We start from the raw sequence: 54,419 nt of genomic DNA on the forward strand, positions 1-54,419 counted from the left end.
AAACGCCCGGCGGGCAGACCTCACGGCGCGACGTTGACCGAAATCGCGACCCATCGCGTCGTGATGTCTTCAGATCCGACGACGTCGTTCATTGATCAGCATCTCCCTAGGTTGACGCCTGATGTCGTCACACAACGACGTCAGTCCATTCGACGGCGCCATGACACGGGCGCAACGCCCACGATGTCAAAGTTCGACGAACTTCCACAACCGGAAGAGTCATAGTAGAAAATTCCCACAACCTTAGGTATCTAACGGCGCGCGCGCGCGCGGCGGCGGCGGTTTCGGGTGGATGGCCTAGCTTTTCTTGGAAGTCTTCGCAAAGAACTGCGTCGGCTGGTGTTCAACGGCCTCACTGGCGCACTTCGGGCAACGCAGGCGAGCAGTCTCATGCTCGGCGACGTGTTCGATGTGCTCGAAAACCGCGCCGCACTTTGAGCAACGATATTGGTACGTAGGCATGGCATTTCTCCACCCGAGAGCGGGTTGGGAAAGTTCCATGAGGGAAGCGCCCCGCTCCTGGCGTCTCATCCTACGACGATGGCGCTTCCGTGGAAACACTTTCGGGACGTGGTGGAGGTCAGCGATTGGCCGTGACTGTCTGTTCGCCAGCGCCGACCGAGGTATGGAGCGTTCAAATTGCCTCGTCGAACTCATGCTCTCTGGCGAGGAGATGATTGTCATCCACAGCGGATGCACGCGACAATGGATGCCGTCACCAGTTCCTGCACCACCGATGAACCAAGCCGACCGGCCGTTTCCCCGCGCCGGGATCGCGGGCGTTCTGTCGGACGGTGCGCCCATTTGCGTCCCGCGGTGACCTATGACGCAACTCCCCACGGGCACGGTCACCTTTCTGTTCACCGACATCGAGGGCAGCACCAGGCTATGGCAGCACTTCCCCGATGCGATGGGATCCGCGTCTCTGGGATCACGCTGAGCCGTGTGTCGCGCATCCTGTCCGCTGGCCACGGCGACCAAGTGTTGTTGTCGTTGACGACGGCTGAGCTCGTGAGCGACCGCCTGCCCCGGGAGGTGACGTTGCGTGACTTGGGCGAGCATCTACTGAGGGATCTCGCGCAACCGCAAAGAATCTTTCAACTCGCGGCACCCGGGCTGTGCAGCGAGTTTCCGTCCCTCGGGGCACAGCGCGCGACACCGAACAACCTCCCCATCCCGCTCACCAGCTTCATCGGCCGTGAAGTTGAACTTGCCGCGATCCGTGAGCAGTTGCGTCTGACCAGGCTGCTCACCTTGTCGGGTCCGGGAGGTTCCGGCAAGACCAGGCTATCGATTCAGGTCGCCTCGTCGGTGGCCGATGCGTTCGTCGACGGGACACGGTTCGTGGAACTCGCGCCGGTGTCCGACCCAACGTTTCTGCCGAGTGCGGTTGCCCATGCCCTCGGGCTGCGTGAGGAGGGCGTGCGCAAGCCCGAAGATGTGCTAACGGATTTCCTGAAGGACAAGCAGGTCCTGCTGGTCATCGACAACTGCGAACACATGATCGAGGCAGTGGCGCGACTCGCCCAGCGGCTGCTGGCACGGTGTCCTGCGATCACGGTTCTCACCACCACCCGCGAGGCACTGGCCGTTCCAGGCGAGCTCGTATTTCAGGTCCGTCCCCTCACGATGCCTGAAGTCGGCGCCAGCCCGCTCGCCGAGCCCAAATCTCTGTTGCAATACGAATCAGTCCGGTTGTTTGTCGAGAGGGCGGCTGCGGCCCAGCCGTCCTTTGCAGCAGACAGGCAGAACCTGCCATCGGTTGCGGAGATCTGCATCCGGCTGGACGGCATACCGTTGGCGATCGAGCTGGCGGCAGCCCGCGCCAAGGTGCTCAGCGTCCATCAGATTCTTGCGCGCCTGAACGACCGATTCCGCTTGCTTACCGGAGGCAGCCGGACGGCCATGCCGCGCCAGCAGACGCTCCGGGCCGCGATCGACTGGAGCTTCGATCTTCTGCCAGCGCCCGAACGTGCACTGTTGAGGTGGCTCTCCGTGTTCGCGGGTGGCTGCACGCTGGTTGCCGCAGAGGCTGTTGCGTCGGGTGCGGAGATCGAGATCGACGTGCTGGAGGCACTGAGCCATCTGGTCAACAAGTCGCTGGTCGGCGTGCGGGAAGAGCGAGAGAAGGTGCGCTATCAGCTGCTCGAATCCGTTCGCCAGTACGCCGTTGAAAAGCTGGTCGAGGCGGGGGAATTGGATGTCGTTCGCGATCGCCATCTCGACCATTTCGTGGAGCTCGTCGAAGGTGCCGAACCGCGCTTGTATGGGGCAGGTCAGCTCGCTGCACTTCAGGCGATAGAGACGGAGGGTGACAACGTTCGTGCGGCGCTGGAATGGGCGGCCAGCGCTCACAGAACGCTGCCTGGGCTTCGATTGGCATCCCGCCTTGGACGATACTGGGCCATCCGCAGCGAATACAGCGAAGGCGTCTTTTGGCTACGTCGCGCGATGGCGGCGCCGAATGCCGCCGAGTACCCTGCCGACCATGCATGGGCGCCGTTCTTCCTGGGCTACATCTCCTTTTTCAAGGGGGACAGGTCCACGATGCAGCAGGCCTTGCATCAAGGCTTGGAGATGGCCCAAGCCTGCGGAGATCGCCGCTGCGAGGCGTATGCGCTCGACTTCTTGGGCGTGTCCGCAGTAGAGGAGCGGGACTTCGCACTGGCCGACCAGCGTTTCGCAGAGAGCCAGCGCCTGATGCGCGAAGTCGATGACCTCTGGGGCGTCGCCCTCACGCTTTGGCATATGGGGCAAAACAAGCACGAGGAACACAAGAATGAACTCGCGCTGGATTTGTGGAAGCAAGCGCTGGCGATATATCAATCGTTGGGCGACGGTTTTCGCACCGCTGTCCTGCTGCGCGTCATCGGCGTAGAGCAAGTGCGCACCGGCGATGTTGAAAGCGGCCTCGAACTGTTGCGTCAGTCACTGCGCATTGCCGTGGAGCGACGCGCGAAATATGAAATCGCGAATGCGCTTTGGGCGTTTGGCGAAGCCGCCGAGAAGGTCATGCAGGGGCACTTTGCGCGACCGCTCTTGCTCGGCGCCTGCGGTGTATATGACTCGATCGGCTCACTTCGGTCCGCGAGCGCCAACATGGTGGAGCTCGGCAGGGCCAGGCTTTGGTTCGATCGCCACAAGGAAGAGGTCGAGGCGGCCTTCGCGGAGGGGCGGATACCGAACATCGACGAGGCTATCGAACTGGCCATGGCATTCCAGCCGAATCTCACGCAGCCTGCGGCGTCGGCTTGATGTTGACGTTGAGGCTGAAGATGTTGTCCGGGTCGTATTCGGCCTTGATGCGTGCAAGGCGCTCGTACTTGGCCTCGCCGTACGAGGCGCGCACGCGGTCGTCGTCAACCTCCATCATGAAGTTCACGTAGCCGCCCGACCCCGTCGCATGTGGCCGCATCGCTTCCCAGAAATTGCGCACCCAGGTTCGATCGGCTTCGTACGACTCGCGGTCAAGGGCGGCGGCTCCGATGTTGAACACGTAGCTTGCAGATCGGCTTCCGCCAAAGGCCGTGTCGGCGTCGCCAGGGGTGCAGTAGGCGCCGGGCATGATGAACGTCGGGCAGAACGACAGCGGAGAGCTCTTCTTCGGCACGTGTTCGCCGATGACCGCGATCGCCGCGTCCGACAACTCGTCGAGGTAGAGGGCCTTCTCGTAGCCGAGCGTGCCCCAGGTGGCGCTTTCGTTGAACATCTGCTGGAGCGCGACGTAGGGAATCGGCGTGACCAATTCGAAAAGCGGCGTCACGGCCTCGCGGATCGGGGCCACGGCCTCGCGGTGCGCCTCGGCCGACCCGAAGCCCGCGACCAGCAGCGCATGCCCGGGCCGAAACCGATACTGTTCGGGCACGAATGGCGCGGGTGGCGCGCTCAAGCCGATCGCCAGGAAGGCGGTCGCGTCGGTGGGCAAGGTCTTGACGAATCCGCGGGCGAACTGCAAGGCCTCGGACCCGTTGTCGAGACCGAAGAAGAACAGCCCGAGGTTGACCAGAGGGCCCACGGGGTGAAGAGCAAATTCGAATGATGTGACGACGCCGAAGTTGCCACCGCCGCCCCGCAGCGCCCAGAATAGCTCGGGATTTTCTTCCGCTGACGCGCGGACGATGCGCGAGTCCGCAGTCACGACTTCAGCGGCCACGAGGTTGTCGCACGAGAGTCCGGCCATCTTGGTGAGCCACCCGATCCCGCCCCCGAGGGGGAGACCCGCGACGCCGGTGTGGCTGATGAAGCCGCCGGGAGTCGCCAGCCCGTGCAGCTGCGTCGCCGCGTCGATGTTCGCCCAGGTCGCGCCGCCGCCGCATACTGCCCGCCGGGCCGAAGGATCGACGATGACGCCGTTCATTGCGCCCAAGTGGATCATCAGGCCACCGATGCGTCATGCGCCCTCCGCTGAAGTCCTGCGAGTGGAGCACTTTACTCCGGCGCCGACGACGACCAGGCCAAGGCAATCGAGCGGCAGATTTCAAGCGCTGAAATCGACAGTGCCAGCCGACGCTGGCGCCCTGCAAGCTTCGGCGCAAGATTGGTAACACGCCGAAACGGTCGCCAGATAGTGAGACCAGCACGTGCTCCAGCTTGCAAAATCGCCTCACTGCAGGCAGTCCCCTCTAGTGACAACAATATGGCGCCAGACCTCGATCAGGACGACAGCAGAGCCGGCACGCTGGTTCTCGCGCTGCTGTCGCTGCTCGTGGGATGTGCCACGGGGCTCGTCTGCGCCGTATTCAGGCGCCTGCTTCAAGCGGCCGATGCGCTGCGAGGCGAGTACATTGCCTGGGCGCATCAGGAGGGGCTCGTCGGCTTTTTGCTCGTCGTCGCCAGCACCGCTGCGGCGACTGCGCTTGCCGCAGCGCTGGTGAGCAGGATTTCCCCGAATGCGGCAGGTAGCGGCATCCCTGAGGTCGAGGCGGCGATCAACGGCGGCGAACCGGGCCGACCCGTGCGCACCGCCATCGTCAAGTTCGTCGGCGGAGTGCTCGCCATCGGCTCCGGCCTCGCCCTCGGTCGCGAAGGGCCCAGTGTGCAGATGGGTCACTCGATCGCGGACCTGATCGGCCGGTTGTTCCGGCGCGGTCAGGTCGACGCCCGCGTGCTGTTCGCCGCGGGCGCGGGCGCGGGGCTCGCCACGGCCTTCAACGCCCCGATCGCCGGCGCTGTGTTCGTGCTGGAGGAACTGCTGCGGCGTTTCGACACGCGCACCGCAGCCGCGGCATTGGGCGCCTCGGCGGGCGCGATCGCTGTGGCGCGCGTGTTCGTGGGCGCGGAGCCGGATTTCGCCGTGCCGGCGCAAGCCTTCCCGGGCTTCGCGACGGTGCCGGTCCATGTGGCCCTCGGTGTCGTTGCAGCGCTCGCGGCTGCCGCCTACACGCGCGCCGTCATGGGCGCACTGGCGATGGCCGATCAGGCTGACGGGATTCCGGTAGCGGCTCGGGCGGCGTTGATCGGCGTCGGCGTCGGCCTCCTGGGTTGGCTGGCGCCCCAATGGGTCGGAGGCGGAGACGCGCTCACGCAGCAAGCGCTGCTCAACGCCGGATCCCTGTCCACCATCGGCCTGATCTTTGCATTCCGGTTCGCGTTCGGTCCGCTTTCCTATGCGGCCGGCACGCCCGGCGGCCTGTTCGCGCCGATGCTCGTCCTCGGCGCGCAGATCGGCCTCGTCTTCGGTCGGCTGTACGGGCAGTGGTTTCCGGACAGCGCGTCTCCGACCGCCTACGCCGTAGTCGGCCTGGCCGCATTCTTCACCGCAGTCGTCCGTGCGCCGCTGACGGGCATCTGCCTGGCCGTGGAGATGACGGGCAGCGTCAATTTGCTGCTGCCGATGCTGGCTGCCTGCTTTGGCGCCATGGTGGTGATGAACCTGCTCGGCATCCCGCCGATCTACGACCTGTTGCGCGAACGGGCCGAACGCAAACTGCGTACCGCCGGATAGAACGAGGGGTGGAAGCCTCCGCCGCGTGGCCGGGCCATTTCAAATCGGCAACGCGTCGATCCAAAGGTGATCGGGCTCGAGCCCATTTCGCCTGCGCTCCGCCATGGCCTCATAGGCGGCCTCGATGTGGCGAGCGAAGCGCGGCGTGTCGAAGAGCGGCAACCGGTCGCGGTCCACGCGCAGGCGATCGCGCAGGCCTGCCAGTTCATCCGGGTTGTTTGCGAGTCTTCGTGCCGCCGCTTCGTAGTCGGCCACGCTGTGCGTGACCAGCTCATCCAGGCCAGCCGCATGCAGCAGGCTGGACGCCACGCGTGCCGGGAAGGTGCTCCCTGCCAAAGTCAGCACCGGCAGGCCAGCCCAGAGTGCATCGCTGCAGGTGGTGTGCGCATTGCAGTGGAAGGTATCGAGGAACAGGTCGGCATGGGCGTGGCGCGCCAGGTGATCGGCCAGGGGCGCTCGGCTTGCCCAGACGATGCGCTCGGACGCCACGCCGCGCGCCTTCGCCTCGGCGGCGACCTCGGCCTGCATGCGCTCGCTGCCCGCCAGCAGCCACAGCACGCTGGAAGGCACATCGCGCAGCAGGCGCATCCAGACGTCGAATACGTCGGGCGTGAGCTTGAAGCTGTTGTTGAAACAGGCAAAGACGAAGCCTTGCGCCGGAAGGCCCATGGCTTCTCGGGAAGGCACGTCTCCTGCGATTCGCTTGGTGTTGTCGTTCGCCTGGTAGCTTTCGGGTAGCCGCACCACTTTCTCGGTGTAGTGCGCCTCCTCGCCGCTGCGTATCAGGCGCGGATCGGCGATCAGGTAGTCCATGTAGGTGCAACCCATCGTCCCGGGGAAGCCGAGGTAGTTGACCTGCAGCGGCGCCGCGCGACGGGCGAAGATGCCGGCCCGAAAACCCTGCGTGAAGCCGTTGAGATCGACAGCGATATCGATGCCCGCCTCGCGTGCCATGTCGGCGATCTCGGCGTCGCTGTGATCGCCGACCTCGACGAAATGATCGAAGGCCTCGCTGACCCGGCGACCCAGTTCGTCGCCTTCGCCGCGGTCGAGCGAATAGCCGAACCACTCGAAGCGCGTGTGGTCGTGGCATTCGAAAAGCCGGACCATGAGTTGCGATGTCGCGTGGTTCCGGAAGTCGGAGGAGAAGTAGGCAATGCGAAGCTTTCGGCTGGCGTCACCAGGCGGCGCACTCGCCGCTGCCGACTCGTCGTCGTCGCGCGCCGGATACCTGCTCTCGGCGAAGGTTCGCGCGCAGGCCTGCAGCGTCGCAGCATCCGCCGGAGTTCCCATCAACGAGAACGGGGTCGCGACTCGTTCGCCCTGCCCGACCCGCACCAACAACTCCTGCGTGTCGCGTTCCCAGTCCTGCCAGATGCACTCGTGCATGCGCAGATGCAGCAGGTGGCCGGGCAGGTAGTCGCTGTCCGGTGCCACTTTCGCCAACGCCTCGTAGGCCGCCAGCGCCTCCGGATAGCGCCGCATCGCAAGCAGGCTGGTGGCGTGATCCTCCAGGACGGCGACGTTGCCGGGGTCCAGGGCCAGCGCGCGGTCGTAGCTCTGCAGCGCTTCGAGCCCGCGGCCGAGGCGAGTGAGTACCGAGCCGCGATCGCTCCAGGCGCCGGCACGATCCGGTTCCAGCGCCAGGGCGCGGTCGTAGCAATCCAGCGCTTCGTTGAAATGCTCCAAACCGGTCAAGGCATTCGCGAGGTTGTGCAACAGCAACGGCGAACGCGGATTCTTGCGCTCGGCGCGGCGAAACGCGGCCACGGCGCGCTCGTCCTCGTGCAAAGCGGCATAGGCGACACCGAGTTCGTGGAGCGCTTCGAAGTAGTCGCCGCCGACTTTGAGCGAGCGTTCGAATGAAGTCGTCGCCTCGCGCGCCCGGCCGCTCTGGAGCTGCACACGACCGAGATAGAACAAGCACTCCGGCGAGCACTTGGACAGCTGGGCGGCCTTCGTCAGGTATTCCTCGCAAGCTTCCGTCTCGCCGCGGTTGCCGCAGATGTAGGCCAGCAGTTCGTAGGCCTTGGACGGTGGGTTCGGCTTGGCTACGATCTGGCGCAGCAGCGGTTCTGCGCTCTTGATTTGGCCGGCGCGGAAGTAGCGCTCGGCCCATGCGATCTGGACGTCCATGGGGTCGCGAGTCTATGGGGATTCGATTTGAACGCCAAGCGTAGAATCGCGCCACCCAGGCTGAGCTTCTCGACGACGCATGCTTCAAAAGCCATTGCTTACCCGCATCCCCAGGATATTGCATCAGACCAATGCCCATGCCGCGCTTCCCGCGGAGCTGGCCGAGCACGTCCGGAAGCTTCAGGTTCAGAACCCGGGCTGGCGCTACGAGTTCTACGATGACAACGCCTGCGTCGATTTCATCCGCAAGAACTACGACCCGCGAATCCAGAAGGCGTATGACAGGATCAATCCCCGGTACGGGGCTGCGCGGGCGGACTTCTTTCGCTATCTGTTGATCTACAGGGTGGGCGGCGTCTACCTGGACCTCAAGAGCGGCTTGACCAAGAGGCTCGACGACATCGTTTCAAGTCACGAGTATCTGCTTTCGCACTGGGACAACGGGCCGGATGGAACGCATCCCGGATGGGGCGGGCACTTCTCGAACTTCCCGCAAGGCGAGTTCCAGAACTGGTATGTGGCCGCTGCGCCCCGCCACGTCATTCTCAGAGCCGTCATCGAACACGTGCTGAACAACATCGAGAACTACACGGTCGAACGGTTCGGCGTAGGCCCCGAAGGGGTCTTCTACACGACCGGTCCGGTTGCCTACACCGAGGCCATCGTGCCTTTGCTCAAGAGCGCGAACTACCATCTCGAGAGGACGAACTACAAGATGGGGTTCATCTTCAATGCGCTGGGGCCTCAGTACAGGAAACTGGTGTACGAATCGCGGCCCCACTACTCGGCACTCGACGAACCGGTCGTCCTGCCGGGCTGAAGCGACTCCGCGTGTTCTGACTCAGCCGCGTCGATGCGCGGACACGCGCTGCAGCAACTCGAAGAGCAAAGCACTTTCGCCTGGCGTCAGATGGCCCAGAAGTTCCTTCTCCATCGACAGGGCGACCGCCTCCGCCTTCTTGACCAGGTCGGAGCCCTTGCGGGTCAGCCGCACATGCTGCGAGCGCCGATCGACTTCGCTGCGGCTGCGACTCAGCAAGCCGCGGGCCTCCAGCCGGTCGAGCGTCACCGTGAGGTAGGGCACTGACACGGCGAGCGCGCGCGCCAGCTGTTTCGGGGCGACATCGCGGTTCGAGTCGACCAGCACGAGCAGCGAATATTCGACCCGCCGGAGATCGAATGGCTCCCCCACGTGCTTGAGGAACAGGTTGGTCGTGGGGATCGCTGCCTGCACGAGGCTGTAGCCGAGAAGCCGGCGCATGCGCTCGTCCTCCAGACCGCCGCGAGGGGAATGCACGGCGGGCTCGTGCGTAGGGGTTGAGGTGCGTGCCGTCATGTCGGCGGCCAGTGTAGCGGCCGCCTTCTGCCGGTCATGCCGGCACGCAGGAGCGCTTCAGGGCGTGCAGACGTAGTTGGCCGGATCGTTCTGCGCTGCCAGCGCAGTCTGCGAAGTGCCTGTCGCGCCGGTGTACTTCGCGTACTGCGGATAGGGGCACAGCGGCCGTACCCGGGTCGTCGCCCCTGTCGGCAGCGTCCAGCCGAACTGGGCCGGTGTCGTGGTGCTGGAACGCGCGATCAGCCGGTCCGGCGCCTGTCCTTTTTCGACCCAGTTCACGACCGCCGTGAAGGCCGGAAACGAATCGGTTGCCGGACCGCCGCTGCAATGGTTCATGCCGGGGACGGCAAAGAGCCGTGCGAAGTCCTTGACCGTGCCGTTCGCGGCCGTCTGGCTCAGCGCGCTGTACCAGTTGGCCGTGTAGTTGAACGAGAACACCGGATCGCTGGTGCCGTGGTAGACGATCAGCTTGCCGCCCTTGTTCTTGAAAGTGGACAGGTCGGTCGAATGGGTGCCCATGAAGTCATAGGCCGATGTGCCGTAGATGCCGCTGGTGGTGGTGATCTTCGGTGCATCGTTGTCCCAGTCGAAATTCAACTGGTATTGCACCAGCGAATTCGCGGTCGACAGGCCTTGCGTGGGCGGCGTGGTGAAGACCAGCGGACCGGCGCCACCGCCGAGCGTCACGTTGATCGCGCCATTCACGCCCGGTGCGCCGAAGCCGGGGATCCCCACCTTCCAGATCAGCCAGCCCGTTGCGCCGATCCCTGCGTCCCACGGCCAGTCCGCGTAGAGCGCGGTGCCGGCGCTGTTCTTCGGGCCGCCCATGACCTTTTGCATGGCCGTGACCTGCGCCGGGACGAGGCAGTCCGCCGGCGCGCCCGTGGCGCCGCAGGCCAGCGTGCTGACGTCGAAGTTGCATGACTTGTTGATCATGCCGTCGACCAGGCCGTCGTCGGCATCGCATTTGGCGAGGATCGCCGTCTGCATGGCCTTCCATTGCGGCATCGTGAAGGCCGCGGAGAGAAGCGGCGTGGTGCCGGCCCCTGGGCCGGCGCTCTCGAACAATTGCTGTGCGGCCGCTGCCGCACCGAACTGCTGGGTGTCCCAGGCTTCCGCCAGCCACGCCTTGGGCAGATCGGAGCCGGGGTCGCCGGCCACGACGCCGTCGAACTCGTCGCCGAAGCGCTGCGACACCATCATGGCTTCGCGCCCGCCCTCGGAGCAGCCCATGAAATAGGCGTAGTCCTGCTTCTTGCCGTAATAGCGCGTGATCAATTGGTTGGCGAGCTGCTTGGTCTGGCCGATGGCGTTGTAGCCGAAGTCCAGGCGCGCCTGCGGATCGAGGCCGAAGGCCGAACTGCCGGCGTTGTTCGGGTCGCTGTTGACGCTGTCGCTGTGCCCGCTGTCGTCCGATACGGTCGCGTAGCCGGAAAGCAGCGGATTGACCGCCTCGCCATTGGTGATGACGCCCGTCGTGTTGGGGATGGATCCATCCGTTCCGCCGCCGCCGCTGAAGAAGAGGCGGCTGTTCCACGTGCTGGGCAGGTTGATCTGGAAACCGATCGCATAGGTGGTCTGCGCGTCGGTCTGGCCGGCGGCCTTGAAGCCCGTCCGGCCGCCGTTGATGGTGCCGACCACGGCGCAATAGGTCTGCGGATTGCCGTTCGCGTCGGTGGCGGTGGTCTTCGACAGCGTGGCGGACGTGATGCTCACCTTGCGACCGGTCGCCGACATTTCGGACGCCAGCGTCGCCACCGCAGCGCAGCCGGCCGCGGCGTCGGGGTTGTTGAGGAGCGGGGGTTGCGCCGATGCGGAAGGCGCCGGAGGAGCGGCTGGCGCGGGCGCGGGGGCAGGGGCGGGGGCGGGGGCGCTTGCGATCGGCAACGAAAATCCGCCGCCCCCGCCGCCGCAACCGCTCACAGCGGCAGCGGACAGGGCACCCGCAATCAAGACCTTCAACGTGGCGTGGGACTCCATGATGTCTCCTGTTGTTAACTATTCTTTGCAGCGATTCCTCGCTGTTCGCGCCGCGCTTTGCTTGTTGCGTGGGCAACGAAACGGGCAGCGCGAGAAGCGCAGAATAGTTATTTAAATTAACGAATTGCTCGGGACATACCCGTATCGAGACCGGGCCCGGCCTCGCGCCGCATCCCCAATCCGTAGGATGTCGATGACGCGCCATGCAGACAGACTCGCGCCTCCAATACGAGGAGCTTGTCGATGGAGTTCGTTCACCTGATCTGGCTTGGCGCCAGCCTGATCGCCGTGTCGGCGGGGTGGGTCTGGATGGCATGGCGCGGCGGAAGGCACCTGAACGACCGGATGACCGAGCAGGTGTCTCGCTCGGCCGCCCTGGCGCGGGAATGCGCCACGACCCTGGGCTTCGACACGGCCTCGGGTTCCTTGTCCGGCCGCTGACCGCCAGCCTCCCCCTTCGGTGGTATTCCCCCGCCGCAGTGTCGCCCGGACAATGCGGCGATGCTGCTCTACGCGATCCTCGTGCTGCTTCAGCGCCTGGCCTGGCCGCCGGCCTGGCTGCTGCTGATCATGGGCTGGATCGTGCTGACCTCCGAAGTGGTGGTCCTGCTGCGGGCGCCCTGAACAGCCGTCTCAGCGATCCACCCCGCCGAACACGCGCCAGGCGGCCACCTTGCGATGGAAGCCCTTGAGCTCGATCTCGCCGACCGCCTCGATCGACCATTCGGCCTCGAGCGCCATGTCGTGCAAGGCCGCCTTGATGCGTTGAGAGACCAGGATCTCGCCACCCGCCGCTTCACCGCAAAGGCGGGCCGCCAGGTTGGTGACGGTGCCGATGGCGCCGTAGTCGATGCGGCCGTCGAAGCCGATGCCGCCCAGCGTGGCGAAGCCCTGCGCGATGCCGATGCCCATGTGCAGGTCGTACCCGCGCCGGCGCCATTGCCCGCTGAGGGCCGCCATCTCGCGTTGCATCTGGACCGCCATCCGCAAGGCCCTGGCGGGCGCGTCGTCCATGGGCTGCGGATCGTTGAAGAAGATCATCATGCCGTCGCCCGAGAAGCGCTCCAGCGTGCCTTGATGGTCGAGCACCAGCCGGCCCATCGCAGCATGGTATTGCGCCAGCACCGCCATCACTTCCTCGGGATCGGCGGTCTCGGTGAAGGCGGTGAAGCCGCGCAGGTCCAGGAAGACGACGGTGATCTCGCGCCGGTGGCTCTTGAGCGGATCGTCGGTGCCGCCGGCGATGATCGCCTGCGCCAGCTGGGGCGAGAAGAATCGCTTGAGCTGGCCCACGCGCTCCAGTTGCTGCACGCTTTCCGCGACGCGCTGCTCGAGCGTGCGGTTCCAGGCCAGCAGTTCGGCCCGCTGCCGCTGGACCTCGTCGTACAGCGTCTTCACGCGCAGCAGGGAACGCACGCGGGCCAGCAATTCGGCCTGATGGATGGGCTTGCTCAGGAAGTCGTCGGCCCCGGCGTTCAGGCCGTTCAGGCGCTCCTGCTCGGGGTTCAGCGCCGTCACCAGCACCACCGGCAGCACCGCCTGGGCCGGGTCGGCGCGGATGGCACGGCAGACGTCATAGCCGTTCATGCCCGGCATCATCACGTCCAGCAGCACCAGGTCGGGCGGGTCGTCGGCAATGCGCGCCAGGGCCTCTTCGCCCGAGGCGGCCGTGCTGGTCCGATAGCCGCGCGCGGTCAGGATGTCCGCGAGCAGCCGGACGTTCTTGTCGACATCGTCGACCACCAGGATATGGGCGTTCGCTTGTGCATTCATTCGACGGCCTCGCGTGTCATCAGCGGCAAAACGAAGGTGAAGGTGGCGCCTTCGCCCAGGCGGCTGTCGAGCGCCAGCGTGCCGCCATGGAGCTCGACGAAACGCCGCGCAAGCGACAGGCCCAGGCCGGTGCCCTCGGCCTTGCGCAAGTAGTCGTCGCCGGCCTGGCGAAACTCGTCGAACACCCATTCATGGTCTTCGGGCGCGATGCCGACGCCGGTGTCGGCGACGCTCACCTCGGCCATGGCGTGGCCGTCGGCGCCCTCGATGCGCCGCGCCATGAGCCGCACCTGGCCGCCGGCCGGCGTGAACTTGACCGCGTTCGACAGCAGGTTCACCACCACCTGCTTGACCTTGCGCGCATCCGCGACCCATTCGGCGAGTCCGTCGCCGACTTCGAGCGACAGCCAGAGGCCGCTGCGCTGCGCGCGTTCGCGCACCAGCGTCAGGGCGTTCTCCAGCAGCAGGCCGAGGTCGAAGCAGCTCAGGTCCAGCTCCATCCGTCCGGCCTCGATCTTCGACAGATCCAGCACGTCGTTGATCAGGGTCAGCAGGTGCTGCCCGGACGAATGGATGTCGCGCAGGTATTCCATCTGCTTGTCATTGACGGCGCCGAAGGTCCGCTCGGTCAGCACCTCGGAGAAACCGATGATGGCGTTCAGGGGCGTGCGCAGCTCGTGCGACATGTTGGCCAGGAACTCCGACTTGTGCTGGTTGGCCACTTCGATCTGGCGGCTCTTCTCCTCGATCTCGCGGAACAGCCACGCGTTCTCGATCGCGATCACCGCCTGGTCGGCGAAGGTCTCGACCAGCCTGACCTCGGCATTCGAGAACGGCTGGACCTGCCGGCGCATCACGGCGATGACGCCGGCCGATGCGCCGTCGCGCACCATCGGAACGGCCAGCACGGTCCGGAATCCGTGGCGGCTCTGGGGTTCGCGCGAATCCGGATACTCCGCATCGAACAGCCGGGTGACGTCCTGCACATGGACAGTCCGGCGCTCGGCAAAAGCGCGGCCGACCACCGATCCGCGGGTCAGCGGCAGGACCTCGTCGCGGCCCGCCACGGCCTCGTCGCCCCGCACGCCCAGGTAGCCGGTCATGGAGCGGAGGTGGTCTTCCTCCGGCAGCCAGATCCTGCACCCATAGGCGCGGCAAAGCGCCGCCGAACGCTCGGCCACGGCCTGCAGGACTGGTTGCAGGTCGGTCGGGGAGCGGCTGATCACGCGCAGGATCTCGGCTGTGGCGGTCTGGTGCTCGAGCGCTGCGCTCAGCTCGGCGGTGCGCTGCTCGACCTTGCGCTCCAGCTCGCCGTAGGACTCGCGCAGCTGGGCCGACATGCGATTGAACTGGTGGGCCAGGCCTTCCAGCTCGTCGCCGGTGCTGACCTCGATCTGCTGGTTGAGGTCGCCCTGGCCGATGCGCCGCGCGCCGCGCGCCAAGGTGCGGATCGGCCGCACCATGCTGCGCGCCAGCAGCGACGCCGCCAGTGCCGAGATCGCCAGCCCCGCCAGCAGCAGCACCGCGGCGCGCAGGAACGAGTCGTTGAGCTTGGCGTAGACCTCGCCGATCGGCTGCTCGACGAACACCTTCCAGCCCAGCGGCTGGATCGGCGCCATCGAGGTCAGGACCGAGGCGCCCTGCAGGTCGCGCGACACCATCGCCTGGCCCTGCGGCACACCGCCGGCCGCCGCCTGCACATGCGGCAATGCGGCCAGGCTGGTCTTGCGCAGCACCAGGCCGATGTCGGGGTCGGCCACCAGCAGGCCGTTGCTGTCGACCACGTAGGCCTTGCCCGCTTCGCCGATGTGGATGCGCGAGACCACCTCCCAGATGAACTTCAGGTTGAGCTCGGCAATCGTGACCGGCCCCTTGGGCCCGCCGGAGCGGATCGCGACCGCCATGTAGGGCTCGGTGCCGCGGTTGAAGTACACCGGGCCGAACCAGGGCGCGTCGGGCAGGGCGCCCCGGAAGGCGGCCTCCGACGCCCGGTTGCGGCCGGAGCCCAGCACGTCCATGCCGACCCGCGAGACCTCGATCTGCTCGCGCCCGGTGCTGTCGAGCAGCGCGATGTCGGTGACCTCGGGCGCCTGGCGCAGCAGCCGCCAGAATTCCGCCCGCCGGGACTCCAGGTCCGAGGCCTCGAGCTGGGCCAGCGAGGCGTAGGCCAGCTGCTCCGACACCTGCTGCACGTACTGCTCGATGCGCGACGCCGCACCCAGCGCTTTTTCATGCTGCAGGCTGGCGAGGGCCGACTTGTTCTCCTGGTAGGAAAAATAGAGGCTGATGGCGCTCGATGCCAGCAGCACCGTGGTCACCAGCGACAGGATCAGCAGCAGGTACTTGCGGAACAGGCGGCCCCGGTGGACGTCGCGCGTGCCCGGCGGCAAATGGGCCGAGCGCCGGCTGTGGGCCGTCGAGGCAAGCTCGCCCGAGAGCGAGGCGGGAAACGAATCCGGGGCCGTCATGGCCTGTCGATTGGACACCCGTCGCCTGCGCGATGGGAAGCCCGGCCGCCTAGGCCTCATGGCCGACCTGCCCATCGCACTCGCGACGCCCGCGGCGGCGCAAAATCGCTGGGCGCGGCTGCCGGCCCCGAGGAGTGACGTGATGCGCAGCAGGTGGTGGTGGATTCTTCTTTGCATGGCGCTGGCGGTCGCCGGGCCGCTGGCGCGGGCCCAGCAGCAGAAGAAGATTCCGCGCCTGGGTTACCTGGCGGCCGTCTCGGCCAGCGCCGACGCACCGCGGCTGGAGGCGTTTCGCCGCGGGCTCCGCGATCTTGGCTATGTCGAAGGTCAGAACATCCTGATCGAGTACCGTCACGAGAGCCAGGACCTGCAGCGCCTGTCGGGCCTGGCCGACGAACTGGTCCGGCTCGATATCGACGTGCTCGTCGCCGTCACGACCAATGCGGCGCAGGCGGCCAGCAAGGCGACCCGGACCGTGCCGATCGTCTTCATGGGCGTCACCGACCCGATCGCCACCGGGCTCGCCGAAAGCCTGGCGCGGCCCGGCGGCAACAGCACGGGCATCACCAACGTGGCGGCGATCCTCACCGGCAAGCGGCTGGAGATCCTGAAAGAGACCCTGGCGGGCATCACCCGGGTGGCGGTGCTGTGGGACCCTCGCGCGCCCGGCTCCGTGCCCCAATGGGAGGCCAGCCAGGTGCCGGCCGAGAAACTCGGCCTCCAGCTCTACTCGATGGAAGCCAGCAGCCCGGACAGCTATGCCGAGGCCTTCGACGCGGCCGTCAAGGCGCGCAGCGCCGCCGTGTGGGTGACGCTGAACCCGGTCGCCAATTCGAACCAGCGGCAGATCGCGGAACTGGCGATCGCCCACAAGCTGCCGTCGATCTGTGCCCGCGGCGACTATGCCGAGAACGGGTGCCTGATGGCCTACGGGCCCGGCTACGGCATGGAAGGCAAGGACGGCGCCCGCTATGTCGACCGGATCCTGAAGGGCGCCCGGCCGGCGGACCTGCCGATCGAGCAGCCGACCAAGTTCGAGCTGCTGATCAACCTGCAGACCGCCAAGCGCCTCGGCGTGATCATTCCGCGGGCGGTGCTGAACCGGGCCGACCGGATCATCCAGTGAACCCCTGCGCGGGGGCGCTCAGTCGTCGGCGGTATTCGCACCGCCCCCGCTGGCCGTAAGGAACGGCATCGGGTCGATCGCGCTGCCGTTGCGGCGCAGCTCGAAGTGCAGCTTGACGGTGGTCGATTCGGTGTTGCCCATGCGGGCGATGACCTGGCCCCGCTTGACGGCTTGCCCTTCCTTCACCAGCAGCTCGCTGTTGTGGGCGTAGGCCGACATGTAGGTGGCGTCGTGCTTGATCATGACCAGCCGGCCGTAGCCGCGCAGCGTGGCGGCCGCGAAGACCACCTTGCCGTCGCCGGCGGCGCGGACCGGATCGCCCTTGGCGCCGCCGAAGTCAACGCCCTTGTTCGAGCCGCCGTCGAAGCGCGACACGACCGCGCCGCTCGAGGGCCGCAGGAAGCTGCGGTCGACCTTGGCCGTGGCTTGCGGCTTGTCGGCGCGGGCGCGCGGCTGCGCCTTGTCCTGCTTCGGCTTGGCTGCCTTGGCGCTGCGCGAAGACTCGGCGCGGGGGCTGGGGTTGGCGCGGGCGCCGGGGCTGGAAGCCGCCTCCGAGGGGGCGGCGGCCGGCGTTGCCCGCTTCGGCGGCGGTGACGATGTCGACGCACAGCCGACCAGCAGCGCGCCCGCCACGGCGCAGGCGATGGCTGCCGCCCGGCGGCCGATGGATGTCCTGTACTGAGCTGTCATGGGTCGACTTTAAAGGCAGCCGGTTCAGCCCAGCTGGGAGGCCAGCAGCTCGCGCACGCGCGTGACCAGCTCGGCTTCGCCGCGCCGTGCCGGCAGGAACTGGAAAGCGACCCGCGGCAGCGCCGGCAGGCCGTGCGGCGCCGGCAGCCGGGCCACACCGGGGCACAGCGCCGATTCGTTGAGGCAGGCCACGCCCAGCCCCGCCGCCAGGGCCGACTGCAGGCCCGCCACGCCCGAGGCGACGTGCGCCACCGCATGCGGCACGCGCCGCTGGCGCAGCAGCCGGACCGTGAACTGGTGCAGCGAGCAGCTGTCGGGCAGCACCAGCAGCCGCAGCGGCTCGCCTCGCCGGATGCGAAGGCCCTCGGCGCCGACCCAGGCGAGCGCTTCGCGACGCCATGGCGAGGCGGGCCCGCGGGCGCCGGCCCGGGGGGCCGCGGGATTGATCCGCATCGCGAGGCCGATATCGAAATCGCCGCGGCCGAAGGCGGCCTCCATGGCGCTGCCCTGCAGCACGCTGACGTGCAGGCGCAGCTGCGGGTAGTCCTGCCCGAGCCGGCTCAGGAGCCGACTCAGATCACCGGGCCGGAAATAGTCGGTGACGGCCAGCCGCAGCTCGCCCTGCAGCGTCTCGCCGCTCAGGTCGCGCAGGGCCTCGTCGCTGGCGGCGAGCAGGCGCCGGGCATGGTCGAGCAGGCGAAGGCCCGCGGGCGTCGGCGCCACGCCGGCCTTGCTGCGGGTCAGCAGCGCATGGCCGCAGCGCTCTTCGAGCTTGCGCATCTGCTCGCTGACGGCGGACTGCGAGAGGAACACCACCGGCGCCGCCGCCGTGAGGCTGCCCGCATCGACCACGGCGACCAGGGTCTTCAGTTGTTCGAGATCGAGCGGCTGCATGCGCACATCCATTCATGAAACAGATGGTATGCATCATATCTTCCCGCTTTTCAGGAGGATCTGCGAATTTCACAATGGGCCTTCGATCAACGAGGAAAGCAACGCACCATGCCCCACATCGTCATTCATCTGTCCGGCCAGCCCGACCCGCAGCTCACGCGCAAGGTGGTCGATACGGTGGCCGAGCTGACCCAGTCCGTGCTCGACAAGAAGCTGCCTGTGATCGCGATCACGGTGCAATACATCGGCGCCGAGAGCTGGTTCATCGGCGGCCAGTCGCTCGCCGAACTCGGGAAGTCGGCCTTCCACCTGGACATCAGCATCACCGACGAGACCAACACCAAGGCCGAGAAGGCGCGCTACCTGCGCGCGATCTTCGACGCCATGGCCGCGCTCAGGAGCAACCTGCACGAGGTCTCGTACGTGCACCTGATCGATGCCCGCGCCGCTGCCTACGGCTACGGCGGCAGGACGCAGGAGTTCCGGCACCAGCAGGCGGGCGTCTGACCCCTAGTCGTCGTCGATCGCCGCGTAGGCGACGATCTCGATCTTCATGCCCGGCACCACCAGCCCCGAGACGCCCATGCTCGAGCGGTTCGGATAGGGTGGGGCGAAGAACTCGCGGTAGACGCGATCGACCTGCGGCATGTCCTTGACATCGGTCATGCAGATCAGCACCTGGGTGACGTCTTCGAGGCTGCCGCCGGCGGCGGCAACCGCGCGCTGCAGGTTGCCGAAGGTCAGGCGGGCCTGGTCCTCGATCGTGCCGGTGTCGATGCTGCCGTCGGCGCGCACCGGCCCGTGGGCCGTGAACAGCAGGCCCCTGGCCTTGACCGCCCACGAGAACGGCTGCGCCAGCGGCGGCAGCCCGGTGTCGACCACCTGCTTCACGCGAGCACCGCCGCCATCGACCGCGCCACGTGGTCGACATTGGCGCCGGTCAGTCCAGAGAGGCACATCCGGCCCGAGCGCACCAGGTAGACCGCGTGGTCGTCGCGCAGTCGTGCCACCCGGGCCTCGTCGAGGCCGGTGTAGCTGAACATGCCGCGCTGCCGGACCAGGTAGCCGAAGTCGCGCCGTCCCTGGAACTTCTCGTCGAGCACCGCCAGCAGGCGTTCGCGCATGGCGCGGATGCGCTGGCGCATGGCGGCCGTTTCGTCGCGCCAGAGCGCGAACAGGGCGGGGTCGTTCAGCACGCGGCTGATGACGCGGGCACCGTGCGTGGGCGGCGTCGAGTAGTTGCGGCGCACCGTCGCCTTCAACTGGCCCAGCACGGTGTCGGCGGCGGCGCGGTCGCTGCACACCACGCTGAGGCCGCCGCAGCGCTCGCCGTACATCGAGAAGTTCTTCGAGAACGAATTGGCGGCGAAGAACTGGATGCCGGCGTCGGCCAGCGCGCGCAGCGCGAAGGCGTCTTCGTCGAGCCCATCGCCGAAACCCTGGTAGGCGATGTCGACGAATGGAATCAGTTCGCGTTCGCGCAGCACCGGGATCAGCGCCTGCCACTGGGTCTTCGATAGATCGACCCCGGTCGGGTTGTGGCAGCGGGCGTGCAGCAGCACGATGCTGCGACGCGGCAGGGCATCGAGGCTGGCCAGCATGCGGTCGAAGCAGAGGCCGCCGGTGGCCGGGTCGTAGTAGGGGTAGCTGCGGACCTCGAGGCCTGCGCCTTCGAAGATGGCGCGATGGTTGTCCCACGTCGGGTCGCTGACCCAGACGCCGGCGCCCGGAAAGTAGCGGCGCAGGAAGTCGGCGCCGACCTTGAGGCCGCCGGAGCCGCCGAGGGTCTGCAGGGTGGCGATGCGGCCGCTGGCCACGGCCTCGTGGCCAGCGCCGAACAGCAGGCGCTGGACGGCGGCGCGGAAATCCGCGATGCCTTCGATCGGCAGGTAGGGCCGGGCACCGATGTCCTGCGACAGCGCGGTCTCGGCCTGCCGCACCGAAGGCAGCACCGGCAGGCGGCCTTCGCCGTCGAAATAGACGCCGATGCTGAGGCTGACCTTGTGCGGCCGAGGGTCGGCCTGGAAGGCCTCCATCAGCGAAAGGATGGGGTCGCCCTCGTAAGGCGGGACATGGCTGAACAGCGAGGTGGTGGAGGCGGTCATGAAGAAATCCATCGAAGAGGGCAAGGCCAGGCCAGGATTCTTCGTTCGAAGGATCGTCATGCCAACTGTTTTTTCATCGACGCATAATTTTGTCCAGAGAGAATCCATTGGAGGTTTTTTTATGCGCGTCGAATCGGACGACACGGACCGCCAGCTGCTGGCCGCCCTCCAGCAGAACGCCCGCCTGACCACCGGCGAGCTGGCGCAGATGACCGGGCTCTCGCAATCGCCCTGCTGGCGCCGCATCAAGCGGCTCGAGGAGTCGGGGCTGATCGATGGCTACCACGCACGGCTGAACCGCCGGGCGCTGGGCTACGGCGTGGTGGCCTTCGTCAGCATCAGCATCGACTTCCAGACCGAGGCGCGCTCGAGCGAGTTCGTCGAGGCGGTGCTGGCGATCCCGCAGGTCGTGATGTTCCACGGCATCACCGGCAACGCCGACTTCCTGCTGATGGTGGTGGCCGAGGACCTCGATGCCTATTCGGAGTTGCTGACCACCCGGCTGCACCGCCTGCCGGGTGCCAGGCAGGTGCAGAGCAGCTTCTCGCTGCAGGAGTTCCGGCGCTTCGACGACCTGCCGATTCCGGCGCTGCCCGCTTAGCGCCAGCGGGTCGTCGTGTCGCCGTAGGCCGCGGCGCCTTCGGCGCTGATGGCGCGCGCCCCGGCGCGCACCTGCGCGCGGTCGGCCATGTCGACCCGCGCCGCGACGCCGGTGCCGCCGTTGCCGATCGCGATCGGCTGCAGGGCTTGCGCGCGCACCTCGGCGCGCGGTTGCATCGACTGGAAGGGCGGCGGCGGCAGCGGGTTCTGCTCGCCCTGGAAAGCCTGGGCGCCGAAAGCCGAGAGGCCGCACAGGGCCGCGATGGCGATCTGTCTGGAGTTCATGGCGTTGTCCTGGTGAATTGGATGAGCGTGGCGATGCGCCGGGGTCTTACTTTGGGAGCAGCACCTTGTCGACCACGTGGATCACGCCGTTGGACTGCATGACGTCGGCGATGGTCACGTTGGCCGTGTTGCCGTTGGCGTCGACGACCATCACCTTGCCGTTCGCGGTCTTGGCGGTCAGTGCGCCGCCGGCCACCGTCTTCAGCGACGCCATGCCGCCGCCGTCCTTGATCTGCTTCAGCAGGGTCGCGGCGTCGATCTTGCCGGGCACCACGTGGTAGGTGAGGATGGTGGTCAGCTTGCCCTTGTTCTCCGGCTTCAGCAGCATGTCGACGGTGCCGTCGGGCAGCGCGGCGAAGGCTTCGTTGGTCGGCGCGAACACCGTGAAGGGGCCCGGACGCTTGAGCGTGTCGACCAGGCCCGCGGCCTTGACCGCCGCCACCAGCGTGGTGTGGTCCTTCGAATTCACCGCGTTGTCGACGATGTCCTTGGTCGGCAGCATCGGCGCGCCGCCGACCATCACCTGCGCCATGGCCGAAGCGGCACCGACGGCGAGCGAGACGGCGAGGGCGATGGAAGCGGCGCGTTTGAATCTGATCTGCATGGAGTGCTCCTGGTTGAATGCACCGCCACAGATGCGCGACGGCTGCTCTTGTTACGCAGCCGTGGGCATAGCGGATCAGCGCTTCGAGGCGTGCGAGAAACTGAAAAGACCCACGTCGACGCGGCCGCTGCGAAAGCCTGCTTCGCAATAGCACAGGTAGTACTCCCACAGCCGGCGAAACGCATCGTCGTAGCCCAGTGCGGCGATGGCCGGCCAGGCCGCGTGGAAGCGGCGGCGCCATTCGGCCAGGGTGAGTGCATAGCTCGCGCCGAACGATTCGGCGGTCTGCAGCCTGAGTCCGGCGCGCTCGGCGTGCGCCGTCATCGCGCTCACCGACGGCAGCTTGCCGCCCGGGAAGATGAAACGCTGGACGAAGTCGGTGCTGCCCCGGTAGCGGTCGAAGTAGTCTTCGGCGATGGTGATGACCTGCAGCACGCCCGAGCCGCCGGGGGCGAGCCGCTCGCGCAGCGTGTCGAAGTACACCGGCCAGTAGCGCTCGCCGACCGCCTCCAGCATCTCGATCGAGACGATGCGGTCGTAGCGTCCATCCACGTCGCGGTAGTCCTGCAAGCGCAGGTCGACGTCGCCGAGGCCCTGCGCACGCACCTGCTCCCGGGCATGCGCGAGTTGTTCGGTCGACAGCGTCAAGCCGGTCACGCGGGCGCCGTGGCGGGCGGCCAGCGCCGCGGCCAGGGCGCCCCAGCCGCAGCCGATCTCGAGCACCGTCGAGCGCGGCTGCAAATCGAGCAGGGCGATGATGCGATCGAGCTTCGCCGCCTGCGCGGCTTCGAGCGACTCGTCTCCTGTCGCATAGAGTGCGCTCGAATAGATCAGCGCCGGGTCCAGCCACTGGGCATAGAAGTCGTTGCCCATGTCGTAGTGGAAGGCGATGTTGCGCCGGCTGCCGCGCCGCGTGTTGGCGCGGCTGGCACGGAACAGGTCGCCGAGCCGACGCGCCAACCACGAGCCTTCGAGCACCCGGCCCCAGCTGGCTTCGTTGCGGATGCCGAACTCCAGCAGCGCGGTCAGGTCGGGCGTGCTCCAGTCGCCGTCGCGGTGCGACGCCGCGAGCCCGAGGTCGCCCTGCAGCAGCAGCCGGGCCAGCGGGCGCCAGCGATGCAGCGTGATCGAGGCCTGCGGTCCGTCGGCCGCGCCGCGGCCTTCGAGGCGGGCGCCATCCGGCAACTGCACGCTGAGCGCACCATGGCTCACGCCGTGCAGCAGCCGCGCGAGCAGCTTGCGAAGCGGGCCGCCGCCAGCGGCACCGGGTCTGGCGGGCGGGCGGACGGCGCTCGCGTTGGCGGCGAAGCCGTTGGAGGAAGAGGAAGAAGCACTCATGAATCTCTGGCCTTGGTGGTCTGGATGATGGTGACCGGCGTGGCCGGCGGTGCTGGGCGTGCGTGCAGGCGCACCCCTTTGATCCACAGCTTCAGCGCTTCCCAGTGGATCGCAGCCACGACCTTGAGCGCCAGCAGGGGATGGGTGACGAAGACGCGCAGCAGTGCGCCGTCGCCGAGCGAACGGCGCCGGGCATCGAGCCGCGCATGCAGCACCGCGCCGCTGGCGTCGTTCGCGCTCACGCCGATGACCAGCCCCTCCCGGTCCGGTCGCGGCGGCTCGACGCGGAAGCCGTAGCGCATCTCGAGTCCGAGGAAGGGGGAGACGTGGAAGCGCTTGTCGCACTGCTGCGCGATCAAGTCGCCGCTGGCTTCGGCGGCGTCGACCGGGATCAGGTAGCCGTGGCGTTCGCCGAAGGTGTTGTTGACCTCGTACAGGATCGCCTGCAGCGCACCGTCCGCACGGTGGCAGAAGTAGACCGACAGCGGATTGAAGACATGGCCCAGGATGCGCGGCATGCTCAGCAGGCGGATCGGGCCGCCCGTGCCAAGCCCGGCCGCGGCGAGCTGCCGATCGACGTGAGCGCGCAAGCCGCGGCCGTCGCCGTAGTCGCATTGGTGCAGGCTGAACAGGTTGAAGCGATCGACCGAGAAGACCCGCAGCCGCCGATCGAGATCGGCCAATTCGTCCACGTCCACCAGGAGCGAGAACATCCGGTAGCCTAGCCGATGCCGCACCGGCCGCAGCCGCTGGTGCATCACGCGGCCGACGTAGAGAGCCGAATGGAGGCTCATGCCACCGTCGACCCAGCTGTCGGCAACCGGAGTCGGCCCGATTCGTTGGCGACGCTCCATGGCCGGCGCACGTCGCCGACCGCCTCGGCCACGGCCAGCCCGGCCTGCAGCCCGTCTTCGTGGAACCCGGAGCCGAAGTAGGCACCGCAGAACCAGGTGCGGCCGCGGCCCTGCAGCGACCAGAGCCCGGCCTGGGCGCGGATCGCCGCCGCATCGAACATCGGGTGCTCGTAGACCTCGCTGCGGATCAGGTGGCCGGCGGCGGGGTCTCGCATCGGATTCAAGGTCAGGAACAGTGGCGTGGCCTCGGGAATGCCTTGCAGCCGGTTCATCCAGTAGGTCACGCTCAACGCGTCCGGGCGTCGGCGGTCGGCCGCGTAGTTCCAGCTCGACCAGACCGCTCGGCGATGCGGCATCAGCGCCGGGTCGCTGTGCAGCACGGCGCGGTTGCGGCTGTAGCGAAAGGCGCCGAGCAAGCGCTTCTCGTCCAGGCTCGCGTCGGGCAGCAGGCGCAGCGCCTGGTCGGCGTGAGTCGCGATCACCACGTGGTCGAAGCGCTCGGCCTCGGCGCCGAGCGCGGACCGCACGAAGGCGCATTGCTCGCCGCGCCGCACCTCGATCGCAGCGCTGTCCAGCCGCAGCCGTTCCCCGAGCAGGCCGGTGATCCGCCGCACGTAGCTGCGGCTGCCATCCTGCACGGTGCGCCAGGCATCGCGCTGGCCGAGATGGAGCAGCTGGTGGTTCTCGCAGAAGCGCACGAAGGCCTCGGTCGGATAGCTGCCGATCTGGGCCGCCGGCGTCGACCAGATGGCCGCCGCCATCGGGTACAGGTGATCGTCGCGGAAGGCGCGTCCGTAGCCGCGCTGGTCGAGGTAGGCGTCCAGCGGCATCATGCCGATGCGCTCGGCGTCGCCGGGGGCCTGGCGGTAGAAGCGGACCAGGTCGCGCAGCATCGACCAGAAGCGCGGGCTCGCCAGGTTGCTCGGCTGCGCGAAAAGGCCGCGCAGGCCGCTGCCCGAATACTCCAGGGCGCCGTCGTCGAGGCTGACCCCGAAGGACATCTCGCAAGGCTGGGTCGGCACTTTCAAGTGGGCCAGCAGCGCGCTCAGGTTCGGATAGGCGGCCTCGTTGTAGACGATGAAGCCGGTGTCGACCGCGATCGGGCCGCCGATGGCCGGCACGTCGACCGTGTGGCTGTGGCCGCCGGCCCGCTGGTCGGCCTCGAACAGCGTGACACGGTGCTTCTGCGACAGCAGCCAGGCGGCCGCAAGGCCAGAGATGCCGCTGCCGATCACCGCGATGTCGAGGGCGGGCCGGTCGGCGGCGCGGGTGGCGGAGACGCCGTTGGGCGCGAAATGGGTTGTCATGGCGGGCGATCCTGGCACTGGTGGTCCCGGGCTTCTACGCCGGCCGCCGGCCTTTGGATTACTTTTCGACAAATCGCTGTGATCTAATTTCGGGCCTGGTGCGTACCAAAGGCCATGAACACCGCGCGACAGTCCTCCGCAGCGGCCGCGAGGCCTGCCCTGCCCAGGCCGCCCAGCCGGTCCATCCTGACGCTGCATCAGAACCGGGGAGCGATGCCGACTAGCGAAGAACTCAGCGAGCTGCTGCGGGCCGTGGCCGAAAAGGGCGACCGGCAGGCGTTCGCCGTGCTTTTTCGCCATTTCGCGCCGCGCGTCAAGGCCTACCTGATGCGCGGCGGCAGTGCCGAGGGACTGGCCGAGGAGCTGGCCCAGGAAACCCTCGTCAGCGTCTGGCGCAAGGCGGCGATGTTCGATCCGCGCCAGGCCGGCGTGTCGACCTGGATCTTCACCATCGCGCGCAACCTGCGGGTGGACCATTTCCGGCGCCAGGGCCAAGGCGTGTTCGTCGATGGCGAAGACAACGACGGCGCCGAACTGCCCGACACCGCCCCGCCGCTCGACGAGCAGTTGCGCGCCGGGCGCCGCGAGCGCAGCGTGCGCGAAGCGCTTTCCCGGCTGTCCGCCGAGCAGGCGCAAGTGCTGCATCTTTCTTTCTACGAGGATCAGCCCCATGCCCGGATCGCGCAAGACCTGGGCATTCCCCTCGGCACGGTCAAGTCCCGCGTGCGGCTGGCCGTGAACCACCTGCGTCGTTTGCTCGACGAGCTTGAACCATGATCCACCATCATCCGGACGACGGACTCTTGCTGGCCCAGGCGGCCGGCACCCTTTCCAGCGGGCATTCGCTGCTGGTCGCCAGCCATGTGGAAGGGTGTGCCGAGTGCCAGGCCCGCCTGCGCGAGCTCGAATCGATCGGCGGCGCCATGCTGGAGCAACTGGCGCCCGCGGTGCTGCCTTCGCAGTCGCTCGCCGAAGCCATGGCGGCGATCGACGCGCCGCCCCCAGCGCCGAAAGCCAAGGCGGCGCCTCGGCGCAGCAGCCGGCCAGCGCTGCCCGCGGGCATGTCGTGGCCTCGCGCGCTGCATGGCTGCAGCGCCACGGCCTGGCGCTGGCTCGGGCCCGGCATGCGCTGGAGTCGGGTCACCGTCCCTTACGACCCCGCGGCCAATGTCTTTCTGCTGCGCATCGGCGCCGGCAAGGAGCTGCCCTTCCACACCCACAGCCGGAGCGAGCTGACCCAGGTGCTGCACGGTGCCTTCCATGATGGCCGGGCCTTGTTCGGTCCGGGCGATTTCGACGAGGCCGACGGCGACATCCATCACCAGCCCAAGGTGCTGGCGGCCGGTGAATGCATCTGCCTGGCCTCGGTCGAGGGGCGCGTGATGTTCCAGGGCGCGATTGCCCGCATGCTGGGGTCGCTGGTCGGGATGTAGTCGGAGCGGCGAGCAGCCGCTTCAGCCCGCAGCTCGGCCACGCCAGCGGGCAGCCGTCCAGCAGGCCGCCGCCGCCGACACGCCGGTCACGGCCGTGCCCCAGCACAGGTCGGCCAACGTCACCGGCCAGGGCCAGCCCTTCAGCGTCGCCTGGTTGGTGAGGTCGTAGGTCGCATAGGCGACGAGCCCGAGCAGGGCGCCCAAGCCGAGCGCCGCCGGCCAGTTGCGCTGCCGAAGCGCGGGAGCCACCGCGAACACCACCACGCCCAGGATGTAGATCGCATAGAAGCCGATGGCGGGAGCCAGCGCGAAGCGCTCCAGCATGATGTGGCCCAGGGCCGGCCGGTACAGGCGATCCGCCATCAGGCTCAGCCAGATGGCGTCGAGCGTCAGGAAGACCGCGGCGGTGGCGCCATAGGCGATGGCGAATTGTCTGAATGTCATGCGGGGTCCTTGCGCGGCGGGCCGGGGATGAAGGCGTTGGTGCGCGCGATGTAGTCCCGGTAGGCGGGCCGGCGCTCGGCGATGTCCTGCTCGAGCAGGCTGACGCCGGACACGCGCAGCAGCAGGAACGTCATGAGCGCAGGCGAAATGACGGACCAGGCACCCGCCCACCCGGCGGCGGACAGGGCCATCAGCCAGACCCCCCACCAGACGCAGGCTTCGCCAAAATAGTTGGGATGCCGACTGTAGCGCCACAGGCCGCGGTCCATCACACGTGCGCGCTGCGCTGGAAGGGACCTGAAACGCGCCATCTGGGCATCGGCGACCGCCTCGAAGACGACGCCGAAGGCCGCCAGCGCGAACCCCGCCGCATCGAGCCCGCCGAAGGGGCGGGTTCCCGCCATGCCGACCAGCAGCGGCGCCGTGACGGTCCATCCCAGCAGCGCCTGCAATCCGAACACCAGGTACAGGCTCTTGAATCCGAAATGCGGCTGGTTGCGCTCGCGCATCTGCCGGTAGCGGCGGTCTTCGCCGTGGCCCCGGTTGCGCAGCGTGATGTAGATGCCCAGCCGCAGCGACCAGGCGAGGGCGAGCACCACCATGCAGAGGCTGCGCACGCCGGAGGCGGGCAGCAGTGCCGCGTAGACCAGCGTCGCGCCGCCCATGAAGGCCGGCCAGGCGCGGTCCGCCAGGCTGGCGTCGCGCTGGCGCAGGCTGGCCAGCCAGGTGAGCAGCGCGAGGCCGACGATCAATGCCAGCCCGGCCAGGCCGACGAATGCGACATGCGGCAGCGCCGATCTTTCAAGCATCGCGCTGCGCGTTCTCGAACAGGTAGTGGCTCACGCCCCACTGCCGGCCGCCGGCAAAGCCGAACAGCTCGGCCACCGACATGAAGAACACGCGCCACCGGTTCCACCAGATGTCGGCCTCGGCGCCGTAGGTGGCCGCGAACAGCGGGCGCAGGGCTTGCGCCCGCCGGTCCATGTTGCGAAGCCAGGCTTCAGCCGTTCGCTGGTAATGCGTGCCGTCCCAGCGCCACTGTTCCACCAACCGCAGGCTGTCCTGGCAGCGCGCCGCCAGGTCGTCGCTCGGCATCATGCCGCCCGAGAAGAAGTGGCGGCTCATCCAGTCGCTGTCGTCGCGCGCCGCGAAGGCATAGGGCGCCTCCTGATGCGTGAAGACATGCATGAAGAAGCGGCCGTGCGGCGCCAGCCAGCGCGAGACATGCGCGAAGGCCCTCGGCCAGTTGCGCAGGTGCTCGAACATCTCCACCGAGACGATCCGATCGAAGCGCTCGTGGGTGTCGAAGGCATTGATGTCCCGGGTGACGACCCACAGGTTGCGCAGGCCGCGGCGCCGGGCCTCGGCCTCGATGTGTTGACGCTGGCTCTGCGAATTCGACAGCGCGGTGATCCGGCTGGCCGGATAGCGCTCGGCCATCCACAGGCTCAGCGAGCCCCAGCCGCATCCCAGCTCCAGCACGTCCTGGCCATCGGCCAGCCCGGCGCGCTCGCATGTCTGCGCGAGCGCCGCGGCCTCGGCCTGGTCGAGCGTGAAGTCGGAGGCGGGCCAGTAGCCGCTGCTGTATTTGCGGTGGTTGCCAAGCACCTCCGCGAAGAAGCCCGCCGGCAGTTCGTAGTGCTGTTCGTTGGCCTTGTCGGCCAGGGGTGCCAACTCTGCGCCGTGCATCGCGGCGATGAATTCGCGCGTCAGCCGGGCGGTGGCGGCCCTGTCGCCGGCTTTCATTTCGGCCAGTCGGTCTTTCAGCAGTCGACGGATGCCGAAACGCACGACGCGGTCCGGCACCCGCCCCTTCTCGACCCAGCTGATCGCTCCTGCGATGTGATTCGGCATGCCCGCATTTCCTCGAACGGTCGGCACCGACGCGGTGCCCCGGTCGCTTCTACGCGGCCTGCTGTCGTTTGGATCAGCGCGGTGGCCGAGAGGGCAGAGTTGCCGGCATTGTCAAGACGTACTGTCCTTTTCGTCCGGATTGCCGACGCGGAAGGGTCCGTGTTCAATGCCCAAAAAAGGGGCATGGCTCGACAACAGCGTGCTGCTGCGCCGCAAGGACAACCTGTGCGAGGTCGGTGCCTGCCTGGTGTGGGAGTTCGTGCCCACCCGGACTCCGCAGCGTGCGTATGCGTGCGCCTTGACAAACCCCATTGACGGATCAATCCTGCAGCCGAAACATTTCGCATAGAAGAACAAGGAGTAGGAATGGCTTCGACTGACCAGAAGATGTCGCGCATGCAGCTCACCGCGATGGTGGTGGGCGGGATGGTCGGCGCGGGGATCTTTTCCCTGCCTCGCACCTTCGCGAACGCGACCGGCCCGCTCGGCGCCGTCATCGCATGGCTCATCGCCGGCACCGGCATGTACATGCTGGCGCGGGTCTTCCAGTCGCTGGCCGAACGCAAGCCCGACCTCGACGCCGGCGTCTTCGCCTATGCCAAGGCCGGCTTCGGCGACTACCCCGGCTTCCTGTCGGCCTTCGGCTACTGGATCGGCAGCTGCATCGGCAACGTGTCGTACTGGGTGCTCATCAAGTCCACGCTGGGCGCCTTCTTTCCGATCTTCGGCGACGGCAACACGGTGGTGGCGATCGTGGTCGCCTCGGTGGGCATCTGGCTGTTCCACTTCATGATCCTGCGCGGCATCAAGCAGGCGGCCTTCATCAACAGCGTGGTCACGGTCGCCAAGATCATCCCGATCCTGGTCTTCATCGTGCTCCTGGCCTTCGCCTTCAAGATGGACCTGTTCAGCGCCAACCTGTACGGCGGCGGGCTGGAGGGCGGGATCTTCGAGCAGGTGCGCGCCACCATGCTGGTCACGGTGTTCGTGTTCCTCGGCATCGAGGGCGCCAGCGTCTATTCGCGCTTTGCCAAGGAGCGCGCGGACGTCGGCAAGGCCACCATCCTGGGCTTCATCGGCGTCACCGGCCTGATGGTGCTGGTGACGATGCTGCCCTATGCGGCGCTGCAGCGCGCGGACATCGCCGGCATGCGCCAGCCCTCGATGGCCGCGGTGCTGGAGGCGGTGGTTGGCCATTGGGGTGCCATCTTCGTGAGTGTCGGGCTGATCATCTCGGTGCTGGGTGCCTACCTGGCCTGGTCGCTGATCTGCGCCGAGGTGCTGTTCACCGCCGCGAAGACCAAGGACATGCCGGCGATCTTCGCCAGGGAGAACGCCAACCAGGTGCCGGCCAACGCACTGTGGCTGTCGAACATCATCGTCCAGCTGCTGGTGATCACCACCTACTTCTCGAACGATGCCTTCGCGCTGATGCTGAACCTCACCAGCGCGATGGCGCTGATCCCGTACCTGTTCGTGGCCGCCTACGGTTTCATGATCTCGAAGCGCGCAGAGACGTACGAACTGCGCCCCGAGGAGCGCACGCGCGACCTGGTCATGGCGTCGGTGGCGGTGATCTACACGGTCTTCATGATCTACGCCGGCGGCCTCAAGTTCATCCTGCTGTCGGCGGTGCTCTATGCGCCCGGCACGCTGCTCTATATCTGGGCCCGGCGCGAGCAGGACAAGACCGTCTTCACGGTCACTGACTGGGTCATTTTCCTGGTCGCGGTAGTGGGTGCCGTGGTGGGCATCTACGGGCTCGCGACCGGCACCATCACCATCTAGTCACAGGCTGGATATACCGTTCACTCATCGGATTCCTGGAGAACATCATGGCGACCAAAGAAGCGAAAGAGACAACCTTCGGCGTGCACTCGGAAGTCGGGCAGCTGCGCAAGGTGATGGTGTGCGCCCCCGGCCTGGCCCATTCGCGCCTGACGCCGAGCAACTGCGACCAGCTGCTGTTCGACGACGTGCTGTGGGTCGAGAACGCCAAGCGCGACCACTTCGACTTCGTCACTAAGATGCGCGACCGCGGCGTCGAGGTGGTCGAGATGCACAATTTGCTGGCCGAGACGGTGGCGGTGCCCGAGGGCAAGAAGTGGATCCTCGACAACCAGGTCGTGCCCAACCAGGTCGGCCTCGGCTTCATCGACGAGCTGCGCAGCTACCTCGAGGGCCTGGACAACCGCAAGCTGGCCGAGACGCTGATCGGCGGGCTGTCGACCAACGACTTCCCCGAGTCGGTCGGCGGCAAGGCGCTGGAGGTCGTGCGCGAGGCCGCAGGCGTCACCGAATACCTGCTGCCGCCGCTGCCCAACACGCTCTACACGCGCGACACCACCTGCTGGATCTACGGCGGCGTGACGCTGAACCCGCTGTACTGGCCGGCGCGCCACGAGGAAACCATCCTCACCACCGCGATCTACAAGTTCCACCCCGACTTCGCCGGCAAGGTCAACGTCTGGTGGGGCGACCCGACCGAAGACCACGGCCTGGCCACTCTCGAAGGCGGCGACGTGATGCCGATCGGCAAGGGCAACGTGCTGATCGGCATGAGCGAGCGGACCTCGCGCCAGGCCATCAGCCAGCTGGCGGCCACGCTGTTCAAGAAGGGCGCAGCCGAGCGCGTCATCGTCGCGGCCATGCCCAAGATCCGTGCCGCGATGCACCTCGACACCGTGTTCACCTTCGCCGACCGCGACTGCGTGCTGCTGGCGCCGGACTTCATGAACCAGACGCGCACCTACTCGTACCGTCCGAGCAGCCATCCGAGCGGCGTCGAACTGCATGCCGAGAACAAGCCCTTCGTCGACGTCGTGGCCCAGGCGCTCGGCTTCAAGAAGCTGCGCGTGGTCGAGGCCGGCGGCAGCGACTACCAGCGCGAGCGCACCCAGTGGGACAGCGGCGCCAACCTGGTCTGTGCCTCGCCGGGCGTGGTTTATGCATACGATCGCAATACCTACACCAACACGCTGCTGCGCAAGCAGGGCATCGAGGTGGTGACCATCGTCGGGGCCGAACTGGGCCGCGGACGCGGAGGCGGCCATTGCATGACCTGCCCGATCATTCGCGATCCAGTCGACTTCTGACGCAAGATCAAAGAGGAAGCCAGCTCGTGCACGTGAAATCCGCTGCCCATCGATTCGGAAACTGGTCCTGGACGACGACGCTGCTGGCGGTCGCGGCCCTGGTGTCGCTGTCGGCCTGCAGGCGGGCCGAAGAGGCGACGGCGCCCGAGGTCCGTCCCGTCCGCGTCATGACGATCGAGCAGCGCACGGTCGGCGACACCGTGTCGTTGACCGGGCGCATACAAGCCCAGAGCGAAGTCAACCAGTCCTTCCGCATCGACGGCCGGCTGATCGAGCGCAACGTCGACATCGGCGACCGGGTCAGGCCCGGCCAGCTGCTGGCGCGCCTCGACCAGATGAACGAGGACAGCAGCCTGCAGTCCGCGCGGGCCCAATTGGCGGCCGCGCAGGCCCAGGGCATCGAGGCCCGCAATACCTTCAACCGGATGCGCGACCTGCTGGCCGAGAACGCGGTCTCGCGGGCCTCGTTCGAGCAGGCCGAGGCGATGCTCAAGGTCACGCAGTCGCAGGTCAATTCGGCCCAGTCGCTGGTCGACATCGCGCAGAACCGCCTGAGCTACACCCGGCTGCTGTCCGACGTGGCCGGGGTGGTCACGGCGCGCGGCGCCGAGCCCGGCGAGGTGGTGCCGGCCGGCCGCATGATCGTGCAGGTGGCACGCGAAGGCGCCATCGACGCGGTCTTCGACGTCCCGGCCCAGATCAAGGACATCGCGCCGACCAATCCCGACATCCTGGTCTCGCTCGGCGGCGACCCGAAGGTCACGGCGGTGGGCAAGGTGCGCGAAGTCTCGCCGCGCGCCGATCCGGTGACCGGCACCTTCGCGGTCCGGGTCCGGCTGATCAATCCGCCCGCGGCGATGCGCCTGGGCAGCACCGTCACCGGGCGCATGAAGCTCAACACCGAGCCCGCGCTCGACATCCCGGCCAGCGCGCTGCTCCGCGCCAACGGCCAGACCTCGGTCTGGGTGGTCGACACCAAGGCCGGCACGGTTTCGGCTCGCAACGTGCAGGTGCGCGCCTATGACGCGGCCCGCGTTCAAGTCTCCCAGGGGCTGGCGCCCGGCGATGTGATCGTCACCGCCGGTGTCCAGGCGCTGCGGCCGGGACAGAAGGTCCGCTGGCTCGAGGCCGCGAAGTGATCGGCCCGAACCTGTCGGAGTGGGCGCTCTCCAAGCGCTCGCTGGTGGTGTTCCTGATGATCATCGCGGTGGTCGCGGGCACCTTGTCGTTCCTGAAGCTCGGGCGCGCCGAAGACCCGGCCTTCACCTTCCGCACCATGATCGTCGCCGCCGGCTGGCCCGGCGCCACGGTCGACGAGACGCTGTCGCAGGTCACCGAGCGGCTGGAGCGCACCTTGCAGGAAACGCGGCACCTCGACCGGGTGCGCAGCTACACCACCGCGGGCCAGACCACGATCTTCGTCGACCTCAAGCAGTCGACGCCGCCGGCCGAGGTGGCCGACATCTGGTACCAGGTGCGCAAGAACATCGGCGACATGCGCCAGACGCTGCCGACCGGCGTCGTCGGCCCCTTCTTCAACGACGACTTCGGCGACACCTTCGGCATCATCTATGCCTTCACCGCCGACGGCTACACCTTCCGCGAACTGCGCGACAAGGTCGAAGACGCGCGCTCGCGCCTGCTGCAGGTGCCCGACGTCTCGAAGATCGAGGTGCTGGGCGCGCAGGACGAGCAGATCTTCATCGAGTTCTCGACCGAGCGCCTGGCCGGCCTGCGCCTGGACTACGGCGCGATCGTGGCGGCGCTGCAGGCGCAGAACGTGATCCGCCCGGCCGGCGTGCTGCACACCGAGCAGGAGCGCGTCTTCATGCGCGTCACCGGCTCCTTCGACAACGAGCGCGACATCGAGTCGGTCAACCTGGTCCTTGGCGGGCGCAACATCCGCCTGGGCGACATCGCGACCGTGCGGCGCGGCTTCACCGACCCGCCGCAGCCGATGTTCAGGGTCAACGGCAAGCCGGCGATCGGCCTCGCGATCGCGATGCGCGACGCCGGCGACATCCTCGCGCTCGGCAAGAACATCAAGGCCGTGATGGCCGACATCACGGCCAACCTGCCGCACGGCATCGAGCCGACGCTGGTGGCCGACCAGGCGGTCACGGTCGATGTCGCGATCAGCGACTTCATGGCCTCGCTGTGGCAGGCGATCGCGATCATCCTGGTGTGCAGCTTCGTGAGCCTGGGGGTGCGGCCCGGCGCGGTGGTGGCGCTGTCGATCCCGCTCACGCTGGCGATCGTCTTCGCGATCATGGACTTCGTGAACATCGACCTGCATCGGGTCTCGCTGGGGGCGCTGATCATCGCGCTGACCCTGCTGGTCGACGACGCGATGACCACGGTCGACGCGATGCTCAACCGCCTCGCGGCCGGCGACACCAAGGACCAGGCCGCGACCTTCGCCTACCGCACGCTGGCGGCGCCGATGCTGATCGGCACGCTGGTGTCGATCTCCAGCTTCGTGCCGATCGGCTTCGCGCGCAGCTCGGCGGGCGAATACACCTTCTCGATCTTCGCCGTGGTGGCGATCGCGCTGCTCGTCTCCTGGCTCGGCGCCGTGATCTTCGCGCCGCTGGTGGGCAAGGCGCTGCTCAAGTCGCCCAAGGCCGATGCGGTGGTCAAGCCCAGCAAGTTCCTGAATGCCTACGGCGGTTTCCTCAAGGGCGCGATCCGCGCCAAGTGGCTGACCATCGGGCTCACGCTGGCGGCCTTCGTGGGGTCGATGTTCCTGGTGCGTTTCGTGCCGCAGCAGTTCTTCCCGGCCTCCGACCGGCCCGAGCTGACGGTCGACCTGACCCTGCGCCAGAACGCATCGATCTACGCCACCGAGGAAGAGGTCAAGAAGCTCGAGGAGATCCTCAAGGCCGACCCCGATGTCGACCACTTCAGCAGCTATGTCGGCCGCGGCGCGGTGCGCTTCATCCTGACGCTCAACGTGCAGCTGGCGAATCCGTTCTTCTCGCAGCTGGTCGTGGTCGCCAAGGACCTCGAGTCCCGCGACCGTCTGCAGATCAAGCTCGAGAAGGTGCTGGCCGAGCAGTTCCCGGACATGGTGGCGCGGGTGTCGCCGCTCGAACTCGGGCCGCCCGTGGGCTGGCCGCTGCAGTACCGCGTGATGGGGCCCGACAAGGACGAGGTGCGCAAGATATCGCTCGACCTGGCGGGCATCCTGGGCTCGCATCCGCAGGCCCGGCACGTGAACTTCGACTGGATGGAGCCGGCGCGGCAGATCCAGATCCGGGTCAACCAGGACGAGGCGCGCCAGCTCGGCATCAGCACCGGCGCGCTGGCCGGCATCATGAACGCGACCGTGACCGGCACCGCGGTCACGCAGGTGCGCGACGACATCTACCTGATCAACGTGGTGGCCCGCTCGAGCGCCGAGCAGCGGCTGTCGCTGCAGACGCTGAGCACCCTGCAGGTGCCCACCGCCAGCGGCCGCATGGTGCCGCTGAACCAGTTCGCCACCTTCTCCGAAGAGCAGGAGTCGCCGCTGGTGTGGCGCCGCAACCGGGTTCCGACGCTCACGGTGCGCGCCGACGTGGTCCACGGCGCGCTGCCCGACACCATCGTCGAGGCGCTGGCACCGAAGATCAAGGAGTTCAACGCCAAGCTGCCGAAGGGCTACAAGATCGAGACCGGCGGTCTCTCCGAAGAAAGCGCCGAGTCGAGCGCCTCGGTGTTCGCGGTGGTGCCGCTCATGATCGTGCTGATGCTGCTGAGCATGATGGTGCTGCTGGTGAGCTTCCGCCGGCTCGCGATGGTGGTCTGCGTGATGCCGCTGGGCTTGATCGGCGTGGTGATCACGCTGCTGGTGTTCAACCGGCCGCTGGGCTTCGTCGCCATCCTCGGCATCCTGGCGCTGATCGGCATGATCGCCAAGAACGGCGTGATCCTGATCGTCCAGATCGAGACCTACCGGGCCGAGGGCATGAGCGTGCTCGACGCCGTGGTGGCCTCGGGCACCTCGCGGATGCGACCGATGATGCTGACCTCGATCTCGACCGTGCTCGGCCTGATCCCGATCGCGCCGACCGTGTTCTGGGGCTCGATGGCCTTCGCGATCATGGGCGGCCTGCTGGTGGCCACGCTGCTGACGCTGGTCTTCCTGCCGACCCTGTACGTGATGGTGTTCGGCAAGGAGAAGCCGACGCCGCCGGCAGGCGAGGCCGAGCCGGCGTGAACGACCGGCTGGCTGACGGGGCAAGGCACATGCAGGCATCCGCAACACCGACCGGGACCGCGGTGCTCGACCTGCACGTGGCCGAACTCCGTCAGCTGTTCAACTCGATGGACCCGGCGCCTTTCCGCGAGCGCGACCTCGATGCCAAGGCCCAGGACTACATCGTCGACTGGGCCCAGGAGGTGCCGGCCGGCCGGCCGCTGGAACTGGTCGTGCACGTCGGCGCCAAGACCGTTGCGCCGTCCGATGCCGCGATGCTGAAGGACGCGGTCGACGAATACTTCCGCCAGCGCGCGCTGGCCACCTGGCGCGGCTTGCGCAAGCTGTTCCGCATCGGCCGGATCAGCCTGCTGATCGGCGTGCTGTTCGTCGGCGCCGCCGCGGTGGTCGGCGAGTCGATCGCCAGCTTCGTCGGCCAGGGGCGCTACGCGACCCTGATCCACGACAGCCTCGTGATCGGCGCCTGGGTGGCGCTGTGGCGGCCGATGGAGATCTTTCTCTACGACTGGTGGCCGGTGCGCACCGAGGCCCGCCTGTTCGAGCGACTGAGCAGGATCGATGTCCGGCTGACCAGTGCCGGCGGCACGGAGGCGAGCGCATGAAGCCCGCCGCCGCCGATCCCGCCACCCCGGCCGCACCGTCGCGGCGCATCACGGCCGTGGTCCGCGGATTGATGCTGCTGGTGCTCTGGCTGCTGCTGATGCCCAGCCTCAAGCCCGCCGACCTCGGGGTGGGCCTGGTCGCCGTGGCCGCCGGAACCTTCGCCAGCCTGCGCCTGCTGCCGCCCGAGGCGGGGCATCTGCGCCTGGGCGCGCTGTTCGGCTTCCTGCCGCATTTCCTCTGGCAGTCGGTGCTGGCCGGCGTCGACGTCGCGCGCCGGGCGCTGTCGCCGCGGATGCCGCTGAAGCCCGGCTTCATCGTCTACAAGGTCGGCTTCCGTCCCGGCCTGGCGCGCAACGAGTTCGCCTCGATCACCAGCCTGCTGCCGGGCTCGGTGCCGGTCGCCGAATCGGAGCACGACATCACCTACCACTGCCTGGACCTCGACGCGCCGGTCGCCGAGCAGCTGGCGGCCGAGGAGCTGCGCCTGCGCCGCGCGCTGGTCGCCGGGGAGCGCCACCATGACTGAGTTCCTGCTCGGCGCTTCGGCCTTCGTGCTGCTGACGGTCGCGGTGGGCCTGATCTGCATCCTGCGCGGCCCGGACGACGTCGATCGCATGATGTCGGTGCAGCTGTTCGGCACCGCCGGCATCGCGGCCCTGCTGCTGCTGGGGGCCGCGATCGGCGCCGCGGCCGTGGTCGACCTGGCCCTGATCCTGGCCGTGCTGGCGGCCTTCGCCGCGCTGGCCTTCGTCAAGGCCGGCTCGCGCCCCGGTGCCGCGCACACAGAACCGGAGGACCGCGCATGAGGGCCATCCTGGACATCTTCACGATCGTCGCCGTGGTCGCTGGCGCCTTCTTCTTCCTCGCCGGCACCGTGGGCCTTCTGCGCTTCCCCGACACCTTCACGCGGGCACACGCGCTGACCAAGGCCGACAACCTCGGGCTTGGCCTGGTGGTGATCGGCCTGCTGCCGCAGATGGACGGCGTGATGGCCGGGCTCAAGCTGGTCCTGGTCTGGCTGATGGTGCTGCTGGCCTCGGCCACGGTGTCGCAGCTCATCGCGCGCGCGGCGCGGCGCGGCGGGTCCGACGGAGGCAAGTCATGACCCTGGCGCTGACCCTGGCCCTGGTGGGCCTGCTCATGGCGCTGGCCATCTGGACCGTGGTGGCGCGCGACACCTTCGCCGCCGTGACCGGCTTCGTCCCCTACGGGCTGCTGCTCACGCTGGCCTGGCTGCAGCTGCGCGCGGTCGACGTCGCGATGACCGAGGCGGCGATCGGCGCCGGCCTGACCGGCGTGCTGCTGATCGCCGCCGCCGCCCGGCTGCGCGCGACCGAGGCCCCGGCCTGGGCCGAGCGGCCCGGCCTCGCGACGCGGGTGCTGGCCGCGATCGTCTCCGCCGCCGTGGCCGCCGGCATCGGCGCCTGCGTGCTGCTGCTGCCCGATCCGGCGCCGAGCCTGGCGCCGGCGGTGGTCGAGAACATCGCCGCCACCGGCGTCGGCAATCCGATCACCGCGGTGCTGATGTCCTTCCGCGCGATGGACACGCTGCTCGAGGCCATCGTGCTGCTGCTGGGCCTGGTCGGCGTCTGGTCGCTGGCGCCCGACCGCTTCTGGGGCGGGCGGCCGGGGCCGGCGCCGACCGAAGACCCGAACAGCATCCTCGGCTACCTCGCGCGGGTGCTGCCGCCGATCGGGATCGTCGTCGGCGTCTACATCCTCTGGGTCGGCGCCGACCATCCGGGCGGCAAGTTCCAGGGCGCCACGGTGCTGGCCGCGATGTGGCTGCTGGTCATGATGGCCGGCCTGTCGGACGCGCCCGCGGTCGACCGGCGCTGGGTCCGGATCGCGCTGGCCGGCGGCCCGGCCGCATTCATCGCGGTCGGCCTGCTCGGCAGCGTCATCGCGGGCGCCTTCCTCGGCTATCCGGAGGCGTTCGCCAAGCCCCTGATCGTGGTCATCGAGGCGGCGCTGCTGCCGTCGCTGGCGGTCACGCTGGCGCTGCTCCTGACCGGGCCGCCGAGCAGGAAGGACAGCAGCGAATGAACACGCCCACCCTGCTCGGACTGTGCGCCGCGGTGCTGATCGGCCTGGGTCTCTACGGCCTCATCGTGAACCCGCATCCGCTGCGCAAGATCATGGCCTTCAACGTGATGGGCAACGGCATCTTCCTGGTCGCCGCCGTGATCGCGCGCCGCGGCGCCGGCGCCGGAATGGGCGGCGACCCGGTGCCGCAGGCCCTGCTGATCACCGCGCTGGTGGTGGCGTTTGCCGCCTCGGCCCTGGGGGTGGCTCTGGTGCTGCGGCTGTTCGAGGAAACCGGCTCGGCCTCGCTGACCGCGCCGGACGCCGCGCCGCGGACCCCTCCTTCCGAGAGCGAGGTCTAGGTGCCGCTCTCGATGCCCGCAGTGGATCCGGCGACGCCAGGCGGCCTGCTGCTGGTGCTGGCCGTGCTGCTGCCTTTCGTCGGCATGATGCTCGGCTTCGTGCTCGGCGGCCGGCGCGCGCAGCAGGTGGCCTGGGCGACGATCGTGCTCGGCATCGTGCTGATGGCCGCCATCGCGCACCGGCTGTGGGTGTCGGGCGACGCGCTGGTCTACCTGCTCGGCGGCTGGGCGCCGCCGCTCGGCGTCAGCCTGCGCGCCGATGGCCTGGCGGTCTGCATGATGGTGGCCGTGATGGTGGTGGTGGTCGGCATCGGCGTCTACGCCAACGGCGATTTCGGCACCCCTGCCGGAGTGCGCGAGAAGCGCTCCGCACTGACCTTCTGGCTGCTGCTGCTCGCGGTCTGGGGCTCGCTCAACCTCGTGTTCGTGAGCGGCGACGTCTTCACGCTGTACGTCGCGCTCGAGCTGCTCACCTTCGCCGGCGTGCCGCTGGTCAGCCTCGACGGCCGCGGCGAGACCTTGCAGGCCGCGCTGCGCTACCTGATCTATGCGCTGGTCGGCTCGATGTTCTACCTGCTCGGCGGCTTCCTGCTGTATGGCGCCTATGGCACCCTGGACATCGCGCTGCTGGGCCAGCGCATCGGCGCCGAGCCCGTGACCTGGATCGCCGCCGCGTCGATGACGGTCGGCCTGCTGGCCAAGACCGCGCTGTTCCCGCTCCACCTGTGGCTGCCCCCGGCGCATGCCGGCGCGCCGGCCGCCGCCAGTGCGCTGTTGTCGGCGCTGGTGATCAAGGGCGCCTGGTTCCTGGTCGTGCGGCTGTGGGTCGATGTCTTCGCCGGCGTCATCACGCTGCCCTCGGCCCAGCTGCTCGCGGCCCTCGGCGCCTCGGCGATCCTGGTCGGCAATGTCGTCGCCCTGCGGCAGGCGCGCCTGAAGCTGCTGATCGCCTACTCGACCGTGGCCCAGATCGGCTACCTGTTCCTGATGTTTCCGCTGGCCGCCGGGCTCGATGCCGCGCAGCTGGACAGCAGCTTCGCGGTCACCGGCGGGCTGCTGCAGGCGATCTCGCATGCGACCGCCAAGGCCGCGATGTTCATGGCGGCCGGGCTCATCTACACCACGCTCGGCCACGACCGCGTGGCCGACCTGCGCGGCGCCGGGCGGGCCCTGCCGATGACGATGACTGCCTTTGCGCTGGCCGGCGCCTCGCTGATCGGGCTGCCGCCCTCGGGCGGCTTCCTCGCCAAGTGGATGCTGCTGTCGGCGGCCATCGCCACCGCCCAGTGGTGGTGGGTGCTGGTGATGATGGCCGGCGGCCTCTTGACCAGCGCCTACGTCTTCATGGTGATGGTGCGCGCGATGGCGCCGGCCGCCCTCGGCTGGGTGCCGAAGGCGCGCGTGCCGGGCTACCAGCAGGGGGCCGTGCTGGCGCTCGCGCTGTGTTCGTTCCTGCTCGGCGCGGTGGCGCTGCTGCCGGTCGACGTCGCCCAGATCGGCCGCACCGGCCTGCTCGCGATGGGGGTCCGATGATCGGTTCCGTCACACTCGCCGCGATCGTGTTCGAAGTGCCGGTGCTGCTGCCGCTGGCGCTCGGCGTGCCGCTGCTGCTGCTGCTGGCCTGCGCGTTTCCCGGCCTGCGCCGGCGCCTGCCGGGGCTGTTCGCGCTGGCCCCGGTGCCGGCGCTGGCGGCAGCCCTCCTGGCCGGTGCCGAGCCGGACCTGGTGCTGGGCAATGCCTTCTTCTCGCTGACGTTCGCGCTCGACGCGCCGGGCGCGATGCTGCTCGGCGTCGCCGCGGTGCTGTGGATCTTCGCCGGTGCCTACGCGGCGCGCTGGCTGCGCGGGCGGCCCGACCGCGACGGCTTCATCGTCTGCTGGCTGATGACGCTGACCGGCTCGGTCGGCGTGTTCCTGGCGGCAGACCTGATCGGCTTCTACTTCCTGCTGGCCGTGCTCAGCGTCGGTGCCAGCGGCCTGGTGCTGCAGGGCGAGGGGCCGGATGCGTTCCGCGCCAGCGCGCTCTACCTCGGGCTGGCGCTGCTGGCCGAGGCCTTCCTGCTCGCCGGCCTGCTGCTGCTGGCCCTGGCCACGCCGGACGGCAGCCTGCTGATCGCCGATGCCGTGGCGGCGCTGCCGGGCTCGCCGTGGCGCGATCTCACGCTGCTGCTGCTCGTCGTGGGCCTCGGCATGAAGGCCGGCCTGCTGCCGCTGCACTTCTGGATGCCGATCGCCTACGGCGCGGCGCCGATCCCGGCCGCGGCGGTGATGAGCGGTGCCGTGGTCAAGGCCAGCATCATCGCGCTGGTCCGCTTCCTGCCCTTCGATGCCGCGCTGCCGTCCTTCGGCCTGCCGCTGGCCGCGCTCGGGCTCCTCGGCGCGCTCTACGGCGTGGCGATCGGCATCACGCAGACCCAGCCCAAGCTGGTCCTGGCCTACTCGAGCGTCAGCCAGATGGGATTCCTGGTGGCCGTGATCGGCATGGGCCTGGCCGCCGGCGACCCCGGCACCGCGCTGGCCGCGGCCTTCTACGCAGCCCACCACCTGCTCGTGAAGGGCGGCCTGTTCCTGGCCGTCGGCGTGGTCATGCTGACCGGCCGCCGTCACCTGTGGCCGATGCTGCTGCCGGCCGCGGTCATCGCGCTGGGGCTCGGCGGCCTGCCGCTGACCGGCGGCGCGCTGGCCAAGTACGCGGCCAAGGACTTCATGGGCAGCGGCCTGGCGGCCACCGTGGCCGTGGTGTCCTCGATCGCCACCACGCTCCTGATGGTCCATTTCCTGCGGCGGCTGGCCGCCGACACGGCGGTCGATCCGGGCGCCCGCGCGCCGTCGGTGCTGATGGCCTCCTGGCTGGCGATGGCGCTGGCCTCGGTGGCGCTGCCGTGGGCGCTGTGCCTGCTGCTTCCGCTCGGCGCGCTGCCCGAGGCCCTGTCGCCCGCGGCGCTGTGGGCCGCACTCTGGCCGGTGCTGATCGGTGCCGCCATCGCGGTCGGGCTGGACAGCCTCGGGCGGGCGCTGCCGCAGATCCCGGCCGGCGATCTCGGCGCGGCGCTGGGCCGGCTCGGCGGCCTGGTCGCCGCGGCCGGACGAGGATTCGAGACGATCGACACTTTCGCGCGGCGCTGGGCCGTTGCGAGCATTGCATTGCTGGTAGTGTCCCTGCTGTTCGGCTACGCGCTGATGGCACAGGGCTGAAGGAGAACGAGATGAGGAAGTCAACGCTCGCGGCGGTGTCCGCCGCGGTCCTGGTGGCCCTGGCGGGCTGCACGGTCGGGCCCGACTTCGTGCGGCCCGCGGTGCAGTCCCCGGCGGCCTGGCGGATCGACTACCCCATGGCGGCCGAAGTGGCCAACACCAAGTGGTGGGAGCAGTTCGGCGACCCGGTCCTGAACCAGCTGATCGAGACCGCGCTGCGCGACAACCTCGACGTCCGGATCGCGGCGGCCCGCATCGACCAGTTCCTCGGGGCCCTGACGACCACCGATTCGCAGGCCTATCCGCAGTTCGGCTACGGCGCCGGGGCGGCCCGCACGCGCGCCAGCCGCGAGGGCCAGCCGCCGATCCCCGAGCCCGCGAGCAATTACTTCTCGCTCTACCAGGCCAGCCTCAACGCCGGCTGGCAGGTCGACCTGTTCGGCCGCGTCCGGCGCCTGAGCGAGGCCGCGCAGGCGCAGGTCTACGCCAGCCAGGAGGGCCAGCGCGGCGTAGTTCTGACGCTCGTGACCGGCGTGGCGACCAGCTACATCGCGCTGCGGGCACTCGACCGGCAGGTCGAGATCGCCAAGTCCACCGCCGCCAACTTCGGCGAGACCGCGCGCATCTTCGACCTGCGCTTCAAGCGCGGACTGGTCTCGCAGACCGAGGTGACGCAGGTGCGCTCCCAGTACCAGCAGGCGCTCACCGCGATCCCGACCTTCGAGCAGCAGATCGCGGCGCTCGAGAACCAGATCTCTATCTTGCTGGGCCGCGACCCGGCGCCGATCCCGCGCGGCAAGACCATCGACGAGCTCGCCGCGCCGCTGATCCCGGCCGGCCTGCCTTCCGACCTGCTGCAGCGGCGCCCGGACATCCTGGCGGCCGAGCAGAACCTGGTGGCCGCCAACGCCAGCATCGGCGTCGCCCGCTCCCTCTACTACCCGAGCCTGTCGCTGACCGGCGCGCTGGGTTCCACCAGCACCGCCTTCGGCAACTTCCTGACCGGGCCGGCGACCACCTGGTCGGTGGTCGCGGGCCTCACCGGCCCGATCTTCACCTTCGGCGCCATCGAGGGCCAGGTCCGATCGGCCGAGGCCCAGAAGGCACAGGCCGAGCTGGTCTACCGGCAGACCGTGCTGGGCGCCTTCCGCGACACCAACAGCGCGCTGATCGGCACCCAGAAGAGCATCGAGGGGGTCGAGTACCAGCGCGGACGGGTCAAGGCGCTGCGCGAGTTCGCTCGCCTGTCCAGGCTCAAGTTCGAGGCCGGCCTGATCGGCTACCTCGAGGTGCTGGTGGCCGACAACGAACTGTTCGCGGCCGAGCTGTCTTTCGTGAACCTGCAGGCCAACCGCTACTCGCAGGCGATCAACGTCTACCAGGCGATGGGCGGCGGCTGGGTCGACCTCGCGGATGCGCAGACGCCGCGTCCGGTCGGCATGGCCGGCGGCCCGCGCACGCCTTGATCCCGCGCGGCATGAACGAGCGCTTCCAGACCCTGGTCTACGGCACGGCGATCGCGCTGATGATCGGCTGGGTCTTCTACATCGGGCGCAATGTCTTCGTGCCGATCATGTTCAGCGTCTTCGTGGTCTACGTGATCCTCGGTCTGGCGCGCCTGATTGGCAAGGTGCCGCTGCTGGGGCCGGCGCTGCCGCAGCTGGTGATCTCGATCCTCTCGGTGCTGATCATCGCGCTCGGGCTCGCCATGGTGGTCTACACGATCCTGGCCAACAAGGACAGCGTGATCGCGATGGCGCCGCGCTACCAGGAGTCGCTGCTGGCGGCGGTGCAGCGGGTCGCGGTGCTGATGCGGGTCGAGGCCGAGCCGACCTGGACCACGCTGCGGCGCGACCTGCTTTCCCAGGTGAGCCTGCAGCGGGTGGCGGCGTCGGCGCTTGCTTCGGTGTCGTCGCTGTTCGCCACCGTGATCGTGGTCGCGCTGTACGCCTGCTTCCTGCTGGTCGAGCGGACCCACCTCGACGTCAAGATCCTGGCCATCGCACGCAGCCCCGAGCAGGCACGGCGCATCAAGCAGGTCATCGCCGACATCAACGCCCGGGTCGGCGCCTACCTGGCGCTCAAGACCTTCCTCGGGGTGCTGCTCGGCGCGCTCAGCTACGTGATCATGCGTTTCGCCGGCCTCGAGTTCGCCGGCTTCTGGGCCGTGATGATCGCGCTGCTCAACTACGTGCCCTACATCGGCTCGTTCCTGAGCGTCGTGCTGCCGGGCCTGATGGCCGTGGCCCAGTTCGGCAGTGCCGGCGAGGCGATCCAGATCATGATGTCGCTGGCGGTGGTCCAGTTCGTGATCGGCAACTTCCTGGACCCCTACGTCATGGGGAATTCGCTCAACCTGAGCCCGTTCGCGATCCTCGTGAGCCTGGCGGTCTGGGTCGCCCTCTGGGGCGTGCCGGGCGCCTTCCTGGCGGTGCCGATCACCGCGATGATGACCATCATCTTCTCGGAGTTCCCCGGCACCCGCCCCATCGCCGTCCTGCTGTCGCAGAACGGCAAGCCCTGACGCCCTCAAGTTTCGGCGCGGCTGGCCGATATACGGTCAGCGCATGCCCTCGCCGCGTCGGGCGGGTGGCGTGCCGCGACGAGGAGCCAGCGTGAAACTGAGGTCGATGCAGGGTCGCTGCAGTCCGGGCCCGAGGGGGCGGGGATGAGCTTGGCCGTCTATGGCTACGATGCCTTCAAGGTGCTGGCCTTCGCCGCGCCGGTGGCCGGCTTCGCCGCCGTCGCCCATGTGCGCGCCACGCGGCGCCGGGAACAGGCGCGGCGGGTCGAAAGCGCGAGCCGCAGCTGCCGGCAGGTCTTCGTCGAAGTGCCGGGACTCCCCGGCGCGCCCTCCGATTCGGTCTCCTTCGAGCTGACGCCGCAATTGCTGGGCTGGCTCGCCGCCGCCCAGAGCGGTTCCCTGAAAGGCATCGACACGCCCGACGCCGTGATGCTGGCCTTCGACGTCGAGGCGGCTTGGAAGGGCGTGCGGCCTGCCGGGGCCGGCGACGACCCGGACACCCGCAGCCAGCTGGTCGCGACCCGCGAGCGCTTCTTCGTGCGATCGGTCGATGCCCGCCGCAACAGCGCCCCGGTGTCGTTGCGCGCGATGCTCGATGCGCATCGCAGCCTCGCGGAGGGCGAGCCGCTCCATTGCTCGGTCGATGGCCTGATCGGCGTCAGGCCGGTGCGGCGCTTGCGGGTCGAGGCGGCGGCGGTGGTGGCCAAGCAGTTCTACTGGGTGCGGGCGAACGGGGCGGGGCCGCCACGCTCTCCGCCGAGTTAGGTAGGATTGCGGGCTGTCCGCTGCGCTTGCGGGCAATCTCGCAATTCAAGGACTCCGCATGACCACCCCCAGCTACCCCGACACCCGCCTGCTGATCGATGGCGAATGGTGTGACGCCCTGAGCGGCAAGACCCAGGACGTGATCAACCCGGCCACCGGCCAGCCGATCGGCAAGGTCGCCTTCGCCGCGACCGCCGACCTCGACCGTGCGCTCGATGCGGCCCAGCGCGGCTTCGAAGCCTGGCGCCGGATCCCGGCCAACGAGCGCGCCGCCACCATGCGCAAGGCCGCCGGCCTTTTGCGCGAGCGCGCCGCCGACATCGCCCGCATCCTCACGCTGGAGCAGGGCAAGCCCTTCGCCGAGGCCCGCGGCGAGGTGCTCGCCGGCGCCGACATCATCGAATGGTTCGCCGACGAAGGCCGCCGTGTCTATGGCCGCATCGTGCCGTCGCGCAACCTGGCGGCGCAGCAACTGGTGCTGAAGGAACCCCTGGGCCCGGTCGCCGCCTTCACGCCCTGGAACTTCCCGATCAACCAGATCGTCCGCAAGCTCGGCGCGGCGCTGGCCAGCGGCTGCTCCTTCCTGTGCAAGGCGCCCGAAGAAACGCCGGCTTCGCCCGCCGCGCTGCTGCAGACCTTCGTCGATGCCGGCGTGCCGCGCGGGACGGTGGGCCTGGTGTTCGGCGATCCGGCCCAGATCTCGAACTACCTGATTCCGCATCCGATCATCCGCAAGGTGACCTTCACCGGCTCGACGCCGGTGGGCAAGCAGCTCGCGGCCCTGGCCGGCCAGCACATGAAGCGCGCGACCATGGAGCTCGGCGGCCATGCCCCGGTGATCGTCGCGGCCGACGCCGACGTCGAGCTGGCCGTCAAGGCCTCGGGCGGCGCCAAGTTCCGCAATGCCGGGCAGGTCTGCATCTCGCCGACCCGCTTCCTGGTGCACAACAGCATCCGCGACGCCTTCGCCCAGGCGATGGTCAAGCATGCCGAGAGCCTCAAGCTCGGCGACGGCCTGGCCGAAGGCACGACGCTCGGCCCGCTGGCCAACGCCCGCCGCCTCGGCGCCATGGCCAAGGTGCTCGAGGACGCCCGCGCCACCGGCGCCAAGGTCGCGACCGGCGGCGAGCGCGTCGGCAGCAGCGGCAACTTCTTCGCGCCCACGGTGCTGACCGACGTCTCGCTCGAGGCCGACGTCTTCAACAACGAACCCTTCGGCCCGATCGCGGCGATCCGCGGCTTCGACTCGCTCGACGAGGCGATCACCGAGGCCAACCGGCTGCCCTTCGGCCTGGCCGGCTATGCCTTCACCCAGTCGATCAAGAACGCCCACCTGCTGTCGCAGCGCATGGAAGTCGGCATGCTGTGGATCAACCAGCCGGCCGCGCCTTCGCCCGAGATGCCTTTCGGCGGCATCAAGGATTCGGGCTATGGCTCGGAAGGCGGTCCGGAGGCGATGGAGAACTACCTCAACACCAAGGCCGTCTCGATCATGGCCATCTGACGCACCGCAGGCGCGGGGGCCGCGCGGATGAGCGGCCCTTGCGTCGGCGGCGCAGCGGACCACAATGTCGGGCATGCCAAAGCTCTTGCTGCGCCGGTTCCTGGTCTGTGTCTGCCTGCTGCTGCCGGCGCTGGTCTGGGCGCAGACCCAGCTCGGCAGCGCCGCCGCACTGCAGGCGAAATTCGAGGCGGTCAAGTCGCAGTTCGACAAGAACGCCTTCGGCCGGCCGCTGGTGCTCGAATCGACCGAGGCCTCGGGCCAGCTGAGCGGCAACATCTTCGCGCTGGTCGACCATCCCTTCGACCAGGTCAGCGCCGCGCTGGTCAAGCCGGCGGTCTGGTGCGACGTCCTGATGCTGCACCTCAACACCAAGTACTGCGCCGTGCGAGGCGGCGGGGCGGCGACCACGCTGGCGGTGTCGGTGGGCCGCAAGTTCGACCAGCCGCTGTCGGACGCGCAGCGCATCGATTTCGTCTGGCAGCCTCCGGTCTCGACGGCCGACTACATGAGCGCCCGGCTGAGCGCCGACAAGGGGCCGCTGTCGACGCGCGACTACCGCATCGAGGTCGAGGCCACGCCGCTGCCCAATGGCAAGACCTTCCTCCACATGGCCTACGCCTATGCCTACGGCACCGCGGCCCGGATCGCGATGCAGGGCTACCTATCGACCCTGGGCAGCGACAAGGTGGGCTTCAGCGCCACCAAGGACAAGGACGCATCCGGCCAGCCCAGCCTGGTCGGCGGCGTGCTCGGGGTGGTGGAGCGCAACACGATGCGCTACTACCTCGCGATCGACGCCTACCTCGATTCGCCGGCCGAGGCCGAATTGCCCAAGCGCCTGGCCCAGTGGTTCGACAGCACCGAGCGCTATGCGCGCCAACTGCACGAGGTGGACCGCAGCGACTACCTCGAGATGAAGCGCAATGAATACAAACGGCTGAAGACCCAATAAGCCGAGCGTTCGCACCCGGTAAAAGCGCCCTTGCATCCGCGCCAGATGCACATGTATCCTTGTGTATCTGAAAGGGCTGCCCATGTCCATGGAACTGGATTTCCACCTCCACAAGATTCAGTCGCTGAGTCCCAAGGCGGCCAAGATCGCGCTGCGGATGCTGGACCGCGATCCGCGCGTCCCGACTGAATGGGTGATGGCCTTGCGTCCGGCGCTGGTCGACCGCAGCAGCGACGCGGAATCCTTTGGCGGCACCGACTGGATGACCATCGCGGCCATCGAGCGGCCCGGCATCCGGCGCTTCACCGAGCACTTCGAGAGCCGCGAGCAGCGACATGCGCGGCTGTGGGTGCTGAGCCTCCGGACCGCGACCAAGCGCCATGACCGCGCCGAGCCTGGCGAGAGCCTCTACGGCGCGCTCTAGCGCGTGTGCGACGCCGGGCCGGCGTCTTCGCGGCCGTTCATTTCTTGCGTCCCGCTCCGCCCCTGAGCAGTTCGCTCCGGTGCTTCTGAACCTCGGCCAGCCGCTTGAGTTCAGCCGCGCAGTCGGCCTGGGTCGCGACCAGCACGATGGGGCTGCGGCGCAGCGACGTGATGGTCTTCTCGACCTGCACCGGGTCCCGGTTCTTGATGACCAGTCCGGCCGCCACCGCGGCCCTGGATTGCTTGTAGAAGGCCTTCTCGAAGCCCGGCGTACCGCAGCGCGCGGCGATCACCCGCAGGTCGGCCTCCTGCTGTTCACCCGAAATCGGCGCTTCGCCCCCGGCCTGCTGGGCGCCGGCCATCATGGGCATGCCGATGACCGCTGCGGTCACCACGGCTGCGATGTTGAACCTCGTTGTTGTCATCTGTCCCCCTGCTTCCTGGAAATGCGCTGTCGCAGGTGCCATCGTACGACCTCGGAGGCCCGATGCGCCATCGCCGGCGCGCCCGGCCCGATTGCCCGAAAGGGCAATGGCGCCTGCCCGTTGGTCCAATTTGCAGCGATTGCACGGTCACCCAAGATGCTCTCGTGGCCAGAGGTTGCGAATCGAACAGGAGTGGTCCGGAACGCTCCCCTTCACCAGGAGACCGCATGACGATCGCGAAGCGCCCGCTCCGGCTGGCCATGGCGGCGGCATCGTTCGCGGCCTGCGGCGCCTGGGCCCAGGACGACGCCGACCTGCAGAAGAAATTGGCGAACCCGATCGCCGACATCGTCACCTTGCCATTCCAGTGGACCACCAACTACAACGCCGGGCCCTTCGAGAAGCCGCAATACACGCTCAACATCCAGCCGGTCTATCCGATCAAGATCGGCGGCGGCTGGTCGCTGATCAACCGTGCCATCGTTCCGCTGCTGTCGAACCCCGCGGTGCTGCCGGGCCAGGACCGCAAGAACGGTCTCGGCGACATCACCTACGAAGGTTTCTTCGCGCCGCCGGCGGGCGAAGGCGGATGGATCTGGGGCTTCGGTCCCGCGATGGTCCTGCGCTCCGCCACCGACGACCGGCTGGGCGCGGGCAAGTGGTCGCTCGGCCCGGCGGTGGTCGGGCTCAAGGAGTCCGGCCCCTGGACCGTGGGCGCGCTGACGACCCAGGTCTGGTCCGTCGCCGGCGACGACAACCAGCCGAACGTGAGTGCCTTCACGTTCCAGCCCATCGTCAGCTACCGGCTGGATTCGACGCAGTCGCTCGGCTACATCGGGATCGTCACGGCCGACTGGGAGCAGAAGCGTTCGAGCCAGCGCTGGACGGTGCCGCTCGGCGTGTCGTATTCGCTGCTGGTGCGGCCCGAGGGCTTCGTGCCGATGAATTTCGTCGTCGGTGCGGGCTACAACGTGATCCGGCCCGACAATGCGTCCGACTGGTTCGTCCGGTTCCAGGTCAATTTCGTTCTTCCCAAATGAGGAGCCAGGCATGCGTGCGAGCGACACACTGAAGGGGCTGGCCATCGTGCTGGCGATGGCCGGAGCGGCAACCGCGGCCGCCACCCCGTTGACCTTCTACAACGGGATACGCGAAACGCCGATCACCAAGTTCAACAAGGCCGACATGGCCCTGATGAACAAGACGGTCTACGGGGCGCTGGACTCGGGCGCCGACGGCGTCAAGGTCAGCTGGGAGAACCCGGACACCTCCAGCAGCGGCAGCGTCACGCCGGCCAAGGACCCGAAGGGCCGGGCGTCGTGCCGGCTGGCGCAGATCGAGAACCGCCACAAGAACCTGCTCGGCTCGGGCAGCTATATCTTCTGCAAGAACACCAAGTCCAAGACGCCGCCGTGGGAGCTGATTGCGCCCTGGAATGGCGGCTGATCCGAGGCGCGCCCATGCCCGCCCTGCGCATCCTCCTTCTGCTTCGCGGCGCGGTCAGCGTGCTGTTCGCGCTGTCCAAGCTGGCGCCGGCAACGATTCCGGCGGCGATGTCGTTGAACCGCAACGGCACTTTCTCGATGATCGACGGCTTGCTCGGGCTGGCCCTGGCCTTCGCGGTGTCGAAGTCGCCGCGCTACAAGTGGCTGTTCGGGCTGGTGCTGGCCGACGCGCTGGTGCGCCTGCTGATCGGCATCGTGGCGATCGCTGCCCCGGACATCGAGGGCCGCATCCTGGGCTCGATCGCCTTCTTCGGCGCCATCATCACGGCCTGCGTGGCACTCGGCGTGTTCGGGCTTTTCTTCGCGCTGAGGGGCGGTCGCGAGGGGCCGGCCGACGCGCGCGGCGGGATCGTGCCGGCGCTGGTGGTCAGCGCCTGCACCCTGGTGCTGGGCGTGGGCCTGCTGTTCGGCTTCGGATCGGTCGATGCGCGCCGGCTGCTGATCGGCGGTGTCGCGCTGGGGATCGGCCTGTGCCTGCTTCTGAGCGGCTTTCTCTCGAAGGACCCACGGTCCATTCGCTGAGCTCAGGCGCCGGCGTGGCTGGCGCCGTCCGGCGTCACGCCCAGCTGGCCCACGGCGCGCACCAAGTCGGCCAGGGAGCTCACCTCCATCTTCTCCATGACGTGCGCGCGATGGGCCTTCACGGTGCGTTCGGCGGCGCCGAGCTGGGCGCTGATCTGCTTGTTGAGCGCGCCGTTGACGACCATTTCCATGACCTGCCTTTCGCGCGGGCTGAGCCGCGAATAGCGGGTCTGCAGGGCGCACAGCCGGCGTCGCGCCTGGCGCCGCACGGCGTCGTCCTCGATCGCCTTGCGGACCACGGTCAGCAGCGTCTCGCTGTCCACCGGCTTGAACAGGAAATCCGAGGCGCCGGCCTTCATGGCCCGCAGCGTCTCGTGCACCGTGGCCTCCGCGGTCACGAAGATCACGGGCAGGGGTTCGGGCTGGCTGGCGACCATCTCCTGCAGGTCGAGGCCGCTGGGACCGGGCATGTGGATGTCCAGCACCAGGCAACCCGGTGCGCCGCCGATGCCTTCGAGCAGCATCTCGCCGACCGATCCGTACTCCATCACCTGGTGCCCCGCGCCTTTGAGAAGCCGCTGCAGGGCGCGCCGGAAGGCGATGTCGTCATCGATCAGCCGGACGACGGGGGATTCCCCGTCCGCGGCAGCACTGATTTGCTTTCCCATGCCAATCCTCCAGGCGCCCGCAGGCGAAGGTGAATTGAACACGCGCCCTGGGGGCATGACAAGCTGCCCTTTGGTGTAAGTGAAGCCCATTCAGCTATTTATGTAGCTATTTAGTTTTCTTAATTAGGCTGTCATTTTTTGCAGGCGCAAAAAAACCGGCCTCGCTCGTGGCGTGGGCCGGTTGGTTCAGGAGCCGCTGGTTTACAGGGCGGCCTGGCGCGTCGTGCCGTTGGTGCGCGGGCCGGTGAATTGCGGCGGGATCACGCTGTTGGCGAAGGATTCGATCCGCACGTTCTGGTTCGGCCGGTGGGCGGCGGCGACGGCTTCGCTGCGCACCGACGAACGATCGCGCGCGCTGGCGATGGTGGTCACGCCGTTGTTGTAGCCTTCCGCGTAGGGGTTCGCGCTGTGGGCCGCGACTGCGGCCTGGGCGCTCACTTCGGCGCGGCTGTTGGCGGAAGTGAGCGCATGCACGCCGTCATAGGTTTCGGCTTGGGCGCCAGCGGCGGCAAGCAGCGACAGGGTGGCGGCGGCGATGATTTGCGAGGTCTTCATTTCAGTTGTCCTTGTTGGTTTGAACGGGCGGAGGGCGCTTCGGCGATCCGTCCACGCAAGTCTAGGGCTGAACACTAAGTAAAAACCCTAATGAAATCGAACCGCGGTGTTGCTGGAAACGAAACAATCGGCCGACGACCTGCCGGCATAACCGATCCGCGCCGATGTTGCGACGCGGCATCGCGAAATTGCAATGGCACGCTCAGTCGGGGTCGAGGCGCCGGCCATAGGCGCTGAAGCTCGCCGCCTTCAGTGCCTTCATCATCACCTTGGCGGCCGGCGACAGCAGCCGGTCGGTCCGCGTGATGATGCCGAAAGCATCCATGTGGCAGGGCATCTCGACCGGCAGCAGCGCCACGATGCCGTGGCTCGCGTAGTAGCGCGCCACGTCGGTGGCCAGCACCGCGACCATGTCGCTCTGCTGCAACATGCGGGTGATGAAGAGCAGCGCCGCGGTCTCGATCACGTTGATCGGCGGTGCCAGCCCTTCTTCCTGGAACATCAGTTCGAAGCGGTGCCGCAGCACGCTGCCGGCGGGCGGCACGATCCAGCCGGCCGACACCAGGTCGCGCAGGCTCAGGCCGCTGACACCGAGCAGCGGATGGCCCGGGCGCACCAATGCGCACACCGGTTCCTCGGTCAGGGCCTCGTAGCGCAGGTTGGTCTTGTCGTGCTCGGCGAACAGCCGTGCCACCAGCAGGTCGAGCTTGCCCTGCTCGAGGCGTTCGAGCAGCACCGGGCTGGTCTCGATCTCGACCGACACCCGCAGGTTGGGCTGCTCGCGCTTCACCTCGGCCACCGCCGGCGGCAGCAGCACCAGGCCCGGTGCGGTGATGACGCCGATATTGACCTGGCCGGCGCGGCCGGCCTTGAGCGCGCTGAGTTCGTCGTGCGCCTGGTTCAGGCTCGCCAGCGCGACCCGGGCGTGGCGGATCATGATCTCGCCATACCAGGTGGGCCGCATGCCGCGCGGCAGGCGGTCGAACAGCGACACCTCGAGCACATCCTCGAGGTCCTTCAGGAGCTTGGAGGCCGCCGGCTGCGTCATGTTGAGCACCTGGGCCGCGCGATGGATGTTGCCCTCCTCGGCCAGGGCCACCAGCAACAGCAGCTGCCGGGTCTTGAGTCGCGCACGGATGAACCAGTGCGTGTAGTTGGTCATGGGGTTTACCTGAATGCTTCTTCGGATATGCATTCGATCCAAATCTTGATTGGAAAGATATGGGTGTGATTCCTAGACTCGCGTCACCGTGAAACGCAGCGAACTCCAACAGAAAGCCCGCCAGTACATCAATGGCCGTTGGGAAAGCGGCGTCACGACGGGCCTGAGCGAGAACCCGTCCGATACCCGCGAAGTGGTGGCCGAATACGCGCGGGCCGACCGCAGCCAGACCGAGGTGGCGGTCCGCGCCGCGGCCGATGCCTTTCCGCACTGGAGCCAGAGCACGCCGCAGCGGCGCGCCGATGCGCTCGACCAGATCGGCAGCGAGCTGCTGGCCCGGCGCGAGGAACTCGGCCTGCTGCTGGCGCGCGAGGAGGGCAAGACCCTGGCCGAGGCCGTCGGCGAGGCCGCGCGGGCCGGCCACATCTTCAAGTTCTTCGCCGGCGAGGCGCTGCGCGCGAGCGGCGGCGAGATGCTGGCTTCGGTGCGGCCGGGGGTGCAGGTCGACGTGACGCGCGAACCGCTCGGCGTGGTCGGGCTGATCACGCCCTGGAACTTCCCGCTCGCGATCCCGGCCTGGAAGATCGCGCCGGCGCTGGCCCATGGCAACAGCGTGGTGTTCAAGCCGTCCGAACTGGTGCCGGCCTGCGGCTGGGCGTTGGCCGAGATCATCAGCCGGGCCGCGCTGCCGGCGGGCACCTTCAACCTCGTGATGGGCAGCGGCCGCGAGGTCGGCCAGGCGATGGTCGACAGTGCGGGCGTG

Annotated in this window: 56 protein-coding genes (1 of these 56 running past the window's edge); 33 read left to right on the forward strand and 23 right to left on the reverse strand. The window is 68.2% G+C overall.

The window, feature by feature from the left end; genetic code table 11:
- On the forward strand, positions 1 to 225 hold a 225-nt coding region (locus QTI17_RS32010; protein ID WP_286537944.1), incomplete at its 5' end, for a hypothetical protein.
- Positions 226 to 297: 72 nt separating this feature from the next.
- Here QTI17_RS32010 and QTI17_RS35275 read toward each other — a convergent pair.
- Complete coding sequence (locus tag QTI17_RS35275; protein ID WP_503011152.1) at positions 298 to 870, reverse strand: FmdB family zinc ribbon protein; 573 nt, start codon at positions 868 to 870, stop codon at positions 298 to 300.
- A gap of 18 nt (positions 871 to 888) precedes the next feature.
- Between QTI17_RS35275 and QTI17_RS32020 the strand changes: the two genes are divergently transcribed.
- The gene (locus QTI17_RS32020) at positions 889 to 3,255 is read left to right on the forward strand and encodes an ATP-binding protein (RefSeq protein ID WP_286537946.1); all 2,367 of its coding nucleotides are present in this window, start codon (positions 889 to 891) and stop codon (positions 3,253 to 3,255) included.
- On the opposite strand, the gene QTI17_RS32025 is transcribed toward QTI17_RS32020, so the two are convergent.
- Positions 3,230 to 4,375: an FAD-binding oxidoreductase gene (locus QTI17_RS32025; protein ID WP_286537947.1), complete on the reverse strand. Its 1,146-nt coding sequence runs from the start codon at positions 4,373 to 4,375 to the stop codon at positions 3,230 to 3,232. The genes QTI17_RS32020 and QTI17_RS32025 overlap by 26 nt on opposite strands.
- A gap of 261 nt (positions 4,376 to 4,636) precedes the next feature.
- On the opposite strand from QTI17_RS32025, the gene QTI17_RS32030 reads away from it, so the two are divergent.
- Positions 4,637 to 5,944 carry a ClC family H(+)/Cl(-) exchange transporter gene (locus tag QTI17_RS32030; RefSeq protein WP_286537948.1) on the forward strand — a complete coding sequence of 436 codons (1,308 nt, stop codon included), beginning with the start codon at positions 4,637 to 4,639 and terminating at the stop codon, positions 5,942 to 5,944.
- Between the two features lie 39 nt (positions 5,945 to 5,983).
- On the opposite strand, the gene QTI17_RS32035 is transcribed toward QTI17_RS32030, so the two are convergent.
- Positions 5,984 to 8,080, reverse strand: a complete 2,097-nt coding sequence (locus tag QTI17_RS32035; RefSeq protein WP_286537949.1) for a tetratricopeptide repeat protein — start codon at positions 8,078 to 8,080, stop codon at positions 5,984 to 5,986.
- A gap of 79 nt (positions 8,081 to 8,159) precedes the next feature.
- Between QTI17_RS32035 and QTI17_RS32040 the strand changes: the two genes are divergently transcribed.
- On the forward strand, positions 8,160 to 8,900 hold the full coding sequence (locus QTI17_RS32040; RefSeq protein ID WP_286537951.1) for a glycosyltransferase family 32 protein: 741 nt from the start codon (positions 8,160 to 8,162) through the stop codon (positions 8,898 to 8,900).
- A 21-nt stretch (positions 8,901 to 8,921) separates the two neighbouring features.
- Here the strand turns inward: QTI17_RS32040 and QTI17_RS32045 are convergent, their stop codons facing one another.
- A complete protein-coding gene (locus QTI17_RS32045; protein ID WP_286537952.1) occupies positions 8,922 to 9,416 on the reverse strand; it encodes a MarR family winged helix-turn-helix transcriptional regulator in 495 nt (164 codons plus the stop codon).
- A gap of 57 nt (positions 9,417 to 9,473) precedes the next feature.
- The gene (locus QTI17_RS32050) at positions 9,474 to 11,153 is read right to left on the reverse strand and encodes a tannase/feruloyl esterase family alpha/beta hydrolase (RefSeq protein WP_286537953.1); all 1,680 of its coding nucleotides are present in this window, start codon (positions 11,151 to 11,153) and stop codon (positions 9,474 to 9,476) included.
- Between the two features lie 486 nt (positions 11,154 to 11,639).
- Here QTI17_RS32050 and QTI17_RS32055 point away from each other — a divergent pair, with 486 nt between their 5' ends.
- Positions 11,640 to 11,837 carry a hypothetical protein gene (locus QTI17_RS32055; protein ID WP_286537955.1) on the forward strand — a complete coding sequence of 66 codons (198 nt, stop codon included), beginning with the start codon at positions 11,640 to 11,642 and terminating at the stop codon, positions 11,835 to 11,837.
- Positions 11,838 to 11,897: 60 nt separating this feature from the next.
- Positions 11,898 to 12,020, forward strand: coding sequence for a hypothetical protein (locus tag QTI17_RS32060; protein WP_286523703.1), 123 nt, complete (start codon positions 11,898 to 11,900; stop codon positions 12,018 to 12,020).
- A gap of 9 nt (positions 12,021 to 12,029) precedes the next feature.
- On the opposite strand, the gene QTI17_RS32065 is transcribed toward QTI17_RS32060, so the two are convergent.
- Positions 12,030 to 13,169: an adenylate/guanylate cyclase domain-containing protein gene (locus tag QTI17_RS32065; RefSeq protein WP_286537958.1), complete on the reverse strand. Its 1,140-nt coding sequence runs from the start codon at positions 13,167 to 13,169 to the stop codon at positions 12,030 to 12,032.
- Positions 13,166 to 15,637, reverse strand: coding sequence for a sensor histidine kinase (locus tag QTI17_RS32070; RefSeq protein ID WP_286537961.1), 2,472 nt, complete (start codon positions 15,635 to 15,637; stop codon positions 13,166 to 13,168). The genes QTI17_RS32065 and QTI17_RS32070 overlap by 4 nt, the downstream gene beginning before the upstream one ends.
- A 58-nt stretch (positions 15,638 to 15,695) precedes the next feature.
- Here QTI17_RS32070 and QTI17_RS32075 point away from each other — a divergent pair, with 58 nt between their 5' ends.
- Entirely contained in the window at positions 15,696 to 16,763 is a 1,068-nt protein-coding gene (locus QTI17_RS32075) for an ABC transporter substrate-binding protein (protein ID WP_286537962.1), read from the forward strand.
- A gap of 18 nt (positions 16,764 to 16,781) precedes the next feature.
- Here QTI17_RS32075 and QTI17_RS32080 read toward each other — a convergent pair whose 3' ends face one another.
- Both QTI17_RS32080 and QTI17_RS32085 read right to left on the reverse strand, forming a co-directional pair.
- The gene (locus tag QTI17_RS32080) at positions 16,782 to 17,453 is read right to left on the reverse strand and encodes a M23 family metallopeptidase (protein WP_286537965.1); all 672 of its coding nucleotides are present in this window, start codon (positions 17,451 to 17,453) and stop codon (positions 16,782 to 16,784) included.
- A 24-nt stretch (positions 17,454 to 17,477) separates the two neighbouring features.
- Positions 17,478 to 18,347 carry a LysR family transcriptional regulator gene (locus QTI17_RS32085; RefSeq protein ID WP_286537966.1) on the reverse strand — a complete coding sequence of 290 codons (870 nt, stop codon included), beginning with the start codon at positions 18,345 to 18,347 and terminating at the stop codon, positions 17,478 to 17,480.
- Between the two features lie 108 nt (positions 18,348 to 18,455).
- Between QTI17_RS32085 and QTI17_RS32090 the strand changes: the two genes are divergently transcribed.
- Complete coding sequence (locus QTI17_RS32090; RefSeq protein ID WP_286537967.1) at positions 18,456 to 18,854, forward strand: tautomerase family protein; 399 nt, start codon at positions 18,456 to 18,458, stop codon at positions 18,852 to 18,854.
- A gap of 3 nt (positions 18,855 to 18,857) precedes the next feature.
- Here the strand turns inward: QTI17_RS32090 and QTI17_RS32095 are convergent, their stop codons facing one another.
- Both QTI17_RS32095 and QTI17_RS32100 read right to left on the reverse strand, forming a co-directional pair.
- Positions 18,858 to 19,238, reverse strand: coding sequence for a RidA family protein (locus QTI17_RS32095; protein WP_286537969.1), 381 nt, complete (start codon positions 19,236 to 19,238; stop codon positions 18,858 to 18,860).
- A complete protein-coding gene (locus QTI17_RS32100) occupies positions 19,235 to 20,431 on the reverse strand; it encodes an amino acid aminotransferase (RefSeq protein WP_286538057.1) in 1,197 nt (398 codons plus the stop codon). The genes QTI17_RS32095 and QTI17_RS32100 overlap by 4 nt, the downstream gene beginning before the upstream one ends.
- A gap of 142 nt (positions 20,432 to 20,573) precedes the next feature.
- Here QTI17_RS32100 and QTI17_RS32105 point away from each other — a divergent pair, with 142 nt between their 5' ends.
- Positions 20,574 to 21,053, forward strand: a complete 480-nt coding sequence (locus QTI17_RS32105) for an Lrp/AsnC family transcriptional regulator (RefSeq protein ID WP_286537972.1) — start codon at positions 20,574 to 20,576, stop codon at positions 21,051 to 21,053.
- Here the strand turns inward: QTI17_RS32105 and QTI17_RS32110 are convergent.
- From QTI17_RS32110 to QTI17_RS32130, 5 genes are all read right to left on the reverse strand, one after another.
- On the reverse strand, positions 21,050 to 21,337 hold the full coding sequence (locus QTI17_RS32110; protein WP_286537973.1) for a DUF4148 domain-containing protein: 288 nt from the start codon (positions 21,335 to 21,337) through the stop codon (positions 21,050 to 21,052). The two genes, QTI17_RS32105 and QTI17_RS32110, sit on opposite strands and share 4 nt — an antisense overlap.
- 46 nt (positions 21,338 to 21,383) lie before the next feature.
- Positions 21,384 to 21,941, reverse strand: a complete 558-nt coding sequence (locus QTI17_RS32115; RefSeq protein ID WP_286537974.1) for a fasciclin domain-containing protein — start codon at positions 21,939 to 21,941, stop codon at positions 21,384 to 21,386.
- 75 nt (positions 21,942 to 22,016) lie between these two features.
- Positions 22,017 to 23,279 (reverse strand): SAM-dependent methyltransferase, encoded by a 1,263-nt coding sequence (locus tag QTI17_RS32120; protein ID WP_286537975.1) that lies wholly within the window; start codon positions 23,277 to 23,279, stop codon positions 22,017 to 22,019.
- Positions 23,276 to 24,073 carry a DUF1365 domain-containing protein gene (locus QTI17_RS32125; RefSeq protein WP_286537977.1) on the reverse strand — a complete coding sequence of 266 codons (798 nt, stop codon included), beginning with the start codon at positions 24,071 to 24,073 and terminating at the stop codon, positions 23,276 to 23,278. The genes QTI17_RS32120 and QTI17_RS32125 overlap by 4 nt, the downstream gene beginning before the upstream one ends.
- Entirely contained in the window at positions 24,070 to 25,440 is a 1,371-nt protein-coding gene (locus tag QTI17_RS32130; protein WP_286537980.1) for an NAD(P)/FAD-dependent oxidoreductase, read from the reverse strand. Before QTI17_RS32130 ends, QTI17_RS32125 begins: the two co-directional genes overlap by 4 nt.
- Before the next feature lie 213 nt (positions 25,441 to 25,653).
- Between QTI17_RS32130 and QTI17_RS32135 the strand changes: the two genes are divergently transcribed.
- Both QTI17_RS32135 and QTI17_RS32140 read left to right on the forward strand, forming a co-directional pair.
- A complete protein-coding gene (locus tag QTI17_RS32135; RefSeq protein WP_286537982.1) occupies positions 25,654 to 26,217 on the forward strand; it encodes a sigma-70 family RNA polymerase sigma factor in 564 nt (187 codons plus the stop codon).
- Positions 26,214 to 26,873 (forward strand): ChrR family anti-sigma-E factor, encoded by a 660-nt coding sequence (locus QTI17_RS32140; protein WP_286537983.1) that lies wholly within the window; start codon positions 26,214 to 26,216, stop codon positions 26,871 to 26,873. Before QTI17_RS32135 ends, QTI17_RS32140 begins: the two co-directional genes overlap by 4 nt.
- A gap of 21 nt (positions 26,874 to 26,894) precedes the next feature.
- On the opposite strand, the gene QTI17_RS32145 is transcribed toward QTI17_RS32140, so the two are convergent.
- From QTI17_RS32145 to QTI17_RS32155, 3 genes are read right to left on the reverse strand one after another with little or no spacing between them, the layout of a single operon-like run.
- On the reverse strand, positions 26,895 to 27,317 hold the full coding sequence (locus tag QTI17_RS32145; RefSeq protein ID WP_286537986.1) for a DUF2177 family protein: 423 nt from the start codon (positions 27,315 to 27,317) through the stop codon (positions 26,895 to 26,897).
- Complete coding sequence (locus QTI17_RS32150; RefSeq protein WP_286537987.1) at positions 27,314 to 28,126, reverse strand: DUF1295 domain-containing protein; 813 nt, start codon at positions 28,124 to 28,126, stop codon at positions 27,314 to 27,316. Before QTI17_RS32150 ends, QTI17_RS32145 begins: the two co-directional genes overlap by 4 nt.
- A complete protein-coding gene (locus QTI17_RS32155) occupies positions 28,119 to 29,171 on the reverse strand; it encodes an SAM-dependent methyltransferase (RefSeq protein WP_286537988.1) in 1,053 nt (350 codons plus the stop codon). Before QTI17_RS32155 ends, QTI17_RS32150 begins: the two co-directional genes overlap by 8 nt.
- 366 nt (positions 29,172 to 29,537) lie before the next feature.
- Here QTI17_RS32155 and QTI17_RS32160 point away from each other — a divergent pair, with 366 nt between their 5' ends.
- From QTI17_RS32160 to QTI17_RS32245, 18 genes are all read left to right on the forward strand, one after another.
- Positions 29,538 to 30,959, forward strand: a complete 1,422-nt coding sequence (locus QTI17_RS32160; protein WP_286537989.1) for a basic amino acid/polyamine antiporter — start codon at positions 29,538 to 29,540, stop codon at positions 30,957 to 30,959.
- Between the two features lie 116 nt (positions 30,960 to 31,075).
- Positions 31,076 to 32,266: an arginine deiminase gene (locus QTI17_RS32165; RefSeq protein ID WP_503011155.1), complete on the forward strand. Its 1,191-nt coding sequence runs from the start codon at positions 31,076 to 31,078 to the stop codon at positions 32,264 to 32,266.
- Between the two features lie 26 nt (positions 32,267 to 32,292).
- Complete coding sequence (locus QTI17_RS32170) at positions 32,293 to 33,405, forward strand: efflux RND transporter periplasmic adaptor subunit (protein ID WP_286537995.1); 1,113 nt, start codon at positions 32,293 to 32,295, stop codon at positions 33,403 to 33,405.
- Entirely contained in the window at positions 33,402 to 36,467 is a 3,066-nt protein-coding gene (locus QTI17_RS32175) for an efflux RND transporter permease subunit (protein ID WP_286537997.1), read from the forward strand. Before QTI17_RS32170 ends, QTI17_RS32175 begins: the two co-directional genes overlap by 4 nt.
- A 29-nt stretch (positions 36,468 to 36,496) precedes the next feature.
- Entirely contained in the window at positions 36,497 to 37,069 is a 573-nt protein-coding gene (locus tag QTI17_RS32180) for a hypothetical protein (protein ID WP_286537999.1), read from the forward strand.
- The gene (locus QTI17_RS32185; protein ID WP_286538000.1) at positions 37,066 to 37,596 is read left to right on the forward strand and encodes a Na+/H+ antiporter subunit E; all 531 of its coding nucleotides are present in this window, start codon (positions 37,066 to 37,068) and stop codon (positions 37,594 to 37,596) included. The genes QTI17_RS32180 and QTI17_RS32185 overlap by 4 nt, the downstream gene beginning before the upstream one ends.
- Positions 37,589 to 37,876, forward strand: coding sequence for an MrpF/PhaF family protein (locus tag QTI17_RS32190; protein WP_286538002.1), 288 nt, complete (start codon positions 37,589 to 37,591; stop codon positions 37,874 to 37,876). The genes QTI17_RS32185 and QTI17_RS32190 overlap by 8 nt, the downstream gene beginning before the upstream one ends.
- Positions 37,873 to 38,175: a cation:proton antiporter gene (locus QTI17_RS32195; protein WP_286538005.1), complete on the forward strand. Its 303-nt coding sequence runs from the start codon at positions 37,873 to 37,875 to the stop codon at positions 38,173 to 38,175. The genes QTI17_RS32190 and QTI17_RS32195 overlap by 4 nt, the downstream gene beginning before the upstream one ends.
- Positions 38,172 to 39,116 (forward strand): hydrogenase subunit MbhD domain-containing protein, encoded by a 945-nt coding sequence (locus QTI17_RS32200; RefSeq protein ID WP_286538008.1) that lies wholly within the window; start codon positions 38,172 to 38,174, stop codon positions 39,114 to 39,116. Before QTI17_RS32195 ends, QTI17_RS32200 begins: the two co-directional genes overlap by 4 nt.
- On the forward strand, positions 39,113 to 39,457 hold the full coding sequence (locus QTI17_RS32205) for an NADH-quinone oxidoreductase subunit K (RefSeq protein ID WP_286538010.1): 345 nt from the start codon (positions 39,113 to 39,115) through the stop codon (positions 39,455 to 39,457). Before QTI17_RS32200 ends, QTI17_RS32205 begins: the two co-directional genes overlap by 4 nt.
- A 12-nt stretch (positions 39,458 to 39,469) precedes the next feature.
- Positions 39,470 to 40,990 carry a complex I subunit 5 family protein gene (locus QTI17_RS32210; RefSeq protein ID WP_286538011.1) on the forward strand — a complete coding sequence of 507 codons (1,521 nt, stop codon included), beginning with the start codon at positions 39,470 to 39,472 and terminating at the stop codon, positions 40,988 to 40,990.
- Positions 40,987 to 42,651, forward strand: coding sequence for a proton-conducting transporter transmembrane domain-containing protein (locus tag QTI17_RS32215; protein ID WP_286538012.1), 1,665 nt, complete (start codon positions 40,987 to 40,989; stop codon positions 42,649 to 42,651). The genes QTI17_RS32210 and QTI17_RS32215 overlap by 4 nt, the downstream gene beginning before the upstream one ends.
- Before the next feature lie 11 nt (positions 42,652 to 42,662).
- A complete protein-coding gene (locus tag QTI17_RS32220; RefSeq protein ID WP_286538015.1) occupies positions 42,663 to 44,117 on the forward strand; it encodes an efflux transporter outer membrane subunit in 1,455 nt (484 codons plus the stop codon).
- Between the two features lie 11 nt (positions 44,118 to 44,128).
- Positions 44,129 to 45,175: an AI-2E family transporter gene (locus tag QTI17_RS32225; RefSeq protein WP_286538018.1), complete on the forward strand. Its 1,047-nt coding sequence runs from the start codon at positions 44,129 to 44,131 to the stop codon at positions 45,173 to 45,175.
- 144 nt (positions 45,176 to 45,319) lie between these two features.
- On the forward strand, positions 45,320 to 45,940 hold the full coding sequence (locus QTI17_RS32230) for a hypothetical protein (RefSeq protein ID WP_286538021.1): 621 nt from the start codon (positions 45,320 to 45,322) through the stop codon (positions 45,938 to 45,940).
- Positions 45,941 to 45,998: 58 nt separating this feature from the next.
- Positions 45,999 to 47,444, forward strand: coding sequence for an NAD-dependent succinate-semialdehyde dehydrogenase (locus tag QTI17_RS32235; RefSeq protein ID WP_286538023.1), 1,446 nt, complete (start codon positions 45,999 to 46,001; stop codon positions 47,442 to 47,444).
- A 73-nt stretch (positions 47,445 to 47,517) separates the two neighbouring features.
- Positions 47,518 to 48,396, forward strand: coding sequence for a hypothetical protein (locus QTI17_RS32240; protein ID WP_286538024.1), 879 nt, complete (start codon positions 47,518 to 47,520; stop codon positions 48,394 to 48,396).
- Between the two features lie 82 nt (positions 48,397 to 48,478).
- A complete protein-coding gene (locus QTI17_RS32245) occupies positions 48,479 to 48,820 on the forward strand; it encodes a hypothetical protein (protein WP_286523644.1) in 342 nt (113 codons plus the stop codon).
- A 37-nt stretch (positions 48,821 to 48,857) separates the two neighbouring features.
- On the opposite strand, the gene QTI17_RS32250 is transcribed toward QTI17_RS32245, so the two are convergent.
- Complete coding sequence (locus tag QTI17_RS32250) at positions 48,858 to 49,244, reverse strand: hypothetical protein (protein ID WP_286538025.1); 387 nt, start codon at positions 49,242 to 49,244, stop codon at positions 48,858 to 48,860.
- Positions 49,245 to 49,471: 227 nt separating this feature from the next.
- On the opposite strand from QTI17_RS32250, the gene QTI17_RS32255 reads away from it, so the two are divergent.
- Genes QTI17_RS32255 through QTI17_RS32265 form a run of 3 tightly spaced genes read left to right on the forward strand, consistent with a single transcriptional unit; the run spans position 49,472 to position 51,271 of the window.
- On the forward strand, positions 49,472 to 50,284 hold the full coding sequence (locus QTI17_RS32255; RefSeq protein WP_286538027.1) for a hypothetical protein: 813 nt from the start codon (positions 49,472 to 49,474) through the stop codon (positions 50,282 to 50,284).
- A 10-nt stretch (positions 50,285 to 50,294) separates the two neighbouring features.
- The gene (locus QTI17_RS32260) at positions 50,295 to 50,690 is read left to right on the forward strand and encodes a hypothetical protein (RefSeq protein ID WP_286538028.1); all 396 of its coding nucleotides are present in this window, start codon (positions 50,295 to 50,297) and stop codon (positions 50,688 to 50,690) included.
- Positions 50,691 to 50,704: 14 nt separating this feature from the next.
- Entirely contained in the window at positions 50,705 to 51,271 is a 567-nt protein-coding gene (locus QTI17_RS32265) for a hypothetical protein (protein ID WP_286538029.1), read from the forward strand.
- A 2-nt stretch (positions 51,272 to 51,273) separates the two neighbouring features.
- Here QTI17_RS32265 and QTI17_RS32270 read toward each other — a convergent pair whose 3' ends face one another.
- From QTI17_RS32270 to QTI17_RS32280, 3 genes are all read right to left on the reverse strand, one after another.
- Entirely contained in the window at positions 51,274 to 51,939 is a 666-nt protein-coding gene (locus QTI17_RS32270; RefSeq protein ID WP_286538031.1) for a response regulator transcription factor, read from the reverse strand.
- Between the two features lie 201 nt (positions 51,940 to 52,140).
- Complete coding sequence (locus tag QTI17_RS32275) at positions 52,141 to 52,494, reverse strand: alpha/beta hydrolase (protein ID WP_286538032.1); 354 nt, start codon at positions 52,492 to 52,494, stop codon at positions 52,141 to 52,143.
- Positions 52,495 to 52,696: 202 nt separating this feature from the next.
- Positions 52,697 to 53,656, reverse strand: a complete 960-nt coding sequence (locus QTI17_RS32280) for a LysR family transcriptional regulator (RefSeq protein ID WP_286523633.1) — start codon at positions 53,654 to 53,656, stop codon at positions 52,697 to 52,699.
- A gap of 88 nt (positions 53,657 to 53,744) precedes the next feature.
- On the opposite strand from QTI17_RS32280, the gene QTI17_RS32285 reads away from it, so the two are divergent.
- On the forward strand, positions 53,745 to 54,419 hold the 5' end (the start) of the coding sequence (locus tag QTI17_RS32285) for an aldehyde dehydrogenase family protein (RefSeq protein WP_286538034.1). The gene runs 780 nt beyond the window's last position; the window shows 675 of its 1,455 coding nt (coding positions 1-675); its start codon is at positions 53,745 to 53,747; its stop codon lies off the right edge, out of view.

Source organism: Variovorax sp. J31P179 (assembly GCF_030316985.1).
In the GTDB taxonomy this organism is placed as follows: domain Bacteria; phylum Pseudomonadota; class Gammaproteobacteria; order Burkholderiales; family Burkholderiaceae_C; genus Variovorax; species Variovorax ginsengisoli_B.

Bases quoted from the DNA above. Each gene is read 5' to 3' on its own strand.
- QTI17_RS32125 (WP_286537977.1), bottom strand. From the start codon at position 24,073: ATGAGCCTCCATTCGGCTCTCTACGTCGGCCGCGTGATGCACCAGCGG.
- QTI17_RS32210 (WP_286538011.1), top strand. From the start codon at position 39,470: ATGCCCGCAGTGGATCCGGCGACGCCAGGCGGCCTGCTGCTGGTGCTG.
- QTI17_RS32020 (WP_286537946.1), top strand. From the start codon at position 889: ATGGCAGCACTTCCCCGATGCGATGGGATCCGCGTCTCTGGGATCACG.
- QTI17_RS32195 (WP_286538005.1), top strand. From the start codon at position 37,873: ATGAGGGCCATCCTGGACATCTTCACGATCGTCGCCGTGGTCGCTGGC.
- QTI17_RS32130 (WP_286537980.1), bottom strand. From the start codon at position 25,440: ATGACAACCCATTTCGCGCCCAACGGCGTCTCCGCCACCCGCGCCGCC.
- QTI17_RS32150 (WP_286537987.1), bottom strand. From the start codon at position 28,126: ATGCTTGAAAGATCGGCGCTGCCGCATGTCGCATTCGTCGGCCTGGCC.
- QTI17_RS32220 (WP_286538015.1), top strand. From the start codon at position 42,663: ATGAGGAAGTCAACGCTCGCGGCGGTGTCCGCCGCGGTCCTGGTGGCC.
- QTI17_RS32215 (WP_286538012.1), top strand. From the start codon at position 40,987: ATGATCGGTTCCGTCACACTCGCCGCGATCGTGTTCGAAGTGCCGGTG.
- QTI17_RS32205 (WP_286538010.1), top strand. From the start codon at position 39,113: ATGAACACGCCCACCCTGCTCGGACTGTGCGCCGCGGTGCTGATCGGC.
- QTI17_RS32025 (WP_286537947.1), bottom strand. From the start codon at position 4,375: ATGATCCACTTGGGCGCAATGAACGGCGTCATCGTCGATCCTTCGGCC.
- QTI17_RS32120 (WP_286537975.1), bottom strand. From the start codon at position 23,279: ATGAGTGCTTCTTCCTCTTCCTCCAACGGCTTCGCCGCCAACGCGAGC.
- QTI17_RS32270 (WP_286538031.1), bottom strand. From the start codon at position 51,939: ATGGGAAAGCAAATCAGTGCTGCCGCGGACGGGGAATCCCCCGTCGTC.
- QTI17_RS32060 (WP_286523703.1), top strand. From the start codon at position 11,898: ATGCTGCTCTACGCGATCCTCGTGCTGCTTCAGCGCCTGGCCTGGCCG.
- QTI17_RS32080 (WP_286537965.1), bottom strand. From the start codon at position 17,453: ATGACAGCTCAGTACAGGACATCCATCGGCCGCCGGGCGGCAGCCATC.
- QTI17_RS32110 (WP_286537973.1), bottom strand. From the start codon at position 21,337: ATGAACTCCAGACAGATCGCCATCGCGGCCCTGTGCGGCCTCTCGGCT.
- QTI17_RS32275 (WP_286538032.1), bottom strand. From the start codon at position 52,494: ATGAAGACCTCGCAAATCATCGCCGCCGCCACCCTGTCGCTGCTTGCC.
- QTI17_RS32030 (WP_286537948.1), top strand. From the start codon at position 4,637: ATGGCGCCAGACCTCGATCAGGACGACAGCAGAGCCGGCACGCTGGTT.
- QTI17_RS32070 (WP_286537961.1), bottom strand. From the start codon at position 15,637: ATGACGGCCCCGGATTCGTTTCCCGCCTCGCTCTCGGGCGAGCTTGCC.
- QTI17_RS32135 (WP_286537982.1), top strand. From the start codon at position 25,654: ATGCCGACTAGCGAAGAACTCAGCGAGCTGCTGCGGGCCGTGGCCGAA.
- QTI17_RS32185 (WP_286538000.1), top strand. From the start codon at position 37,066: ATGAAGCCCGCCGCCGCCGATCCCGCCACCCCGGCCGCACCGTCGCGG.
- QTI17_RS32260 (WP_286538028.1), top strand. From the start codon at position 50,295: ATGCGTGCGAGCGACACACTGAAGGGGCTGGCCATCGTGCTGGCGATG.
- QTI17_RS32160 (WP_286537989.1), top strand. From the start codon at position 29,538: ATGGCTTCGACTGACCAGAAGATGTCGCGCATGCAGCTCACCGCGATG.
- QTI17_RS32115 (WP_286537974.1), bottom strand. From the start codon at position 21,941: ATGCAGATCAGATTCAAACGCGCCGCTTCCATCGCCCTCGCCGTCTCG.
- QTI17_RS32235 (WP_286538023.1), top strand. From the start codon at position 45,999: ATGACCACCCCCAGCTACCCCGACACCCGCCTGCTGATCGATGGCGAA.
- QTI17_RS32090 (WP_286537967.1), top strand. From the start codon at position 18,456: ATGCCCCACATCGTCATTCATCTGTCCGGCCAGCCCGACCCGCAGCTC.
- QTI17_RS32180 (WP_286537999.1), top strand. From the start codon at position 36,497: ATGCAGGCATCCGCAACACCGACCGGGACCGCGGTGCTCGACCTGCAC.
- QTI17_RS32040 (WP_286537951.1), top strand. From the start codon at position 8,160: ATGCTTCAAAAGCCATTGCTTACCCGCATCCCCAGGATATTGCATCAG.
- QTI17_RS32155 (WP_286537988.1), bottom strand. From the start codon at position 29,171: ATGCCGAATCACATCGCAGGAGCGATCAGCTGGGTCGAGAAGGGGCGG.
- QTI17_RS32265 (WP_286538029.1), top strand. From the start codon at position 50,705: ATGCCCGCCCTGCGCATCCTCCTTCTGCTTCGCGGCGCGGTCAGCGTG.
- QTI17_RS32140 (WP_286537983.1), top strand. From the start codon at position 26,214: ATGATCCACCATCATCCGGACGACGGACTCTTGCTGGCCCAGGCGGCC.
- QTI17_RS32165 (WP_503011155.1), top strand. From the start codon at position 31,076: ATGGTGTGCGCCCCCGGCCTGGCCCATTCGCGCCTGACGCCGAGCAAC.
- QTI17_RS32230 (WP_286538021.1), top strand. From the start codon at position 45,320: ATGAGCTTGGCCGTCTATGGCTACGATGCCTTCAAGGTGCTGGCCTTC.
- QTI17_RS32280 (WP_286523633.1), bottom strand. From the start codon at position 53,656: ATGACCAACTACACGCACTGGTTCATCCGTGCGCGACTCAAGACCCGG.
- QTI17_RS32145 (WP_286537986.1), bottom strand. From the start codon at position 27,317: ATGACATTCAGACAATTCGCCATCGCCTATGGCGCCACCGCCGCGGTC.
- QTI17_RS32250 (WP_286538025.1), bottom strand. From the start codon at position 49,244: ATGACAACAACGAGGTTCAACATCGCAGCCGTGGTGACCGCAGCGGTC.
- QTI17_RS32045 (WP_286537952.1), bottom strand. From the start codon at position 9,416: ATGACGGCACGCACCTCAACCCCTACGCACGAGCCCGCCGTGCATTCC.
- QTI17_RS32075 (WP_286537962.1), top strand. From the start codon at position 15,696: ATGGCCGACCTGCCCATCGCACTCGCGACGCCCGCGGCGGCGCAAAAT.
- QTI17_RS35275 (WP_503011152.1), bottom strand. From the start codon at position 870: ATGTCGGTGAACAGAAAGGTGACCGTGCCCGTGGGGAGTTGCGTCATA.
- QTI17_RS32245 (WP_286523644.1), top strand. From the start codon at position 48,479: ATGTCCATGGAACTGGATTTCCACCTCCACAAGATTCAGTCGCTGAGT.
- QTI17_RS32065 (WP_286537958.1), bottom strand. From the start codon at position 13,169: ATGAATGCACAAGCGAACGCCCATATCCTGGTGGTCGACGATGTCGAC.
- QTI17_RS32085 (WP_286537966.1), bottom strand. From the start codon at position 18,347: ATGCAGCCGCTCGATCTCGAACAACTGAAGACCCTGGTCGCCGTGGTC.
- QTI17_RS32200 (WP_286538008.1), top strand. From the start codon at position 38,172: ATGACCCTGGCGCTGACCCTGGCCCTGGTGGGCCTGCTCATGGCGCTG.
- QTI17_RS32050 (WP_286537953.1), bottom strand. From the start codon at position 11,153: ATGTCGGCGACCGGTCGCAAGGTGAGCATCACGTCCGCCACGCTGTCG.
- QTI17_RS32035 (WP_286537949.1), bottom strand. From the start codon at position 8,080: ATGGACGTCCAGATCGCATGGGCCGAGCGCTACTTCCGCGCCGGCCAA.
- QTI17_RS32190 (WP_286538002.1), top strand. From the start codon at position 37,589: ATGACTGAGTTCCTGCTCGGCGCTTCGGCCTTCGTGCTGCTGACGGTC.
- QTI17_RS32225 (WP_286538018.1), top strand. From the start codon at position 44,129: ATGAACGAGCGCTTCCAGACCCTGGTCTACGGCACGGCGATCGCGCTG.
- QTI17_RS32055 (WP_286537955.1), top strand. From the start codon at position 11,640: ATGGAGTTCGTTCACCTGATCTGGCTTGGCGCCAGCCTGATCGCCGTG.
- QTI17_RS32240 (WP_286538024.1), top strand. From the start codon at position 47,518: ATGCCAAAGCTCTTGCTGCGCCGGTTCCTGGTCTGTGTCTGCCTGCTG.
- QTI17_RS32105 (WP_286537972.1), top strand. From the start codon at position 20,574: ATGCGCGTCGAATCGGACGACACGGACCGCCAGCTGCTGGCCGCCCTC.
- QTI17_RS32255 (WP_286538027.1), top strand. From the start codon at position 49,472: ATGACGATCGCGAAGCGCCCGCTCCGGCTGGCCATGGCGGCGGCATCG.